54 protein-coding genes and 2 tRNA genes (1 of these 56 cut by a window edge) are annotated in these 56,229 nt (G+C 70.6%); 26 read left to right on the plus strand and 30 right to left on the minus strand.

The features are described from left to right. Positions 1–77 precede the first annotated feature (77 nt). The 7 genes from ABD295_RS01530 to ABD295_RS01560 form a co-directional block, all read right to left on the minus strand. The gene (locus ABD295_RS01530; RefSeq protein WP_344301819.1) at positions 78–905 is read right to left on the minus strand and encodes a Kelch repeat-containing protein; all 828 of its coding nucleotides are present in this window, start codon (positions 903–905) and stop codon (positions 78–80) included. Between the two features lie 164 nt (positions 906–1,069). Next, positions 1,070–2,188, minus strand: coding sequence for an ABC transporter ATP-binding protein (locus ABD295_RS01535; protein ID WP_344301822.1), 1,119 nt, complete (start codon positions 2,186–2,188; stop codon positions 1,070–1,072). Further along, a complete protein-coding gene (locus ABD295_RS01540; protein ID WP_344301824.1) occupies positions 2,185–3,273 on the minus strand; it encodes an ABC transporter ATP-binding protein in 1,089 nt (362 codons plus the stop codon). The genes ABD295_RS01535 and ABD295_RS01540 overlap by 4 nt, the downstream gene beginning before the upstream one ends. After that, positions 3,248–4,159 (minus strand): ABC transporter permease, encoded by a 912-nt coding sequence (locus tag ABD295_RS01545; protein ID WP_344301826.1) that lies wholly within the window; start codon positions 4,157–4,159, stop codon positions 3,248–3,250. The genes ABD295_RS01540 and ABD295_RS01545 overlap by 26 nt, the downstream gene beginning before the upstream one ends. Further along, positions 4,152–5,156, minus strand: a complete 1,005-nt coding sequence (locus tag ABD295_RS01550; protein ID WP_344301827.1) for an ABC transporter permease — start codon at positions 5,154–5,156, stop codon at positions 4,152–4,154. The genes ABD295_RS01545 and ABD295_RS01550 overlap by 8 nt, the downstream gene beginning before the upstream one ends. Before the next feature lie 151 nt (positions 5,157–5,307). Next, on the minus strand, positions 5,308–6,810 hold the full coding sequence (locus ABD295_RS01555) for a peptide ABC transporter substrate-binding protein (RefSeq protein ID WP_344301828.1): 1,503 nt from the start codon (positions 6,808–6,810) through the stop codon (positions 5,308–5,310). Between the two features lie 708 nt (positions 6,811–7,518). Beyond that, a tRNA-Lys gene (locus ABD295_RS01560) sits at positions 7,519–7,594 on the minus strand. Between the two features lie 171 nt (positions 7,595–7,765). Here ABD295_RS01560 and ABD295_RS01565 point away from each other — a divergent pair. The 4 genes from ABD295_RS01565 (at position 7,766) to ABD295_RS01580 (ending at position 11,541) form a co-directional block, all read left to right on the plus strand. After that, positions 7,766–8,731: a pirin family protein gene (locus tag ABD295_RS01565; RefSeq protein WP_344301829.1), complete on the plus strand. Its 966-nt coding sequence runs from the start codon at positions 7,766–7,768 to the stop codon at positions 8,729–8,731. A gap of 148 nt (positions 8,732–8,879) precedes the next feature. Continuing rightward, on the plus strand, positions 8,880–9,782 hold the full coding sequence (locus ABD295_RS01570; RefSeq protein WP_344301830.1) for a collagen-like domain-containing protein: 903 nt from the start codon (positions 8,880–8,882) through the stop codon (positions 9,780–9,782). Between the two features lie 71 nt (positions 9,783–9,853). Then, complete coding sequence (locus ABD295_RS01575) at positions 9,854–10,249, plus strand: ion channel (protein ID WP_344301832.1); 396 nt, start codon at positions 9,854–9,856, stop codon at positions 10,247–10,249. Beyond that, on the plus strand, positions 10,246–11,541 hold the full coding sequence (locus ABD295_RS01580) for an ankyrin repeat domain-containing protein (RefSeq protein ID WP_344301833.1): 1,296 nt from the start codon (positions 10,246–10,248) through the stop codon (positions 11,539–11,541). The genes ABD295_RS01575 and ABD295_RS01580 overlap by 4 nt, the downstream gene beginning before the upstream one ends. On the opposite strand, the gene ABD295_RS01585 is transcribed toward ABD295_RS01580, so the two are convergent. From ABD295_RS01585 to orn, 3 genes are all read right to left on the minus strand, one after another. Continuing rightward, positions 11,535–12,368: a calcium-binding protein gene (locus tag ABD295_RS01585; protein WP_344301834.1), complete on the minus strand. Its 834-nt coding sequence runs from the start codon at positions 12,366–12,368 to the stop codon at positions 11,535–11,537. The two genes, ABD295_RS01580 and ABD295_RS01585, sit on opposite strands and share 7 nt — an antisense overlap. Positions 12,369–12,518: 150 nt before the next feature. Continuing rightward, positions 12,519–12,594: transfer RNA gene (locus ABD295_RS01590), tRNA-His, on the minus strand. A 33-nt stretch (positions 12,595–12,627) separates the two neighbouring features. Next, the gene (gene orn, locus ABD295_RS01595; protein ID WP_344301835.1) at positions 12,628–13,314 is read right to left on the minus strand and encodes an oligoribonuclease; all 687 of its coding nucleotides are present in this window, start codon (positions 13,312–13,314) and stop codon (positions 12,628–12,630) included. A gap of 131 nt (positions 13,315–13,445) precedes the next feature. Here orn and ABD295_RS01600 point away from each other — a divergent pair, with 131 nt between their 5' ends. The 7 genes from ABD295_RS01600 to ABD295_RS01630 all read left to right on the plus strand — a co-directional run bounded on the left by ABD295_RS01600 (position 13,446) and on the right by ABD295_RS01630 (position 18,729). Next, positions 13,446–13,952, plus strand: a complete 507-nt coding sequence (locus ABD295_RS01600; protein ID WP_344301836.1) for a MauE/DoxX family redox-associated membrane protein — start codon at positions 13,446–13,448, stop codon at positions 13,950–13,952. Continuing rightward, positions 13,936–14,688 (plus strand): DsbA family protein, encoded by a 753-nt coding sequence (locus ABD295_RS01605; protein WP_344301837.1) that lies wholly within the window; start codon positions 13,936–13,938, stop codon positions 14,686–14,688. Before ABD295_RS01600 ends, ABD295_RS01605 begins: the two co-directional genes overlap by 17 nt. Before the next feature lie 145 nt (positions 14,689–14,833). Then, positions 14,834–15,874 (plus strand): adenosine deaminase, encoded by a 1,041-nt coding sequence (locus ABD295_RS01610; RefSeq protein ID WP_344301839.1) that lies wholly within the window; start codon positions 14,834–14,836, stop codon positions 15,872–15,874. A gap of 273 nt (positions 15,875–16,147) precedes the next feature. Next, on the plus strand, positions 16,148–16,345 hold the full coding sequence (locus ABD295_RS01615; RefSeq protein WP_344301840.1) for a hypothetical protein: 198 nt from the start codon (positions 16,148–16,150) through the stop codon (positions 16,343–16,345). 99 nt (positions 16,346–16,444) lie between these two features. Further along, positions 16,445–17,044: a calcium-binding protein gene (locus tag ABD295_RS01620; RefSeq protein ID WP_344301841.1), complete on the plus strand. Its 600-nt coding sequence runs from the start codon at positions 16,445–16,447 to the stop codon at positions 17,042–17,044. 30 nt (positions 17,045–17,074) lie between these two features. Beyond that, positions 17,075–17,416 (plus strand): hypothetical protein, encoded by a 342-nt coding sequence (locus tag ABD295_RS01625; RefSeq protein ID WP_344301842.1) that lies wholly within the window; start codon positions 17,075–17,077, stop codon positions 17,414–17,416. Positions 17,417–17,526: 110 nt separating this feature from the next. Next, complete coding sequence (locus ABD295_RS01630) at positions 17,527–18,729, plus strand: CapA family protein (protein WP_344301843.1); 1,203 nt, start codon at positions 17,527–17,529, stop codon at positions 18,727–18,729. Here the strand turns inward: ABD295_RS01630 and ABD295_RS01635 are convergent. The 10 genes from ABD295_RS01635 to ABD295_RS01680 all read right to left on the minus strand — a co-directional run bounded on the left by ABD295_RS01635 (position 18,667) and on the right by ABD295_RS01680 (position 26,991). Beyond that, entirely contained in the window at positions 18,667–19,485 is an 819-nt protein-coding gene (locus ABD295_RS01635) for a hypothetical protein (protein ID WP_344301844.1), read from the minus strand. The genes ABD295_RS01630 and ABD295_RS01635 overlap by 63 nt on opposite strands. Positions 19,486–19,507: 22 nt before the next feature. Further along, positions 19,508–20,083, minus strand: a complete 576-nt coding sequence (locus ABD295_RS01640; RefSeq protein ID WP_344301845.1) for a TerD family protein — start codon at positions 20,081–20,083, stop codon at positions 19,508–19,510. A gap of 100 nt (positions 20,084–20,183) precedes the next feature. Next, positions 20,184–21,371 carry an NAD(P)/FAD-dependent oxidoreductase gene (locus ABD295_RS01645; RefSeq protein ID WP_344301846.1) on the minus strand — a complete coding sequence of 396 codons (1,188 nt, stop codon included), beginning with the start codon at positions 21,369–21,371 and terminating at the stop codon, positions 20,184–20,186. 47 nt (positions 21,372–21,418) lie between these two features. Beyond that, on the minus strand, positions 21,419–21,883 hold the full coding sequence (locus ABD295_RS01650) for an HNH endonuclease (protein WP_344301847.1): 465 nt from the start codon (positions 21,881–21,883) through the stop codon (positions 21,419–21,421). Positions 21,884–21,979: 96 nt separating this feature from the next. Then, complete coding sequence (locus ABD295_RS01655; RefSeq protein WP_344301848.1) at positions 21,980–23,254, minus strand: cation:proton antiporter domain-containing protein; 1,275 nt, start codon at positions 23,252–23,254, stop codon at positions 21,980–21,982. Between the two features lie 28 nt (positions 23,255–23,282). After that, positions 23,283–23,744: a DUF6328 family protein gene (locus ABD295_RS01660; protein WP_344301849.1), complete on the minus strand. Its 462-nt coding sequence runs from the start codon at positions 23,742–23,744 to the stop codon at positions 23,283–23,285. Between the two features lie 54 nt (positions 23,745–23,798). Then, on the minus strand, positions 23,799–24,692 hold the full coding sequence (locus tag ABD295_RS01665; RefSeq protein ID WP_344301850.1) for an ABC transporter permease: 894 nt from the start codon (positions 24,690–24,692) through the stop codon (positions 23,799–23,801). Beyond that, the gene (locus ABD295_RS01670; RefSeq protein ID WP_344301851.1) at positions 24,689–25,636 is read right to left on the minus strand and encodes an ABC transporter ATP-binding protein; all 948 of its coding nucleotides are present in this window, start codon (positions 25,634–25,636) and stop codon (positions 24,689–24,691) included. Before ABD295_RS01670 ends, ABD295_RS01665 begins: the two co-directional genes overlap by 4 nt. Beyond that, on the minus strand, positions 25,633–26,499 hold the full coding sequence (locus tag ABD295_RS01675; RefSeq protein WP_344301852.1) for a hypothetical protein: 867 nt from the start codon (positions 26,497–26,499) through the stop codon (positions 25,633–25,635). Before ABD295_RS01675 ends, ABD295_RS01670 begins: the two co-directional genes overlap by 4 nt. A gap of 81 nt (positions 26,500–26,580) precedes the next feature. Then, positions 26,581–26,991, minus strand: coding sequence for a hypothetical protein (locus tag ABD295_RS01680; RefSeq protein WP_344301853.1), 411 nt, complete (start codon positions 26,989–26,991; stop codon positions 26,581–26,583). Positions 26,992–27,097: 106 nt separating this feature from the next. On the opposite strand from ABD295_RS01680, the gene ABD295_RS01685 reads away from it, so the two are divergent. From ABD295_RS01685 to ABD295_RS01695, 3 genes are all read left to right on the plus strand, one after another. Continuing rightward, positions 27,098–27,883, plus strand: coding sequence for an SDR family NAD(P)-dependent oxidoreductase (locus ABD295_RS01685; RefSeq protein WP_344301854.1), 786 nt, complete (start codon positions 27,098–27,100; stop codon positions 27,881–27,883). 231 nt (positions 27,884–28,114) lie between these two features. Beyond that, positions 28,115–30,457 (plus strand): arylsulfatase, encoded by a 2,343-nt coding sequence (locus tag ABD295_RS01690; protein ID WP_344301855.1) that lies wholly within the window; start codon positions 28,115–28,117, stop codon positions 30,455–30,457. A 26-nt stretch (positions 30,458–30,483) separates the two neighbouring features. Further along, positions 30,484–31,410 carry a hypothetical protein gene (locus ABD295_RS01695; protein WP_344301856.1) on the plus strand — a complete coding sequence of 309 codons (927 nt, stop codon included), beginning with the start codon at positions 30,484–30,486 and terminating at the stop codon, positions 31,408–31,410. Here the strand turns inward: ABD295_RS01695 and ABD295_RS01700 are convergent. Next, entirely contained in the window at positions 31,388–31,624 is a 237-nt protein-coding gene (locus tag ABD295_RS01700) for a helix-turn-helix transcriptional regulator (protein WP_344301857.1), read from the minus strand. The genes ABD295_RS01695 and ABD295_RS01700 overlap by 23 nt on opposite strands. Positions 31,625–31,882: 258 nt before the next feature. Between ABD295_RS01700 and ABD295_RS01705 the strand changes: the two genes are divergently transcribed. Together ABD295_RS01705 and ABD295_RS01710 are read left to right on the plus strand one after the other, a co-directional pair. After that, complete coding sequence (locus ABD295_RS01705) at positions 31,883–32,359, plus strand: hypothetical protein (protein ID WP_344301859.1); 477 nt, start codon at positions 31,883–31,885, stop codon at positions 32,357–32,359. A gap of 55 nt (positions 32,360–32,414) precedes the next feature. Beyond that, positions 32,415–32,846, plus strand: a complete 432-nt coding sequence (locus ABD295_RS01710) for a hypothetical protein (RefSeq protein WP_344301860.1) — start codon at positions 32,415–32,417, stop codon at positions 32,844–32,846. Between the two features lie 174 nt (positions 32,847–33,020). On the opposite strand, the gene ABD295_RS01715 is transcribed toward ABD295_RS01710, so the two are convergent. After that, the gene (locus ABD295_RS01715) at positions 33,021–35,198 is read right to left on the minus strand and encodes a thiamine pyrophosphate-dependent enzyme (protein WP_344301861.1); all 2,178 of its coding nucleotides are present in this window, start codon (positions 35,196–35,198) and stop codon (positions 33,021–33,023) included. A gap of 33 nt (positions 35,199–35,231) precedes the next feature. Between ABD295_RS01715 and ABD295_RS01720 the strand changes: the two genes are divergently transcribed. After that, positions 35,232–35,615: a YciI family protein gene (locus ABD295_RS01720; RefSeq protein ID WP_344301862.1), complete on the plus strand. Its 384-nt coding sequence runs from the start codon at positions 35,232–35,234 to the stop codon at positions 35,613–35,615. Positions 35,616–35,641: 26 nt separating this feature from the next. Next, the gene (locus tag ABD295_RS01725) at positions 35,642–36,826 is read left to right on the plus strand and encodes an SGNH/GDSL hydrolase family protein (RefSeq protein ID WP_344301863.1); all 1,185 of its coding nucleotides are present in this window, start codon (positions 35,642–35,644) and stop codon (positions 36,824–36,826) included. On the opposite strand, the gene ABD295_RS01730 is transcribed toward ABD295_RS01725, so the two are convergent. The 4 genes from ABD295_RS01730 to ABD295_RS01745 all read right to left on the minus strand — a co-directional run bounded on the left by ABD295_RS01730 (position 36,823) and on the right by ABD295_RS01745 (position 39,303). Then, a complete protein-coding gene (locus ABD295_RS01730) occupies positions 36,823–37,029 on the minus strand; it encodes a hypothetical protein (protein WP_344301864.1) in 207 nt (68 codons plus the stop codon). The two genes, ABD295_RS01725 and ABD295_RS01730, sit on opposite strands and share 4 nt — an antisense overlap. A gap of 25 nt (positions 37,030–37,054) precedes the next feature. After that, positions 37,055–37,231, minus strand: a complete 177-nt coding sequence (locus ABD295_RS01735) for a hypothetical protein (RefSeq protein WP_344301865.1) — start codon at positions 37,229–37,231, stop codon at positions 37,055–37,057. Positions 37,232–37,323: 92 nt separating this feature from the next. Then, complete coding sequence (locus ABD295_RS01740; protein WP_344301866.1) at positions 37,324–38,019, minus strand: class I SAM-dependent methyltransferase; 696 nt, start codon at positions 38,017–38,019, stop codon at positions 37,324–37,326. Between the two features lie 27 nt (positions 38,020–38,046). Then, on the minus strand, positions 38,047–39,303 hold the full coding sequence (locus tag ABD295_RS01745; RefSeq protein WP_344301867.1) for an HNH endonuclease signature motif containing protein: 1,257 nt from the start codon (positions 39,301–39,303) through the stop codon (positions 38,047–38,049). 216 nt (positions 39,304–39,519) lie between these two features. On the opposite strand from ABD295_RS01745, the gene ABD295_RS01750 reads away from it, so the two are divergent. From ABD295_RS01750 to ABD295_RS01760, 3 genes are read left to right on the plus strand one after another with little or no spacing between them, the layout of a single operon-like run. Beyond that, a complete protein-coding gene (locus ABD295_RS01750; RefSeq protein WP_344301868.1) occupies positions 39,520–40,293 on the plus strand; it encodes a class I SAM-dependent methyltransferase in 774 nt (257 codons plus the stop codon). Positions 40,294–40,323: 30 nt separating this feature from the next. Further along, positions 40,324–40,920 carry a dihydrofolate reductase family protein gene (locus ABD295_RS01755; protein ID WP_344301869.1) on the plus strand — a complete coding sequence of 199 codons (597 nt, stop codon included), beginning with the start codon at positions 40,324–40,326 and terminating at the stop codon, positions 40,918–40,920. Further along, positions 40,917–41,756, plus strand: coding sequence for an SCO6745 family protein (locus ABD295_RS01760; RefSeq protein WP_344301870.1), 840 nt, complete (start codon positions 40,917–40,919; stop codon positions 41,754–41,756). Before ABD295_RS01755 ends, ABD295_RS01760 begins: the two co-directional genes overlap by 4 nt. Positions 41,757–41,758: 2 nt before the next feature. Here ABD295_RS01760 and ABD295_RS01765 read toward each other — a convergent pair whose 3' ends face one another. Both ABD295_RS01765 and fgd read right to left on the minus strand, forming a co-directional pair. Next, entirely contained in the window at positions 41,759–43,345 is a 1,587-nt protein-coding gene (locus ABD295_RS01765; RefSeq protein WP_344301871.1) for an endonuclease/exonuclease/phosphatase family protein, read from the minus strand. Positions 43,346–43,436: 91 nt separating this feature from the next. Next, entirely contained in the window at positions 43,437–44,435 is a 999-nt protein-coding gene (fgd, locus tag ABD295_RS01770; protein ID WP_344301872.1) for a glucose-6-phosphate dehydrogenase (coenzyme-F420), read from the minus strand. A gap of 218 nt (positions 44,436–44,653) precedes the next feature. Between fgd and ABD295_RS01775 the strand changes: the two genes are divergently transcribed. The 4 genes from ABD295_RS01775 (at position 44,654) to ABD295_RS01790 (ending at position 49,039) form a co-directional block, all read left to right on the plus strand. Further along, on the plus strand, positions 44,654–45,337 hold the full coding sequence (locus tag ABD295_RS01775) for a VC0807 family protein (RefSeq protein WP_344301873.1): 684 nt from the start codon (positions 44,654–44,656) through the stop codon (positions 45,335–45,337). Between the two features lie 26 nt (positions 45,338–45,363). Beyond that, positions 45,364–46,629 carry a PP2C family protein-serine/threonine phosphatase gene (locus ABD295_RS01780; protein ID WP_344301874.1) on the plus strand — a complete coding sequence of 422 codons (1,266 nt, stop codon included), beginning with the start codon at positions 45,364–45,366 and terminating at the stop codon, positions 46,627–46,629. Positions 46,630–46,811: 182 nt separating this feature from the next. Then, positions 46,812–47,936 carry an N-acetyltransferase DgcN family protein gene (locus ABD295_RS01785; RefSeq protein WP_344301875.1) on the plus strand — a complete coding sequence of 375 codons (1,125 nt, stop codon included), beginning with the start codon at positions 46,812–46,814 and terminating at the stop codon, positions 47,934–47,936. Next, complete coding sequence (locus tag ABD295_RS01790; protein ID WP_344301876.1) at positions 47,933–49,039, plus strand: alanine/ornithine racemase family PLP-dependent enzyme; 1,107 nt, start codon at positions 47,933–47,935, stop codon at positions 49,037–49,039. The genes ABD295_RS01785 and ABD295_RS01790 overlap by 4 nt, the downstream gene beginning before the upstream one ends. Before the next feature lie 27 nt (positions 49,040–49,066). Here the strand turns inward: ABD295_RS01790 and ABD295_RS01795 are convergent, their stop codons facing one another. Together ABD295_RS01795 and ABD295_RS01800 are read right to left on the minus strand one after the other, a co-directional pair. Next, complete coding sequence (locus ABD295_RS01795) at positions 49,067–49,465, minus strand: hypothetical protein (protein ID WP_344301877.1); 399 nt, start codon at positions 49,463–49,465, stop codon at positions 49,067–49,069. 234 nt (positions 49,466–49,699) lie between these two features. Next, a complete protein-coding gene (locus ABD295_RS01800; protein WP_344301878.1) occupies positions 49,700–51,958 on the minus strand; it encodes a SpaA isopeptide-forming pilin-related protein in 2,259 nt (752 codons plus the stop codon). 341 nt (positions 51,959–52,299) lie between these two features. Between ABD295_RS01800 and ABD295_RS01805 the strand changes: the two genes are divergently transcribed. Beyond that, positions 52,300–56,229 carry the 5' portion of a calcium-binding protein gene (locus tag ABD295_RS01805; RefSeq protein WP_344301879.1) on the plus strand. The gene runs 5,547 nt beyond the window's last position, so the window shows 3,930 of its 9,477 coding nt (coding positions 1–3,930); it begins with the start codon at positions 52,300–52,302; its stop codon lies off the right edge, out of view.

The following is a 56,229-nucleotide window of genomic DNA, read 5'->3' on the forward strand; positions in this document are numbered from 1 at the left end:
GAACCGACGTATGACAGGCTGACGTAACGGACTGTCGTCGTTCACGGTGTCATGACATCCACGGTGCGTACGTCGCGCTAGGGCGATTCCTGGCAGCCGCCGATGGCGTAGAGGGCGACGTCGAGAGCGACGAGCCCGTGGCCGTGGCGCGACAGCGGCGGGTGGTTCGCTGGTGACCACTCGCCGGTCGCTAGGTCGAGAGCGGCGGCAAACTCGTGGAAGGACACCCACAAGCGCCCGTCGAGGACCGCGGCGCCAGCTCGGGACACCGGCTCGGGTAAGGCGGGACCCTCGGTCCACGTCCCGGTCCGGGGCACGTACACCTGCACCAGCCGAGACGGCGCCCCATCGAGCCAGCCGCCCAGGACGTAGAGCCCGTCCCGTGTTGACACGGTGTCGTGAGACCCGCGGGCGTGCGGCATTGGAGTGCCGGAGGACCACTGGACCAACTGCACGTCGAACACGTCCACCTCCGACACCGCTCCGCCGACCGACTCCCCGCCGGCGACGTAGATGCGGCCCTCGTGCAGCGTCACCGTGTGCGCGTAGCGGGCGTGCGGGACGGGCGGCAGCATCGTCCAACGCCCGGAAGAGGTGTCGAGGACGGCGGAGAAGTCAGTGGGCTGGCCTGCCGCGTCGAGACCGCCGAAGACGAAGATCCGGTCATCGACCGCCACACCCTCGAAGGACGCGAGCCCTACGGGCATCTCTACGTCTGACGTCTCCCAGGCGCGATCGTGCGGGTCGTAGACCTCGACGGAAGTGAGGCGGTTCCCGCGGTCGCCGGTCATGCCGCCGAGCACCCAGATCTCATCGTCGACGACTGCAGTCGCGAAGTCGTCTCGAGGTGTCTGCAGCGTGCCGACCGGCTCCCACGTGGGCATGGAGGGGTGCGGCGCCGGCATCCGCAGAGCGGCCGGACTGCTGGAGGTGACGTGCGCCTCGGGCTCCGCCCGTGGTGGTCCCGAGGAGCATCCGGCTATCAGCCCCACCGTCAGGACCGCTGACACAAGAGCTGGCCGACGGCGGTGCTTGTCACGGGGTGGCAAGCGCGGCTGCGTGCTCCGCATCATCGGCTGGCGGCGCCGTCACCGTCGTGCTCAACCACGTGAGAGCCTCCCGTGCGGACGTCGCGGCGGAGGGCATGGACGACGTCGCGCTCGGTGGCGAAATGACACGCGGACGGGTGTGCTGCTGCGTCGCGGATGACAAGCATCGGCTCATCGGTGGCGCAGATGTCCTCCGCCTTCCAGCAGCGTGTCCGGAACCGACATCCAGACGGGGGATCCACCGGGCTGGGCACGTCACCCTCAAGCACGATGTGGTCGCGATGGTTCCGCAACCGAGGATCGGGCACCGAGACCGCGGACAGCAGCGCCTGGGTGTAGGGATGGGTGGGGTGCTCATAGATCTGGTCCTCGGTGCCGTACTCGACACCTTTGCCGAGATACATCACTAGCACCCGGTCGGAGATGTGGCGGACCACCGAGAGGTCGTGGGCGATGAACACATAGGACAGCCCGAACTCCTGCTGAAGCTGCTCGAAGAGGTTGACGACCTGGGCCTGCACCGACACGTCGAGAGCGGAGACGGGCTCGTCGCAGACGATGATCTCCGGCTTGAGCGCCAGGGCGCGGGCAATGCCGATGCGCTGCCGCTGGCCACCGGAGAACTGGTGCGGGTAGCGATTGACGTGGCTGGGGTCCAGTCCCACCACGTCGAGCAGTTCCTGAACGGTCGTGCGTCGGTCTCGATCACCAAGGGCGTCGGGGTGCACGTCGTAGGGCTCGCCGACGATGTCCCCGACGGTCATCCGCGGGTCCAGGGACGAGTAGGGGTCTTGGAGGACGATCTGGATGTTGCGCCTCATCTTGCGGAGCTCGGGCCCCTTGAGGTCGGCGATCTCGCGCCCGTTCAGCTTGATAGAGCCCGAGGTCGGCCGTTCGAGCCCCATCAGCAACCGTCCCAGGGTGGATTTCCCGCAGCCGGATTCGCCAACGACACCGAGCGTTTCACCGCGGCGCAGCTCGAGCGACACGCCGTCGACTGCCTGGACATGGCCGACTGTGCGTTGGAAGACGATGCCCTTCTTCACCGGGAAGTACTTCTTGACGTCCGTGACCTGCAGGACGACGTCGCCGTCGTCGCGACCGAGCCCGGAGCCCTGCTGAGCTAGTCGGGTGCTCATGAGCCCAGCACCTCCTCCCAGTAGTGGCAGGCGCTCTTGCGCCCGCCCGGCAGGTCGTGGAGCGGCGGCTCGTCGTGCGCGCAGTGGTCGCGGGCGTAGTGGCAGCGCGGATTGAACGAGCACCCCGAGGGTGGGTCGGTCAGAAGGGGCGGCAGTCCCTTGATTGCGGTCAGGCGCTGACCCTTCTGATCCACGCGGGGGATCGATTCAAGGAGAGCCTTGGTGTACGGGTGCGCCGGCTTTTCGTAGATGTCGTACACGTCGGCCTGTTCGACCGCGCCGCCGGCGTACATGACGCAGATCTTGTCGGCCACGTCGGCGACCACCCCCATGTCGTGGGTGATCAGCACCAGTCCGAGCTGCATCTCTTTCTGGAGGCCGGCAAGCAGGTCCATCACCTGGGCCTGGACCGTCACGTCCAGGGCGGTGGTGGGTTCGTCGGCGATGATGACGTCAGGCTCGAGGGCGAGTGCCATAGCGATCATGACCCGCTGGCGCATCCCGCCGGAGAACTGGTGCGGGAAGTCATTGACCCGCTGCTTCGCGGCAGGGATGCCAACCATGTCGAGGAGCTCGACCGCCCGGCGTTTGGCGTCGCCGCGCGAGGCACCGGAGTGCTTGCGCGCGGGCTCGCCGAGTTGCCACCCCACCGTGAACACCGGGTTCAGCGCCGACAGGGCGTCCTGGAAGATCATCGCGATCCGGTTCGCCCTGACGTGCCGTCGCACTCCTTCGTCCAGCGACAAGAGATCGACGCCGCGGTAGCGCACCTCGCCTCCGGCGATCCTCGCCGGAGGGCTGTCCAGGATGCCCATGATGGCCTGGGCGGTCACGGACTTCCCGCAACCCGACTCACCGAGGATGCCGAGGGTCTCCCCGGCCTCGAGCGAGAAGCTGACACCGTTGACCGCGTGGGCCAGCCCGTCGCGGGTGTGGAACTCGACGTGCAGGTCCCGGACTTCCAAGAGGGCCGCGCTCTCGTCGAATGCCAAGGTGTCCAGAGGCGACTGGGTGGCACGGTGCTCTCCACTGGACAGGGTGTCGGTCATCGCCGTCCTCTTATCGGTTTCGGGGGTCGAGAGCATCGCGGAGCACGTCGCCGAGCAGGATGAACGCCAGCACAGTGATGACGATGAACGCGCAGGGGTAGACGAGTAGGTGCCAGAACCCGGCAAGCGCCAGTGTCTGGCCTTCAGCCACGAGCAAGCCCCATGACGCCGCCGGTCGCTGGTAGCCAACACCAAGGAACGTGAGGGTCGCTTCGGCGCTGATGTAGGTGCCGAGGGCGATCGTTGCCAGCACGATGACGGGAGCGATGCTGTTGGCGATGACGTGCTTGCGGATGATGAACATGTTGCTGGCACCGAGCGCTCGCGCCGCGTCGATGTAGTCCTTCTGCTTGGTGGCGATGACGCTTCCTCGCATGACGCGCGTGAGCGAGGTCCATCCGAACACCACGAAGACCAGGGTCAAGGTGTAGACGTTCCGCTCGGGGAACAGCGCCAGGAACACCAGGGCGCCCAGGATGAACGGGAGGCCGAAGAAGATGTCGGTGATCCGGCTGATGATCGTGTCAGTGGTCCCTGCGTAGTAGCCCGCCGCGGTGCCGAGCAGGACGCCGAGGACCGTCGTCCCGGCGGTCACCAGGATTGCCAGGATCACGGACTTCCCGGTGCCCCACACCAGCGACGCCCACATGTCGCAGCCGGAAGCGGTGTAGCCGAACGGATGGTCCCAGGTGGGCTTGCCCCGTGCGTTCGACAGGTCACAGGCGCCTCGCGCGTTCGGCGACTCCGACGCCCACAGTTGGGGGAAGAACGCCATGGTGAGAATGACCAGCACGAGCACCAGGGACACCCAGAAGAGCGGTTTGCGCGCCAGTTCGTAGCGCACGTCGCCCCACAGCGAGCGATTGACGCCCTCGCCTTCTTCGAGGGCACCGGCACTCTGCCCCGACATTGTCTCAGTCATAGCGGATCCTCGGGTCGAGTGCGGCGTACAGGATGTCCACGACTAGGTTCGAAATGAGGAACACGACGGTCAGGATCGTGACCACGCCGATGATCACCGGGGCGTCGTTGGCCTGGATGGCCAGGAACACTAGTTGTCCGACGCCGGGGATGTTGAAGATGCCTTCGGTGACGAGCGAGCCTCCGAGCAGAAACCCGATGTCGATGCCGATGTAGGTGATGACCGGGATGAGCGAGTTTCGCAGCGTGTGGACGCCAACGATCCGGGTGGTGGTCAGGCCCTTGGCTCGTGCGGTGCGGACGTAGTCGGAGCGCAGGTTCTCGGTCAGGCTGGTGCGGGTGAGACGCGCGATGGCCGCCAGGGAGAACGCACCAAGAACGAAGCCGGGAAGCACGAGACTGAGCCATGGATAGTCGGGGTCGTAGCCGACGTTGAGCATCTGTCCGAGCCACTCCGGCGCCCAGTCGCTGTTGCGCAGCGGCAGTCCGACCTTGAGTCCGACGAGGAGCAAGGCCAACGATCCGAAGACGAACACCGGGAAGGCGATCAGTACGACAGTGGTGACGCGCACCAGGTTGTCGACGAGCTTGTCCTTCTTGAGCCCGGCCATGACTCCGGCGCTGATGCCGATGACGATCTCGAAAGCGAGCGCGATCACGGTCAGCCGAGCGGTGACGGGGAACCGCTCGAGGAACATCTCCATCACCGAACGGCCCCGGAAGTTCACACCGAAGTCACCGGTGGCGTATTGCCTGATGCGATCTACGAACAGGCCTACGCACGGGTTGCCGGTCTGGTCGAGGCACGGGTCGTTGAGGTTGTACCGGGCCTGGAGCTCCTCGATAACCGCCTGAGGCGGAGCGTTAGGCCCGAACAGTGCGCGCACCGGGTCGCCAACGATCTGGATGGTCAGTGTGCTCAGCATGTGCAGCAGGAAGAGCGTCCCGAGGATGACTGGGATGAACTGGATCAGCCGCCGAGCGACGTAGCGACCCATGGCGACCCCTTCCGGTGCGACCTGCGATGGTGGTGCCCGAGCGGAGGCGGACACTTGCGTGCCCGGCCCCGCTCGGGACTTGGGGTCCCCGGGTCCCCCGGGTGTCCCCGGGCCTCACACCCAGGAACAGACGCTCGGTGTTGCTAGAGGCTCATTGCTGGACGGTGATCTCGCCGTACGCGATCTCACCCTCCCCCACGTCGAACCGAACGTTGCCGATCTCCTCCGAGTGGGCGATCGCTGTGCCGCCGCTCCACATCGGGATGATTGGCATGTCCTCGAGGGCGAGGTCGCCTGCCTGCTGGTAGAGCTCAATGGCCTCCTCGAGCGAGGGTGCGGCGTCTGCCGCGGCCACCAGGGCATCCAGTTCCGGGTTGGAGTAACCGGTGTAATTGGAGTCACCGCCGGTGCCCACGATCGGTCGGATGTAGTTCTCCGGCGACGGGTAGTCGAGCGACCAGCCGAGCCGGAACGGGCCCTCGAAGTCGCCACCGTCGAGCAGCTCGAGGTACTGCGCCCACTCGGTCGAGTTCAGCTCGTAGTCGAAGCCGAGCGTCTCCTGCACCTGACGGGCCGCCGCCTCGACCCACGCGTCGTGGCCAGCACCGGCGTTGAAGTAGTACTGCAGCGTCATGCCTTCGGGGTCCACGCCGGACTCCTTGAGGAGCTGCTTGGCCCGCTCGGGGTCGAATTGACAGTACTCACACGCGTCGTCACGCGAGCCGGGGATCGGCGGCGTCACGATGTCCGTAGAGGGGTAGGCCAGACCGTTGAGCACCTGCTCGACGATGAGCTGCCGGTCGATCGCCATCGAGATGGCCTGCCGGACCTTTTTGTTGTCGTAGGGCGCGGCGCCGACGGGGAAGCCGAGGTAGGTCAGCGATGCGGTGGGCTTCTCGATGATCGCGTCACCGAGAGTGCCCTTCGCCTGGAGGTAGACCTCCGGGGCCAGGCTCAGCACATCGAGGCCTCCGTTCTGGAAGTCACGGTAGGCCGCGGTCGGCGTCGTGAACATCTTGAAGTCGACCGAATCCGCCATCGCGGGCTGCTCACCCTCATAGTCGGCCCACCGCTCGACCGTGACCTGCTGGTCGTGCGCCCATGGCTGGGTCATCTGGTAGGCGCCGGTTCCGATCGGCTGCTCGTTGCACGCGTCCACGTCGTCGAAGCACTCCTGGGCAATGGGTGCGAATGCTGGGGCGTAGCTGAGCATCTGCCCGAACTGCGAGAACGGGCTCTTCAGCGTCACCTCCAGGGTCTGCTCGTCCACGACCTTTATCCCCGCCGCTTCCGGCCCCTCGCCAGCGCCCTCGATTCGGGACATGAAGCCGGCAGTGGCCTGAGCATTCTTGGGGTTCTGCGAGAAGTTCCACGCGCGGGCGAACGACTCAGCATCGATTGGCTCACCGTTGTGGAACGTGCGCCCCTCCTTGAGCGTGATCGTCCAGACCGTCTGGTCCTCGTTGGAGGAGACCTCCTCGGCCAGGCCGTCGTAGATCAGCTCGCCCGACTCGAAGTCGGTGCTGACCAGAGGGTCGTTGATGAGGTCAAGGACGGCGCTGCACTCGGACTCGTAGCAGTTCGACGCAGGAGCGAGGAACGTGGGCTCCGTCAGCTCGGCCGAGTACGTCCCTCCCGCGGCGCCAGCCGGCATCTCAGAGCTGCCTTCGCCCTCGTCCAAGTCGTCGTCCCCACCCCCGCATGCGGTTAGCCCGAGGACGAGTGCCGTGCAGGCCGCCGTCATGCGCCATGACTGCTTCGCTCGCATGAGATCTCCTAGCAGTGTCGAGGATGCTCGTCTCGCCATGGTTGGCAGCACCGCAGGATCAGGGCAACGGGCGGCTCGTCAACGTCATGTGACTGCAATAGGTGCCGAGGTTTGTGACGCTGGCCTGTGACAATCTGATGCTCCCGCGCCATCTCGGCTGCAGGGTGTTCGTCTCAGGCTTACGGCTGCTAGCGGCTGCCGGGAGTCCCTCTTGGCCCAGCGGAGTTGGACGTCAAGGCGGTGCGTACCGATGATCAGCGATCCGCGAGACAGCATGACGTCCCAGCGATTGAGTCGGCGGACTTGAGCCACCTTGCTTCGACGATCTCTGGCGCCGGCCCGTTCAGGCACGACGTCGACAGGTGGCTGGCACCTCTGCAGCTCAGTGGCCGCCGGCTATCCGTCGCCGGCATGTGCCCTGCCTTCTCGGCGGGCGGCCTGGATGCCACCGAAGGCACAGTCATCGCGTGCAGCCAGCAGCCAAATGATCGCGGCACGTGTTCCCGGTCGTTCCTCGTGACCGTTGACTATGCGTCAGCGGGTTCTGAAACGGCAAAGCCGCAGGTCAGACGGCCTGCGGCTTCGACTTCGGGTTGGTACGCCATCAGGGACTCGAACCCCGAACCCGCTGATTAAGAGTCAGCTGCTCTGCCAATTGAGCTAATGGCGCGTGTGGTGAAGCGCCGTCAACGTTACCAGCGGGCGGCGCGCGCTCGAAATCGAAGGGGAGCGGGCGCGCGATCGTCACGATGAGCCTGCCCGGCGGCCGCTCTGCGGAATATTGAGATTTCAACTACCGTTGGACCTGGCAACACCGACCATCACCCCTGAGGAGCCTCGGATGCCCGCGATCACCGTCGACGACTTGAGTGTCCTGCCGCGCTTGAAGAGCCCCGGTCTGGGCGACCAGCCGCGCCCGGTGTGGCAGGTGACGACCGCTCCGACGGGCTTCGAGGGGGAGGGCTTCCCGGTGCGGAGGGCGTTCGCCGGGATCGACATGGCCCACCTCGACCCGTTCATCATGATGGACCAGATGGGTGAGGTGGAGTACGCGCCGGGAGAGCCCAAGGGCACGCCATGGCACCCGCACCGCGGCTTCGAGACCGTCACCTACATCATCGACGGCACCTTCGACCACCAGGACAGCCACGGCGGCGGCGGCACGATCACCAACGGCGACACCCAGTGGATGACCGCCGGCGCCGGCATCCTCCACATCGAGGCGCCGCCCGAGTGGCTGGTCCAGTCGGGTGGTCTGTTCCACGGCCTCCAGCTCTGGGTGAACCTGCCGCGCGACGCCAAGCTCAACAACCCGAAGTACCAGGACATCCGCTCGGCCCAGGTCGGCCTCACCACCACCTCCGACGCGGGCGTGCTGGTGCGGGTCATCGCCGGGGCCGTCGACGGCGCCGAGGCGCCGGTGACCGGGCCGGGATCGACGTACACGCCGATGGCGCTCGTGCACTCCACCTTGGAGCCGGGCAGCCGCCTCGAGCTCCCGTGGGACCCGGAGTTCAACGCGCTCGGCTACGTCCTCAACGGCAGCGGCACCGTCGGCACCGACCGCAGGCCGGTGCGCCAGGGTCAGGCCGTGCTGTTCGGCGCGGGCGACTACCTCACGATCGAGGCCGACAAGACCCAGGAGAGCCGGTCGCCCAAGCTGGACGTCGTCGTGGTCGGCGGTCGCCCCATCCGGGAGCCCCTGGCGTGGGCCGGGCCGTTCGTGATGAACACCAAGGCCGAGGTGCTGCAGGCCTACGAGGACTTCCAGAAGGGTCACTTCGGGCACATCCCCGGACACCACTGAGCGAGTGCGATCACCGGACGACAGATCGTCAGGATCACCCTAACGGGTGCATTTGCGTCCTTTCGCGTCATCGTCGGGCTGTTGTGTGGTCCTGTTAGCAAGCAGTACCTACGCCAACAGAACCCGACCTCACCCGAGGAGCCCCCCAATGCCTCGTTCGCTGCCGCCTGCCCAAACGCCGCGCAACCCCTTCTCGAGGGCGCTGCGCTGGGCCCGATCGTCCACTCCGGCGCTCGTCGCCGTCACCACCGTCGCCGCCCTCGGGATCGGCTCGGCCTCCTTCGCGGCCGGCATGGTCACCGGTGCCGACGTCAAGAACGGCTCCCTCACCGGCAAGGACGTCAAGGACCGGACCATCACCGGCAACGACGTGAAGCGCGGCACCCTCAAGGGCAAGCACATCAAGAACGGCACGATCGCCGCGGGAGACCTCGCTCCGGGCGTGAAGATCTCCGGCCCGGTAGGACCTGCCGGCCCGACCGGGCAGACCGGCGTGGCCGGCCCCGCCGGAGCGACCGGTCCCCAAGGACCCCAAGGAGTCCAGGGCGGGCAGGGACTCACCGGCCTGCAGGGCGTCAAGGGCGACGACGGCGACCAGGGCCCCAAGGGCGACGACGGCGCCCAAGGCCCCAAGGGTGACGACGGTGCGCAAGGCGCGAAGGGCGACAAGGGTGACCCCGGCACGACCGACGTGTGGTTCGACGACGGCGACGGGGTCTCGGTGCCCAGCGGTGGCGCCAGCGTCGCCCAGGTGACCGTCCCCGCCGGCACGTACGTCGTCAACGCGGGCGCCCTCGTCGTCAACACCGGGCTCGCCGCCACCGCCACCTGCAGCCTTCAGGCCGATGCGGTCGCGGTCGGCACGGGGACGCAGAGCTCCGTCCTCGCGGTCGCCGGCGTCGGTGACCGCAGCACCTTCACCTTCGGGCACGCGCAGACCTTCGCCGCCGAGACCGTCCTGCGGGTCTTCTGCAGCGGCAGCGGCGTCTCCCTCAGCCTCGTCGCCGACGCCGCCCACGTGAGCGCGGTCAAGGTCACCACCGTCCACTGACCTCGGCGCGCGCTTTCCGGCACGACACGAGGCACCCCCATCGGGCCGTCGACCGGTCCTAGAGTGATCGCGTGACGACGCAGACGTGGGAGCGCCGGACCGAGTGGCCGCTCGCCTTCGCCGCGGTGCTCTTCCTGGGCGCCTACGCCTGGCCGATCGTCGACCCCGACCTGGACCGCTACGGCGACCGCTACCCCGTGACAGCGGGCGGCCGTCTCGTCGACGTCGGCCTGATGATCGCCGGCATCGCCGTGCTTGGCACCGTCACCGCCACGATCGCGTCGTGGCTGGTGGACACCGTCTCCGCGGAGACCAGCGAGGAGGTCGACGACCTAGGCATCCAGGTCGCCGAGCTGGTCGCACTCCTCAAGGGGACCCGCCCCGACATCGCTGAGGCCCTCCCGAGCACCGGCCCGAGCGCCGGCCCCATGGCCGGGCTGGGTCCCGCACCCGCGGACCAGACGTGAGGCTCGGTCTGCTGGCGTGCGCAGCCCTGGTCCTGGTCGCCTGCTCCCCGGGGGACCCGGGAGCCGGTGGGGCGCCGACCCCCAGCGTTGCTCCGACCCAGTCCCCGACGGCCGACTCCACGCGGACCGAGGCCGCCGTCCCCGAACCCGAGCAGACCCCGCAGCCTTCCGAAGTCGAGCAGGCCCGTCTGGACGAGCGGTTGCGAGCCGCCGCCTGGGCCGGCGACGTGCTCCGGGCCCGGCGCTTGGTCGAGCGCGGCGCCGATGTCAACGCGAAGGACGAAACCCAGCAGAGCGCCTACCTGATCGCGACGAGTGAGGGCCACCTCGAGCTCCTGGAGCTCACCCTGCGCCACGGAGCCGCTGTCGACGACAAGGACAGCTTCAACGGCACCGGCCTGATCCGTGCCGCCGAGCGTGGGCACGCCGACGTCGTCGGCCGCTTGCTGCGGGCGGGGATCGACAAGGACCACGTCAACAACCTGGGCTGGACCGCGCTGCACGAGGCCGTGCACCTCGGCGACGGCACCGAGCGCTATCTCGACACCGTCCGGGTGCTGGTCGCCGGGGGAGTGGACGTCGACATCGAGTCGCCTCGCGACGGCGCCACACCCCTGGCGTACGCGCGCGCCCGAGGCTTCGACGACCTCGCCAGGCTCATCGAGGTGGCGTCCGCCCAGGACGGGCGACCCCTCGACCGGTCCACCGCCGAACGACGCCTGTTGGACGCGGCCCGGTCCGGTGACGGGGACGCCGCCGCCCTGGCGCTGCGGGCGGGTGCGCGGCTCGAGACTCGCGACGCCGACCGGCGTACGCCGCTGCTGCTGGCCGCGACCCATGACCGGGTGGCCGTCGCACGCCTGCTGGTTGCTCTCGGCGCCGACCCCGACGCCCTCGACGCCATTCACGACACCCCGTGGCTCGTGACCGGCGTGACCGGGTCGGTCGCGATGCTGGAGGCACTGCTTCCCGCCCGGCCGGACCTGACGATCCGCAACCGGTTCGGCGGCGTCTCGGTGATCCCCGCCAGCGAACGTGGCCACGTCGACTACGTACGCCGGGTGGTGCGCACCGGTATCGACGTCAACCACGTCAACGACCTCGGCTGGACCGCACTGCTCGAGGCGGTGATCCTGGGCGACGGCTCGGTGTCCTATCAGAAGATCGTGCGGATCCTTCTCGACGCCGGCGCGGACGCGTCGATCGCCGATGGCGACGGCGTCACGGCGCTCGAGCACGCGCAGACGAGCGACCAGACCGAGGTCGCGCGCATCCTGCGGCGCGCTCAGTAAGGCCAGCCGGACGGTGGGGTGGCGATGACCTCGACCGTCTCGCAGAGCCACGGAGCCGCACCGCCGACCGTGTCGAGCGGGTCGCGCCCACCGACGAGGTAGACCCGGTCGATCCCGGCCCCGCAGTAGATGTTGTCGACGGAGCCGTCGAGGAGCACGTAGACGACGTCGCCGCCCTCCTCGCTGTTGACCTCGTCGTATCCGCTGCCGAGGAAGATCGTGTCGTTGCCCGGGTCGCCGGTCATCTTGTCGTCCCCAGGTCCGTCGATGAGGGTGTCGTCGCCGACGCCGCCGTCCAGCTCGTCGGCACCGAGACCGGCGTCGATGCGATCGTTGCCGACGCCACCGGACACGTGGTCGTCCCCGTCGCCGCCATCCAAGGTGTCATCTCCGGCCGCTCCCTGGAGATCGTCGTCGCCGGTGCCGCCGATGAGCTGGTCCACCCCCGCCATGCCGACGAGCCCGTCCGCGTCGTCACCACCGTCGAGATGGTCGTTGCCCGCGTGCCCGAGCAGCCGGTCCCGCCCCGGACCGCCGAGCGCGAGGTCGTCACCGGCGTGGAGCAGGACCAGGTCGTCGTCCGCCCCTGCGTCGACGGTGTCGTTGCCGGCCTGTCCTTTGACCAGGTCGTCACCTTCGTACGTCATGACGGTGTCGTTGCCCGCCTTGGCGTCGATCACGTCCGGACCGGTGGTGCCGACGAGCGTGTCAGCCCGGCCGCTTGCCTTGTCCTTGGGCTTGTGGGCTGACGCGGGGACCGTCAGGAGGAGCGCGAGCAACACTCCCGCGACCACGTAGGCGTGCTGTCCGGACCTGGTGCTCCGCATGTCGTCCCCCCCATGAGACCGGGCCGCTGGCGTACGGCCCGCCGATGAGACGCGGTGGCAAGCGATTCATGACGGCGTGACGGACCCGCGCTGCGGTGCTCCGGAGCGCGCGAGCCCCGGCCCGCTAGGCGGACCGGGGCTCGACACGAATGGGGTGAGTAACGGGACTTGAACCCGCGACATCCGCCACCACAAGGCGGCGCTCTACCAGCTGAGCTATACCCACCATGCGGCCCCGCCGTGCGGAGCCGGGAAGAGTCTACGGTGCCGGAGCCTGTGCCGCGGAATCGGGAGCCAGTCCGGACCCGACAATTTCGGGCTCGTCCTCGTCGTCGCCGGTGAGTCCGGTGATGGCGCCCCCGTGACGCAGGGCCGCCTCCCGCGCGGTGTCGCTGTCAGGCCCGGGCGCAGGCACGAAGACGGTGTCGCGGTAGTAGCGCAGCTCCTCGATGCTCTCCTGGATGTCGGCCAGGGCGCGGTGGTTGCCGCGCTTGGCCGGTGCCTGGAAGTAGGCACGCGGGAACCACCGGCGTGACAGCTCCTTGATCGAGGAGACGTCGACGATCCGGTAGTGCAGGAACTGCTCCAGCAAAGGCATGTCACGCGACAGGAAGGCGCGGTCCGTGGCCACCGAGTTGCCCGCCAGCGGCGGGCGGCTGTGCGGCCCGCACTGAGACTGGACGAAGGCCAGCACCTGCTCCTCGGCGTCGAGCAGGGTCGTCCCGTGATCGAGCTCCGCGAGCAACCCTGAGGCCTCGTGCATCTGGCGCACGTAGTCGCCCATCTGCTCGAGCGCCTCGGCAGGGGGCTTGATGATGATGTCGACCCCAGGGCCGAGCACGTTGAGGTCGAAGTCGGTGACCAGGGCCGCCACCTCGACCAAGGCGTCGACGCCCAGGTCGAGGCCTGTCATCTCGCAGTCGATCCACACCAGACGCTCACTCATCGCGGGCCCACCCTACCCATCGGGCGGACAGAGCCGGAGGCTGCCCAGGGCCGGATCTCACGACAATTGAGGACTTTGGGCCCGCCGGTTCCTCAGACTCGGTTCAGGCGCGCTGCCTAGAGTCCGGAGGTGTGCCTCCCAAGTACGCCGTTGCCCTGGGCGTCCTCGCGCGCCTGGTCACCGGCGGAGTGTGGATCGCCGCAGGCCTGATCAAGCTGCCCGACCCCGCCGCGAGCGTCCGCGCCGTGCGCGCCTACGACCTGCTGCCCGAGTCAGCGGTCACCCTCGTGGGCCATGGGCTGCCGCTGCTGGAGATCCTGGTGGGGCTGCTCCTCGTCGCCGGCCTCCTGACCAGGCCGGCGGCCGTCGTCAGCGCCCTCCTCCTGGTCGCCTTCGTGATCGGCATCGCCTCCGCCTGGGCCCGCGGGCTCGAGATCGAGTGCGGGTGCTTCGGGGGTGTCGGCGCCAAGGAAGGTGCGTCGTCGGCGTACCCGTGGGAGATCGCCCGCGACATCGGGCTCCTGGCGCTGTCCGGCTGGCTCGTGTGGCGGCCAGTGACGCCGTACTCGCTCGACGCAGTGCTCTTCCCGACCCCCGCACCCTCACCCGAGAGGATCCTCGATGTCCAAGGCCGATGACCGCCGCAAGGCCCGCGAGGCCGCTGCTCTGGAGCGACAGCGGCAGGAGCAGCGCAAGCGCCGGCTCGTCGTCGGGGGAGTCGTCGTGGCCGTGCTGGCCGTCGTGCTGGGCATCGGCATCGCCGTGCAGGCCTCGCGCGACACCACGGGCGAGGCTGCCGCCGTGGTGCCCGGGTCGAGCGAGGCAGCGGCTCCCGATGCCGTGACCGCCGACTACGGCGTCGTGGTCGGCGACGCGGACGCGCCTGTGACGATCACCTTGTACGAGGACCTCCAGTGCCCGATCTGCGCCGGGCTCGAGGCCGCCGTGGGTGATCGGCTCAACGACGCCATCGACGCCGGGCAGGTTCAGGTCGAGTACCGCATGGTGTCCTTCCTCGACGGCGAGTCGGAGAACGAGTACTCCTCGCGAGCGCTCAACGCCCTGCTCGCCACCCTCGACTCCGGCGGGGTGGACGCGTTCAAGACGCTCCACGACCAGCTGTACGCCGCCCAGCCGGCCGAGGGCACCGCAGGTCCTGAGGACGCCGAGCTGATCGCGGACGCGGTGGCCGCCGGCGCGGAGGAGTCGACCGTGCGCGAACCGATCGAGGACAAGGCCTACGCCCAGTGGATCAAGAACGCCACGGACGCGATGTCCCGGAACGGCGTGAACGGCACGCCCACGGTCTTCGTCGACGGCGAGCGGATGGGCGGAGACCCGGCGCAGGCGGTGCTCGACGCGCTCGGGGGGTGACCTGTAGGTGGTCTCGACTGATCGCTCGCAAGCTCGCTGCTCGACCACCGGCGCGTCCGGCTGCTCGACCACCGGCGCGTCCGGCTGCTCGACCACCGGGTCGAGGAGTTGGCGGCGGGTCGGCGGGTTCGGCAGCATCTGCCGGATGAGCATGAGGGAGTTCATCGTCGGGTTGCCGAAGGCCGAGCTGCACGTCCACCACGTCGGTTCGGCGTCGCCGCGGATCGTCTCCGAGCTGGCGGCACGCCATCCGGGCACGGTCCCCACCGACCTCGACGACCTCAAGGACTTCTTCGCGTTCCGCGACTTCGCGCACTTCATCGAGGTCTACCTCGCCGTGGTCGCCCTGGTGAAGACACCCGAGGACATCCGGTTGCTGACCTACGAGGTCGCCCGCGAGATGGCGGAGGAGCAGCACATCCGGTACGCCGAGCTCACCTGCACGCCGTACACCTCGGTCCTGCCGTTTCGGGAGGGTGTGGGGATGCCGATCGAGGCCTACACCGAGGCGATCGAGGACGCCCGCGTCGCTGCCGAGCGTGACTTCGGGCTGGTGCTGCGCTGGATCTTCGACATCCCCGGCGAGGACGGCATCCAGGGCGCGGACGCGACGCTCACCTACGCGTTGGACCACCGGCCCGATGCCCTGGTGGCCTTCGGCCTCGGCGGACCAGAGATCGGGGTGCCACGGGCGTGGTTCCAGCCGCACTTCGACGCCGCACGGGCCGCGGGGCTGCACAGCGTGCCGCACGCCGGCGAGACGACCGGGCCCGAGACCGTCTGGGACTCGCTCCGGTTGCTCGGCGCCGAGCGCATCGGCCACGGCACCTCGTCGGCCCAGGATCCCGCGCTGCTCGCGCACCTCGCCGAGACCGGCATCCCGCTCGAGGTCTGTCCGTCCTCCAACGTGGCCACGCGTGCCGTCGCGTCTCTCGAGGAGCACCCGCTGGGCGCCTTCGTCGAGGCAGGCGTGACCGTCACGATCAACTCCGACGACCCGCCGATGTTCGGGACCACGCTCGACCGGGAGTACGAGATCGCCGCCGACCTGCTCGGTCTCGACGAGGCGGGCGTGGCCGACCTGGCGCGAGCCGGAGTGGTCGCCAGCTTCGCTCCCGAGGACGTCAAGGACCGCATCCTGGGCGAGATCAACGCCCACCTCGCGGCCGCCACCGGCGTGTCCTGAGAGACACGCCGTACGCCGCGAAATTGGTGCCCGCAGGCTCTTGCGCGGGCGACCGGCGCGGGCGTAGAACTGTCCTGTCAGAAGGGCTTCGGCCCGGAAGACGCCGAAGGCCACCAACTCATACTTGGTGGCCTTCACCTATTTGCGGGCCCCGCGACGTTGGCGCTCGAAAAGTTGGCGCTCGAAGATAGTTCGGGCCCCGCAAACTCATACTTTGCGGGGCCGAGACCATTTGTATCCGGACTCAGGTCCCGGGTCGGGGAGATCGGCCGCGTGTCGCCGCGCAAGATCGAGCAGCCGGCGCCGACGTACCGTCGAAGGGTGCTCGCCCTGCTCCGCCTCGTCGCGCCGCGGGTGGGGGAGCGGGTGGTCGTCGAGACGGCGTCGCGCCCGTTCGTGTCCGACGAGTTCGGCAACCCTGAGCACCGCATCGACAAGATCGGTGTGCTCGTGGCCTCCCGACCCGCATAACGGTCGGTTGCGTTCGGGTGGGTGACCCGGATGTGAACTCTGGTTAGCCTGGCGGTTCGGGGGATGTCAGGCGTGATCCACCACTGAAGGACTCCCCCCATGAATTCCCCCTCTCGGACCCTGCTCACCCTCGCCCTCTCCAGCCTCGTCGCGGTCTTCGCGGCCTGGGCGGCCTCGGCGCCGGCCCACGCCGACGGCATCGACGGCAGCAAGCGCAGCGAGCGACTCGTCGGCACCAAGGACGCCGACACGATCAAGGGCCGGGCCGGCGACGACAAGGTCAACGGCGTCCTCGGCAACGACCGGCTGCTGGGCGGCGTCGGTCGCGACCAGATGATCGGCGCGGTCGGCGACGACTGGATCGACGCCGGGGCCGGCCGCGACGTCATCAACGGCGGCTTCGGCCGCGACGTCATCCATGACGGCCCGGGCGACGACATCGTCAAGGGCGACGAGCAGGACGACGTCCTCTACGTCGGCGACGGGGCCGACATGGTCTACCCCGAGGAGGGGAGCGACACGGTCTACCTGTTCCCGGACGGCGACCGCGACGAGATCTACTGCGGGAAGCCGAACGTCGACCACGACGTCGTCGTGATCGTCGGGGCGCGCGATCCGAAGGACGACTGGGACGACACCAACCAGTCGTGCGAGGAGATCCGCTACGAGGCGCGCCCGGCTGTCCGCCTCGCCGACTGAGGCTCGAGCTGTGCCTGCGACGATGGGGTCGTGACGGAGAAGCGCCGCAAGCACCTGATCGACCCGGCGGCTCCGCGCCCGCAGGTGGATGCGGCTGCCGCCGACCATGCGCTGACCCAGGTGCAGCGCTGGGTGATCTCGGTGCTCGCGGTCACCACGATCCTGCACCTGGCCGTCGGCATCGTGATCGGCTCCTTCCACATCGACGACGCCCGCACCGGCGACCGGGTCGGGCTGTGCGTGATCGGTGGCCTGTTCGGCGTCGTCGCCGTCGCGGCCGGCAGGGCCATCCATGGCCGCAGTCCGGTCTCGCTCTGGCTGCTGCTCGGCACGATCCCCGGCCTGGTCGGCATCTGGCTCACCCTGCGCTGAACGACCCGCGCTGGACGACCCGCGCTGGACGACCCGCGCTGGACGACCCGCGCTGAACGACCCGCGCTGAAGGACCCGCGCTGGACGTCCCTGCGTGACAAGGTGTGCCGGTGCGGCTTGGTCTCGTGGTGGCGTTCGTGTGCCTCTTCCTGGCCGCTGCGCTCTCGCCCATGCCGCCGGGGGAGCGCGCGGCGGATCGACCGGCACTCGTCCCCGTCTCAGGCGAGGTCGTGGAGGATCCCGCCGAGGCTCCGGCAAACCAGCCCGACGAGCCCGAAGCCGACGAGCCGGCGACCGCCGAGGAGCCGCGTCGCTTCGACGTGGTCCTCACCGGCGACGTGCTGCTGCACGAGGGCCTGTGGGACACCGCGCGCCGAGACGGCGGCGGGCGGCTCGACTTCCGCCCGATGCTCGCTCCGATGCGGCGCACCATCGAGCGTGCCGATCTGGCCGTCTGCCACCTCGAGACGCCGCTCGCGCCGCCGCAGGGTCCTTACAGCGGCTACCCCAGGTTCTCAGCCCCACCGCAGATCGCCCCCGCCTTGAAGTGGGCGGGGTACGACGCCTGCACCACCGCCAGCAACCACACCGTCGACACCGGGTTCGAGGGCCTGGTGCGCACCGTGGGCGTCCTCGACCGGACCGGTCTCGCGCACACCGGGTCCTATGCCACGCGACGCGCGTCGACGACGCCGGCCCTGGTCGAGGTGACCACGACCGACGGCCGCGCCGTGCGGGTCGGCCTGGTGTCGGCGACGTACGGCCTGAACGGCCTGCCGGTCCCCTCGGAGGCGCCGTGGTCGGTCGACCTCATCGACGTGCCCAGGATCGTGGCGCGCGCCCGGGCCGCACGCGAGGCCGGCGCCGAGGTCGTGCTGGTCGCGCTGCACTGGGGCACCGACGGCTACGCGTCCATCACCGACGAGCAGCGCAGGGTGGCTGACCTGCTGACCCGCAGCAAGGCGATCGACCTCGTCTACGGCCACCACGCCCACATCGTGCAGCCGATCGAGAAGGTGAACGGCCGTTGGGTGATCTTCGGCCTCGGCAACGCGCTCGCCCAGCAGGACGTCGCGAGCCCGGAGCTCTACGAGGGGGTCGCCGCGCGGGTGGCGTTCCGTGAGAAGCCGTCGGGCCGCTTCGCCATCGTGCGGGTCGGCGCCCGGCCGACGCTGATGACGACGTACGGCGCCCGTCCGATGCGCTACCTCGACGTCGGCAGGGCGCTCGTGGACCCGGCGTGGAGCTACCTACAGCAACGGCTCCTCGCCGCCCGCAGCGCCGTCCTCGCCCGTGTCGCGCTGCCCCGTTGAGGGCGCCTTCGACTCGAGGTACGCCGCCGCCTCGCGCACGAGGAAGAGGCTGACGTCGTCGCGGGTGTGGCCCTCGTCCTGGAACGGGACGCTCACCACCTGGATGAGCCTCTGGAGGTAGACCAGCAGGAAGGTGAAGGTCGCGACGATCAGCGCACCGCCCGCGAACGAGTCCACCTCGGTCAGCAGCAGGATCACGATGATGGTGGCGGTGATCAGCCGGACCAGGAGCATCGCCGACGGGATGAACTGCACCCGCTGGATGTAGTTCACCCGGCTCAGCTGGGTCATCAGGACGGCTTCCTGCTGCTTGAGCTTGGTGACGTAGTTGGGCGGTACGCCGGCGGCGTTCATCTGCCCGAACGTCGTGTGCAGGTCGCCCATCAGGCGTCGCGACTCGCGCCGCCCCTCACGGGTGCCGTGCCGGAACGAGTCGAGCAGCGCGACCAGGTTGCGGCGGAAGGGCTCGAGGTCGAAGTCGTAGGCCTTGCGCAGCTCGGCCGCGTCGTTGAAGAGGTCCTCGACGTTGCCCGCGAAGTCGCCGGGGATCCGCTCGCTCTCCTTGTAGTCCGAGATGGTGGCGACGAGGACGAAGCCGAGCACGAAGATCGCGCTGGACACCAGGGCGTTGTGCACCGACGTCTGGTCGACCGGCTCGAACCGGAACACGTGGTGCAGCAGGATTTTGACCACCAGCGACGCTCCGGCCACGCCGAGCGCCCAGCTGACGATGGAGCGGTTGACGTAGACGGGCAAGGGATCCCCCTCGGCGGCCGGACTAGACGAAGGCGCGTAGCAGGTCGATCGCGTCGGTCGGGACCTTCGCCGCGATCCCGCGACCGATGGTGTGCAGCGTCCACCCTGCACCGTCACGGGTGAGCTTGGCCATCACCACGCCGGTCTCGGGCGGGCCGGCGGTGAGGGTGTAGCGAGCCACCTCCGTCGCGTCGTCGTCGAGCCCGTCGAGCAGCCGGCAGTAGGCGTTGGCCACCCACTCGAGGCTGTGACCCTGATAGCTGCTGACCATCAGCACGATGGTGTCGACGCGGTGATAGACCTTCGACAGGTCGAGGGTGAGCTGCTCGTCGTCGCCCTCCCCGGCTCCCGTCTTGTTGTCGCCGAGGTGCACGACCGAACCGTCGCGGGTCGCCAGGTTGTTGTAGAAGGCGAGGTCGAAGAGCTGGTCGCCGGCGAACTGCACCGCCGTCGCGTCCAGGTCGACGTCCGGTGCGCCGGAGCCGATGAACCCGGCGTTGCGCTCCTTGTCCCAGCCGAGCCCGAGGCGCACCTCGCGCAGCGGCGTACCGTCCGCGCGCTCCACCCGCAGCTGTTGTCCCTGCGTCAGCTCGACCACGCAGCCGAACCTACCTGTCGGGGGTTCCGCGGCGTCCCCTCCGTCGGCGTACGTCTCACCGCGTTTCGACACGCCCTCTCCGCGACTTCGTTCCCCGGTCTCAGCTGCTCGTCGCAGGAAAGGGCAGGGCGATGGGGTCGGCAGCCACGCGGCTGCGCCCGTCGGCGTCGAAGCGGTCGAGGCCGAGGTCGGTGATGTCGAGCAGGTCGGTGCGACCGGTCAGCACGAGGTCCGCGGTCGCGCGGGAGACCCCCGGACCCCACATCATCCCGTGGCCGCCGGCGCTCGAGACGAAGGCGCCCGGCACGGGCCGACCGTCGCGGAGCAGAGGACCGATGATCGGCAGGTGGTCGGGGGTGTAGTCGATGGTGGCCGCCCACGTACGCCGCAGCCCGAGCCCGGCCGCAGCGGGGTAGAGCGTCTCGATCCGCGCCTGCATCAGCTCGTAGTACGCCGTGTCGAAGTTCTGCGCGCGCCCCGGCTGCTCGTCGGGGTTGCTCATCCCCCAGAGCAGGCCGCCCTCCTCGCCCGGGCGCCAGTAGATCCCGGCCGAGACGTCGAAGACCATCGGCAGGTCGCGGGGGTCGGTGCCGGGCACGCGCTCGGTGACCACGACCTGGTGGCGGGTGCCGCCGGTGAAGACCTTGGCGCCCGCTGCCGCACCGACGGTGCCGAGGTCGGGTCCTCCGGTCAGGATGACGGCCCCGGCCTCGACCGGCCCCGAGGTGGTCTCGATCCCGACCGCGCCGTTGCCGTCGACCAGCAGCCCGGTGAACGACGAGCGCTCGCGCACGTCCACCCCCAGCGCGACCAGTGCTGCTGAGTAGGCCAGCACGTTGCGCGGGGCGTCGACGTAGCCGTCACCAGCGGCGTACGACGCCCCGCTGGTCGCACCCGGCGCGATCCCGGTCCTGCGCCGGTCGACCTCGTCGGCGTCCCACCACTCGACGTCGACCCCGAGCGAGCGCTGCAGGGCGATCCGCTCGTGGGCCGCGGCGACGTCGGTCTCGCTGAAGCACGGCATCAGGTAGCCCTGGGCGACGAAGCCCGAGTCGAGCGGGTATCGCCCCCGCTGGCCGGCGTAGAACTCCCGGCTGAAGAGCCCGAGCCGGATCGCGGCCTCGGTGCCGCCCTGCGCGCGCACCATCCCGGCGGCCCAGCGGCTCGCGCCGCTGCCCAGGGTGTCGGCCTCGACCAGCACCACGCGCCGGCCGGCCTCGGCGAGGAAGCAAGCGGTCCAGGCACCGATGGTGCCGCCGCCCACCACGACGACGTCGGCGCTCACCATGGGTCGATGCTGGACCAAACTGAACGGTCAGTCAAACACCGTGGAAATCACACACCGTGGAGCGCCACGAGCGCGGCCAGCTGGGCGCGAGTGGGCTCGGTGAGGCGTACCCGCAGCCGGAGCCCGGCCTCGGCCGGCGTGCGGTCGGCCTTGCGGTGGTTGCACGACGCGCAGGCGGCGACGGTGTTGAGCCAGGTCCATCCGCCGCCACGGCTGCGGGGGAGCAGGTGGTCGATCGTGGTGGCCCGGGCCCCGCAGTAGCCGCACCGGTGCCGGTCGCGGACGAAGACGCCCCGGCGGGACCAGGTGGCCGGCCGGTACATCCAGGTCGCGGCGACGTAGCGCACCAGCCGGATCACCCGGGGCCACGGGTGCGGGCCGATCATCCGACTCTCGTGGGCCTCCTCGACGGTGGCGACCTGGCGGAAGAGCATCTTCACGGCGTGCTGGAAGGTGACGTTGCCGAGCGGCTCGAAGGAGGCGTTGAGCAGCGACACGTTGGTCGCGGTCATGGTCGAGCCCCCTTCCTGAGTCCTATCGACTACTACGGTAGGCGGGCCGCGGGTGCCCAGCCAGCGCATTCGCCGTCCCGGGCGGCCCTGGCGGCATCACGCGGCGGCCTCGAGCCGGCGCAGCACGGGCGTCGCGAGGATGCCGTGCAGGAGCACGGACGCCACCACGGTGAAGCCGATCGTCGACCACAGCCAGTCGTCAGCGAGCACGTCGGACTCGCCGGCGGCGTACGCCAGGTAGTAGAGCGAGCCCACGCCGCGGATGCCGAAGAACGCCGCCGCCCAGCGTTCCGGGCCGGTGAGGTGTCCCGCCCGGGCGGGCGCCGGGCCGCCGATGAGAGCCAGTCGTCCGGCCAGCGGTCGGACGACGAGCAGCAGCCCGAGTCCGATCGCCACCCCCCTCCAGTCGAGGCTCTCCAGCAGGCCGCGGGTCAGCGCGATGCCGAGGACGAGCAGCACGAAGAGGGTGAGGAGCCGCTCGAGCCGCTCCACCACGTCGTGCATCGCAGCGTGGTAGTCGTGGGTGCGCTCGGCCGAGCGGAAGGTCATGGCGCACGCGAAGACAGACAGGAAGCCGTAGCCGCCGCAGACCTCGCCGAGGCCGTACGCCGCCACCAGGGCGGCGATCGCCACGAGCGCCTCCCCTCGGTCGGCGACGCGCAGGGCCGCCGTACGGGACCGGAAGGCGACGTGCGCGAGGGTCCAGCCGACGGCGCCGCCGACGAGGACGCCGACCACGACCTTGCCGACGAGGTACCAACCGAGCCACTCGAGCCACCAGTCGGACACCGAGCCCACCGTCGCCGCCAGGATCGCGGCGTACACGAAGGGGAAGGCGAGGCCGTCGTTGAGCCCGGCCTCCGACGTGAGCGTGAACCGCACCTCGTCGGACTCCTCGACCTCGTGGTCGCCCGTCTGCGGCCCGCCCACCTGCACGTCCGACGCGAGCACGGGGTCGGTCGGGGCCAGGGCGGCCCCCAGCAGCAGCGCCGCGGCGGGTGCGAGCCCGGCCCACCAGCCCAGCAGCGCGACGCCGCCGATGCACAACGGCATCGCCACGAGCAGCAGGCGCCAGGTCGGTGACCACGCCCGCCACGACTCAGGACGCCTGGGCTGGAGTGGCCGGTCGAGAGCGAGCCCGACGCCCATCAGCGAGACGATGACGGTCAGCTCGGTGACGTGCTCGATCACCGCGCGGTTGGCCTGCGGGTCGAGCGGGAGACCGTCGGGGAGCGGCGTCAGCCCGAGGAGCAGTCCGACACCGACGAGCACGATCGGAGCGGACACGGCACGGCTGCCGAGGAGCTCGGGCAGCACGGCCGCGAGCAGGAGGGAGGCGCCGGCCACGACGTAGACGAGGTCAGCGGTCACTCCCGCCCGTACCCCGACCGCATGCCTGTCAGCCCGGTGTCCGGCGGTCCTTGCGCAGGGGGACGAGGACCCAGAGGACGAGGAAGAAGACCAGGGTGACGCCGAGGGTGACGAGGCCGACGACAAGACCCACGACGATCTCGAACACGAGGAACAGGGCACCGGACACCGTGACGGCCAGGAGCACCAACCCGACCCGGGCGCAGATGTTGGCCGCCTCGACGATCCAGTCCCGCCGGTTCTGGCGGAAGAGCAGCCGATGGAAGGCGACCGGAGCAATCACGAAGGCGGTGGTCGCGATCGCGCCCGTGAGCACGGCGAGGTACGTCGTCAGCTGCAACCGGTCGAGCTCCTCGAACCTGCTCGAGAAGGGGACCGTCAGGAGGAAGCCGGTGAGGATCTGCACGCCGGTCTGGGTGACGCGGAGCTCCTGGAGCAGCTCGTCCCAGTTGCGGTCGAGCCGCTCCTGCCCGCTCTGGTCGTCGCCCATGTCCACTCGTACCCAATCAGCGGACTCGAGGTCCACACCGAAGAGCCAACCGGGTCAGAGGTCCTTGCGTGCGAACGCTGCGGCGGCCAGCCCGCCGACCATGCAGAGCCACACGACGACCCAGACCAGGTAGCCCCACGTCAGCGGGGCGATGCTCAGGAACGGGAACGCCTCGACGTCCTGTCCACCCCACGTGACGATCACGGAGGGATCCTGGAAGGCGTTCATCGCGCCGCGCCAGAGCCCGTCGGTCGGGAGGACCATCCGCGAGACCGCCGCGATCCGGGCGAGCCCGTCGTTGTCGAGCGCGGCCCCGATGCCGCCGACGACCCCCGCGACCCACGTGGCTCCGAAGAGCCCGATCGCCACGACCCCGGAAGCCATCGGCGAGACCGCCGTCGCGAGCAGCAACGTGAGGGTGAGCAGCACGACGGTCTGGGCCGCCAGAAGCCCCAGGGCGATCGCCGGCCGGGGTGGCCAGTAGTCAGCGGCGGCCAGCACGATCAAGCACTGGGTCAGCCCGGCGAGGACGACGAAGCCGACGCCGAAACCGACGAGGCCGAGCCACTTGCCGAGCAGCACCGCCGAGCGGCGTACCGGCCGGGCCAGCACCGACAGGGCGATGCCCGACTCGGTCTCGCCGGCCAGCGTCGGACCGGCGAGGAACGCGGTGCCGAGAGCGGCGACGAGGCTGAAGCCGAACATCACCAGGTTGAGCAGCTGGGAGGCGACGAGGCGGACCTCCCCGCTGGTCATCGAGCCGGTGTCCGCCTCCGCGCCGAGCCGCGAGAAGCCCCACCCGCTCAGCAGGAGCAGGAGTGCCGTCAGCACGATCAGCGCGAGCAGCACCCGCCGCCGGGCCGCCTCGCGCAGCGTGAGCCCGGCGATCAGCAGGGCAGTGCGAGCCGAGCCTGGCACCAGCACGCTGGGCACCGTCGTGTCGCTCATGAGTCGGCACCCGCCGGGTCTCGCAGGATGCCGAGCAGCCGCTCCTCGAGCGTGATCCGCGCGGGTTCGACGGCGTGCACCCGGGCGCCCGCGCGCACCAGGTCGGCGACGAGCTCGGCGACCAGGTCGGGCGTTGCGGCCGGCTCGGCCCGCGTGCCCAACGCGACGACGTACCGGTCTCCGGAGCGCTCCACGTGGCCGACGCGCGCGAGGCGCGCATGGACCGCATCGGTGACGCCGGTGAGCTCGAGGCGCAGCTCCGACTGTCCCAACAGCTCGTCGAGCGTCCCCGACGCGGCCACCCGCCCCTGGTCCAGGATCACCACCCGGTCGCAGACCCGCTCGACCTCACCGATCAGGTGTGAGTTGAGCAGCACGGCCACGCCTCGGGTGCGCAGGTCGAGCACGATGTCGCGGACGTCGACGCGCCCCACCGGGTCCAGGGCGCTGGTGGGCTCGTCGAGCACCACCAGCTCCGGTCGCGCGACCAGGGCCACGGCGAGCCCCAGACGCTGCTGCATGCCCTTGGAGAAGCCGCCGACCCGGTCGCCGGCCCTCTCGGCGAGCCCGACCAGGGCGAGGCAGTCGAGCTGCTCCACGTCGGTGACCCGCGCGCCGGCGAGCCGCACGTGCAGGGCCAGCACCTCGCGTGCGGTGAGCCAGGGCTGGTAGCGGAACAGCTCGGGGAGGTACCCCACCCGCGCACGTGCCTCGGGCACGCTCGAGCGGTGGCCGAGGAGCATCGACTCGCCCCGGTCGGGGCGGACCAGGCCGAGCAGCATCTTGATCACGCTCGTCTTGCCTGCGCCGTTGGGGCCGAGCAGCCCCACGACCTCGCCCCGCTCGACGGCGAACGAGACCTCACCGACGGCCTGGCGGGCGCCGTACTTCTTGTGGAGCCCGTAGCACCAGAGGGCGGGCGTGGCCGTCGCCGACAGCGTCATTCGAGTCCCCGCGCGATGTCGAGCAGCTCGTCGCCGGAGTACGCGCCCGCCACGAGCGTCACCACACCTCCCTCGATCCACACGACTGCCGCCAAGGCCCGGTCCGGGGTCTCCAGGACCGTGGCGGTGACGCCGCCGACGTCGGAGGTGGTGGAGTCCGCGAGACCCTCGGGCACGGGCAGCGGCAGCGTCCCGGCCGAGGGGTCGAGACCGTCGAGGGAGGCGACCAGGCCGTCGGGCATCCCCCGCAGCGACAACAGGTAGTCGCGCAAGGCGGCGACGTCCGCCTCGTCCGCCGACAGCTGGGGGGCCCGGGCGGTGCCGACCACGAGCCGAGGCAGGCCGGTGTCCGACGTCCAGATTTGAGCCACCCCGGGACCGGCGTCGACCTGGAACTCCGCTCCGTCGAGCTCCGCCGGAAGGTCCGGCAGGCCAGCCTCGGCGGCGCGTGCCGCGTCGAGGGTCACCGTCGCGCCGACCGGCCCGGCCACCTGGTACGCCGGCGTGCCGGTCACCCCGTCAGGAAGGACCGTCGCCGTCGGGACTGCGAGACCGGTCTCCGTCCCGGCCGCTCGCGCGTCGTCCGCCTCGCGCGGCCGCGGGTCGCCGGCGAGCTCGACCTCGCCGAGACCGCTCAGGTCGGGCAGTGCGACCAGGTCGTCGGCGCGCACCTCGACCGTCTCGAGCTGCTGCGCGCGGAAGACCCGGAAGGCGTCGGTCCCGGCGGCGGCCCCCGCGCCTGCGATCACGAGGGCCACCGCGCTCGCCGCCACCACGGGGTGGCGGGCGAGGTCGCCGAGTCGGCGGCGACGTGCGGGGAAGGCGGGGCGAGCAGAGGGACGCGGGCGGGTGGTCGAGGTCATGCCGTCCACGCTAGGAAGCGACGCTTCCCTGCAAGGCGGATCTTTGTGTGGGTCCTGTGCAGATGCCTGACAGCTGCTTCGTCAGAACAGCGCAGCCGGGTCGAACCCGAGCATCAGCATCATCACGACGTACGCCACCACGCCCCCGCCGGCAGCCGCCGCCGCGCCGAGCCAGCCGGGGTGCGCCCTGGGCGGCCAGACGTCCTGGACGACCCAGGCGACCGCAGCAGCGAGGATCGTGCCGACCGACACCGCGACGAGCACGGCGATCGCATAGGCGTCGGAGTCCGGGCCGGCGACCTGGGTCTCGGTGCTGCCCACGACGGAGACGGCGTGCGCGACGCCGTGGAGGAAGAACAGGTAGGCGCCGACTGCCGACAGGATCGGCAGGGTCGCGCCCGAGAACAGCACGGCGTAGAACACCACGCCGCGGCCCGCCCGCACGAGGCGCCGGGAGTGCAGCATCTCGGCGGGTGCGTTGTCGTGGCTCACCCGCCCAGGGTGCGCTGCAGGCCCCGGCGTGCACATCAGCCCGGATACTCAGGCTCCAGAGCGCGTAGGCTTCGTCGCCCGTGGGACGACTGACCAGGAGGGCGACGTGGGCGGTGGTCTCAAGGGGCGCACCGCCCTGGTGACCGGCGGGGGGCGCGGGCTCGGGCTGGCCATCGCGGAGCGGCTCGCCGGCGACGGCGCGGACGTCGCGCTGGTCGGCCGGGACGAGGCGACGGTACGCCGGGCGGCCCAGCGTCTCGTTGAGGCCGGCCACCGCGCCCTGGCCATCGCCGCTGATGTCAGCCGGCCCGCCGACGTCGACCGGCTCTTCGACGAGCTCGCGGCCTGGTCGCCGCGGCTCGACGTGCTGGTCAACAACGCCGGCATCCTCGACGAGGCGCTCGTCGACGACGTCACGCGCGACGGCTGGGACCGGGTGATCGCCACCAACCTGACCGCGCCCTTCTTCCTCACCCAGGGCGCCGCGCGGCAGATGCCCGCCGGTGGCGCCGTGGTCAACATCGCGTCGATCGACGTGCACGGCGCCGACGGCCCGTTCGCCAGCTATGTCGCGGCCAAGTCCGGGCTGGCCGGGCTCACCCGGGTGCTCGCCGTCGAGCTGGCCGCGCGGGGCATCCGGGTGAACTCCGTGAGCCCCGGCTGGGCCGCGACCGACATGGCCGCCGAGTCGACCTCGCCGACCCGGCTGCGGCACATGCAGACCGACTTCGAGCGCGTCCCGATGCGCCGGCTGGTCACGCCCGAGGAGGTCGCCTCCGCGGTGGCGTACCTCGCATCGCCGGCGGCCTCCGGCATCACCGGCACCGACCTCGTCGTGGACGGCGGGACGATCGCGAACCTCTACATCCTCGAGACCCTCCCTGACGAGTGAGCCCGACGAGTGAGCCCGACGAGTAAGCCCGACGAGTGAGCCCAGAGCTGAGTCCGGAGCTGAGTCCGGGGCTGAGTCCGGGGCTGAGTCCGGGGCTGAGTCCGGGGCTGATTCCGGGGCCTGACGGCGCACAGCGTCGTCCAGGTCGATAGGAGCCATAGAGAGTCCGTCTCCCCAGCCCGGCCGATCCGATTGCGCGCACTGGCCACAGCCGTCACAGTGGCCATCGAGATGACCTCACAGGACCACATCGCCGGCCCCTCGGCGCAGCCACCCGGGCCCGACCGCACCCGGCTCCCGCTCACCGTCGACACGACGGCACGACCGATCCGTCCGGTGGAGACCCCTGAGGGCGCTCCCAACGTGCTGGTCGTGCTGATCGACGACATGGGCTTCGGCGCGTCGACGCCGTACGGCGGCCCGTGCGACATGCCGACGGCCGAGCGACTGGCCGACGAGGGACTGCGCTACAGCCGCTTCCACGTGACCTCGCTCTGCTCGCCCACCCGACAGGCGCTGCTCACCGGCCGCAACCACCACTCGGTCGGCATGGGCGTCACCTCGGAGATGTCGACGCCCGAGCCGGGCTACCACGGGTTCCGGCCCGCCAGCGCGGCCACCGTGGCCCAGATCCTCGGTGGCAACGGCTACAGCACCGCGGCGTTCGGCAAGTGGCACCAGACCCCGCCGGTGGAGGTGAGCCCGTCGGGTCCCTTCACGCGCTGGCCGACGGGGGAGGGGTTCGACCACTTCTACGGGTTCATGGGCGCGGAGATGAACCACTGGTATCCCCAGCTCTTCCAGGGCACCACGCCGGTCGAGCCCGACCGGCTGCCCGAGGACGGCTACCACCTCTCCGAGGACCTCGTCGACCACGCGATCGACTGGGTCACCACGCAACAGGCGATCACTCCTGACCGGCCCTTCTTCGCGTACGTCGCCTTCGGTGCCACGCACGCGCCGTTCCACGTCGCCGCCGAGTGGCGCGACAAGTACGCCGGCCGCTTCGACGCCGGCTGGGACGCGCAGCGCGAGCAGATCCTGGCCCGGCAGCAGGCGCTGGGCATCGTGCCCGAGGACGCCGTGCTCGCCCCGTGGGCCGACGGGTTGCCGCGCTGGGAGGAGCTCGACGACACCGAGAAGGCGGTCGCGGCGCGCTTCATGGAGCTGTACGCCGGGTTCGCCGAGCACACCGACGTGCAGGTCGGCCGGCTCGTCGACACCCTGGACGAGATGGGCGTGCTCGACGACACCCTCGTCTTCTACCTCCTCGGCGACAACGGCGCCTCCGGCGAGGGCGGCCCGCTGGGCACCCTCCGCGAGCACCTGGTGGGGCACGGGCTCTTCGAGGACGCCGCCGACATGGCGCCGCAGCTCGACCAGCTGGGCGACCCCACGACGTACCCCATCTATCCCGCCGGCTGGGCGCTGGCGATGAACACGCCCTACCCCTGGACCAAGCAGATCGCCTCGCACCTCGGCGGTGTGCGCGACGGGATGATCGTGCGCTGGGGCAACGAGATCGCCGACCGCGGCGCGATCCGGCACCAGTACCACCACGTGATCGACGTGCTGCCCACGATCCTCGACGCCGCCGGCCTGCCCCAGCCCGACACCGTGGCCGGGGTCGAGCAGCAGCCGATCGAGGGCACGAGCATGCGTTACACCTTCGACGACGGGGCGGCGCCGGACCGCAGGCGGACGCAGTACTTCGAGATGATCGGCAACCGCGGGATCTACCACGAAGGCTGGGCCGCGGTCGCCCGGCACGGCATCCCCTGGCAGATGGTCGACGTCAGCGACCGCCCGTTCGAGGACGACGTCTGGGAGCTCTACGACCTCGACAACGACTGGAGCCAGGCTCACGACCTCGCCGACCAGTATCCCGAGCGGCTCGCCGAGCTGCAGGCCGTCTTCGACTGGGAGGGCGAGAAGCACAAGGTGTTCCCGCTCGACGCTCGGGTGACCGAGCGCGAGAACCCCGACGTCGCCGGCCGCCTCGATCTCCACCAAGGCCGCACCACCCTGGTCTTCGGGCCCCGGGTCGGCCGGTTGAACGAGGAGGCGGCGCCCAACGTCAAGAACCGCTCCTTCCTCATCACCGCCGACATCGAGGTCGGCGAACGGTCCGGCGGGGTGGTCGTCGCCCAGGGCGGGCGCTTCGGCGGCTGGTCGCTCTACCTGGTCGACGGGGTCCCGGCGTACGCCTACAACTTCGTGGGCCGCGACCTGACCGTCGTGCGGGGGACCACCGCCCTGGAGCCCGGACAGCACCAGCTGGGGCTGAGGTTCGCGTACGACGGCGGGCCCCCCGGCAGTGGCGCGACGGCCGGCATCGAGGTGGACGGGGTGCTGGTCGCCGCGACCCGGATCGAGCACACGACGGCGTACTACTTCTCCTTCGACGAGACCTTCAACGTCGGCGTCGACCGGGGTACGCCCGTGGTGGACGACTACCCGCCGGTGCACAACCGATTCGAGGGTCGGATCGCCACCGTGCGCTTCGACCTCGAGGAGGAGGGCGTGTCGAGCCCCGAGCAGGACCGGGTCCGTGCCCACCTGACCCATCAGTGAGCAGGCCGCTGAGGCACAATCCCGCCATGACCAGATCTCGGATGGCCATCGCCGTCGGCGCGCTCGCGCTCCTGGCCAGCGCGCTCGTCACCATCAGCGGAGCCTCGGCCACCGCCGATCCGCCTGCGGAGTCGGCCTCGGCCGACTCGTCACTCCAGGGAGTGCCGAAGGGCTTGCCCGGCGGCGGCAAGAAGGTCTTCGGTCGCGACCGCTTCCTGTTCGCCTACTACGGCTTCGCGCACCCGTCGACGACATTCGTGCTCGGCGAGACCAACCCCGACCGGGCCTTCGCGAAGATGCGCCGGCAGGGTCGCAAGCTGCTGCGCGACGGTGAGAACCTGCTGCCCGTCTACGAGCTCGTCGTCACCGTGGCCGATGCCGAGCCGGGCACGGACGGCGACTACGCGCACGACACGCTGCACTCGAAGGTGCAGGAGTACGTCGACGCGGCCGAGCGCAACGGGGCGCTGCTCCTGCTGGACCTCCAGCCGGGGCGGGCGAGCTTCCTCGAGGCGGCCAAGCGCTGGGAGTGGGCATTGGTGCATCCCTGGGTCGGACTGGCGCTCGACACCGAGTGGCGCATGAGCTCGACCCAGGTGCCGGGCCGCGACATCGGTGACGTGACGGCCAAGGAGCTGAACAGGGTCGCCGCGTGGGCGTCCGACCTCGTCAAGGCGCAGCGGCTGCCGGAGAAGCTGGTGGTCCTCCACCAGCACCGGCCCGGCAACGTCAAGGGGATCAGCAAGGTGCGCGACCACGACGGGGTGGCGTGGGTGCAGCACGTGGACGCCGCGGGCTCCCCGGCGAGCAAGATCGCGACGTACCGCAACGTGGCGCGGCCGCGGCAGTTCGTGACGGGCTTCATGGTCTTCCTCGAGAGCGACGCCCCCGTGATGAAGCCGCGCGCCATCCGCGGGATCGACGACGCGATCAGGTTCGTCTCGCACCAGTGACAGTCCGCCGAGTGCCCTCGAAGTAGTCGTCGCGGTCCACCTCCAACCATCGGCAGAGCCGGGAGGTGACCCGGTCGGAGCAGTCGCGGTCCTTGCCGCTCTCGAGCAGCGAGATGTATTGCTGGGTCGTCCCCACCAGCGCGGCGAGCTGCTGCTGGGTGAGCCCCTTCTCCATGCGCCGGCGGCGAAGGCTGCCGGGATCCTTGACGAACATGCAGTCCTCTCGGTCGCCCTGTGTCTTCGTTCGGCGTAGGAGCGGGATCATCGTGCCTCGCTGGTGGGTGGCATGCAACTTGCTCCTGTGTCCGTAGCAACCAGTTGTGAACGGGCGGACGGGTCAGTAGGAATCATTTGCGCAGGTCATGCCCCCGACGGCCGCCGAACGGCGGGTGGAAGACTTGTGGTCGCGTCGAGGTGACGGTGCGGTCGTCGAACGACCGACATCCAGGTCAGGCAGGCAAGTCGATGAGGCGTGGAGGCCAAGAGCGTGGCGCAGTCCAGCGAGACCCTCAAGCAGCTGCTCGAGCGACGGCTGGCAGAGCTCGGCAGCCGCCGCGGTCGCGGCGAGAAGCTCAGCCTGCGCGAGGCGTGGCTCAAGCTCCCCGAGAAGCCCGGCGGCGGCAAGGTCATCTCCTACGAGACCGCGCGGCGGATCCGTGAGGACGGTCACCAGAACATCAGCGACGAGACCGCCGACGCGATCGCGCTGATGCTGAAGGTCAAGGTCGACGAGGTCCTCCTGGCGGCCGGCCAGCGCAAGCGCCTGGGCCGGTTCGAGCTGCCCAAGCGCGCCGACCGGCTCACCGAGCGGGAGCGGGAGCTGGTGCTGGGCGTGGTCGACGCGATCCTGGACGCTGCCGAGGGTCAGCGCAGCGCGGCGCCGCTGCGGCAGACCTCGACGCCGATGCAGCGCAAGGCGGCGCGCTACACACGCTCGCGTCACCCCTAGTCAGCCTCGCAGTCCGGGACGCCGGCGTCGGTGGCCGGCTCTACGATCGGCGGCCATGACGAGGGCGATCCATCCGTGGCGGCGCTTCGCGGCGCTCGGGCAGGTGCGGCTGCTGTGGCACGACGGCGGCGAGGCCGGGGTCACCGACTTCGTCGGCGGCACGGTCTCCCTCCGGCGGGGCATGACCCAGGCCGAGCGGCGTACGACGGTGCTCCACGAGTGCCTGCACGTCGAGCGCGGCCCCGTGCCGGTGACGCTCGCCGAGCGGGAGGAGCTGCGTGTCGAGAAGGAGACCGCCCGCCTGCTGCTGCCCGACCTGGAGGTCGTCGCCGTGGCGCTGGAGTGGAGCCGCGACCTCCACGAGGCCGCCGAGGACCTCTGGGTCGACGAGCAGGCCTTGCGGGTGCGGCTGGAGCACCTCGGCGCGGGCGAGCGCGCGTGGCTGGAGGCCCGGCTCGACGGGGTCAGGGGAGCAGGCGGCGCATGACGACGCGAGGAAAGCCGTCCGTCACCGAGTCGGTGTCGTGGACCTTCTGCAAGCCTGCGGCCTCGAAGAGCGAGCGAGTGCCCACGTGCGAGATCCCAGCCAAGACGGCCCAATCACCCCGCCACGTCGGCGAAGCTGGTGGCGGAGCGGACCTCGATGCCCATGGATTCGACGCTAACCAGGCGCACCGACAAGCGCAGCGGCCGCGGCGACGACCTCGTCCTCGCCCAGCAGCACGGTCGCAGCCGCCGGTCCGAGGGGGATGAGGCTGTCGGCGCTGCTCACGCTGCCCAGCCGCGCGGCGTGGCCGGCCCTGGCGAGCGTCGCGACCACCGCGTCGGCGACGCCCCCGCTCGCCCGTGTCTCGTCGACGACGAGCACCGCGGGGAAGCCTCGCGCGACCGCCAGGATCTCCGCCTCGGGGAGCGGGGCGAGCCAGCGCAGGTCGAGGACGGTGCTGCGCACGCCCGAGGACTCCAGCTCTCTGGCTGCCCGCAGCGACATGGGCAACCCGTTGCCGAAGGTGACCATCAACAGGTCGGTGCCGGAGCCGTGACGTCGCGTGCGCCGGCCCGCGTCCCCGTCGGAGGAGGGGGCAGAGGTCCAAAGCCCGTCGCCGGCGGCGTACAGGTCCTTGCGGTGGTAGAGCGCGATCGGCTCGAGGTAGACGCAGACCCTGGCGTCTTCCTCGGCCAGGCGGACGCACTCCCGCAGCAGCGCCGGGGCATCGGACGGATGGCTGGGCACGCACACCACCAGGCCGGGGACGTCCCGCAGCACCGCGACGGAGTTGTCGTTGTGGAAGTGACCACCGAAGCCGGACTGGTAGGCGAGCCCGGCGACCCGCACCACCATCGGGTTGGCGTACTGACCGTCGGAGAAGAAGCCGAGCGTGGCCGCTTCGCCGCGGAGCTGGTCCTCCGCGTTGTGGAGGTAGGCGAGGTACTGGATCTCCGGGATCGGCAGCGCGCCGGCCAGCGCGAGACCGAGCGCGGTGCCCAGGATCGTCTGCTCGTCGAGCAGTGTGTCGACGACCCGGCGGCCCCCGAAGCGTCGGTGCAGACCGCGGGTGACGCCGTACACGCCCCCCTTGCGGCCGACGTCCTCACCGAGCACCAGGGCGTTCGGGTGCGTCGCCAGGATGTCGGCGAGCGTCGCGTTGACAGCCTGCGCCAGGGTGAGCCCGGCCTCCTGGGTCGTCGCGACGGCGGCTGGTCGAGCGCTTCTCTGGCTGCGGGGCGCGGTCAGGGGGCGCATGACGTCGGCGCGCGTGCCCAGACGCTCGGCGCCCACGACGCGCTCGGCCTGCGCGACGACGGCCGCCCGCTGCGACTCGTAGACCTCGAGCACGCCCTCGGCGGTGAGCACGCGCTGGTCCACGAGGTGCCGCGCGGTCGCCACGAGCGGGTCGCGGGCGAGGTCGGCGGCGAGCTCGGCCCGGGTGCGGTACGCCAGCTCGACGTCGGACCCCGCGTGCCCGAGGAACCGCACCGTCGACAGGTGCAGCACGGCCGGACGACGGGTGCTGCGCACCTGGTCGACGGTCTCGCGGACGGCGGTCAGGAGCGGGCCGGGGGAGGGGTCGGGCGCCGCGACGTACGCGATCCCGGGCAACGCCTGCAGCGTGCGTGCGGTCCAGCCGGCGGGGGTGGGCGTGCTGATGCCGAGGCCGTTGTCCTCGCACACGAAGAGGACGGGGACGTCGAGGCCGCGGTGGGTCAGGTACGCCGCCGCGTTGAGGGCGCCCTGGGCCGTCGAGTGGTTGACCGAGGCGTCGCCGAGGCTGCACACGACGATCGCGTCGTCGGGCCACTCGTGGTCGGTCACCGACGCGAGGGCGCCGAGCGCGAGGCCGAGCCCCACCGCTCGGGGCAGGTGCGACGCGATGGTCGAGGTCTGGGGCACGACGTGCAGCGCCGCATGGCCGAACACCTTGTGCCGACCGCCGGAGATCGGGTCGGCCGCAGCCGAGGCGAGGCTGAGCAGGAGGTCGCGGGCCGCGTCGGTCGCCGCCTCGGGTCGCTCCTCGGCGTGACGTGCGGCCCGCGCCGCGTAGAAGCCGCCCGACCGGTAGTGCAGCAACGCCGGGTCGTCGACCCTGGTGACCAGCCCCACGGCCGCGTTGGCCTCGTGGCCGGCCGACGCGATCGTGTAGAAGCCCTCGCCGCGCGCCTGCAGCCACCGGGCCGCGAAGTCCACGTGCCGGCTGAGCGCCTGCGCCCGGAAGAGCGCGAGCACGTCGCGGTCGTCGACAGGGCTCGGCTCCGGGTCCCCGGCGGCCCCCGGGTCCCCCGCGACCAGCGTCCGCGCGACCGCGACGAACGCCTCGTCGACAGGGTGCCGCTCGCTCACGGGGTCCATCCTGTCGGACTAGGGTCGAGGACCATGGCGCGCGACCCGAACATCCCTGACGCCTTCGACGTGGTCACGGTCGTGGTGCTGAGGCGGCCGGCGGACGCGCCCGTGATGTCCGACGAGGAGCTCGACGACCTGCAGGCCCGGCACCTGGCCTACCGCGCGGACCTCGGTCGCCGCGGCCTGCTGGCGGCCAACGGACCGTTCGGTGAGCAGTCGGACCCGGCGTACCGGGGCATGTCGGTCTTCGCCTGCGACGCCGCGGAGGCGGCCCGGCTGTCCGACGCCGACCCGTCCGTGATCGCAGGCCGCCTGGTCTACGACGTCATGGAGTGGTGGGTCCGCGCCGGAGCCCTGGCGTTCCCTCTCGCCGAGGGTCCCGTCGGCGAGCGTCGGACGCTGCCCGACGACTGACCTAGCAGCTTCGGCATGCTGGGTCCATGCCCTCCGCGCCCGATCTGACCCCCGTGCCGCTGACCGCCGACATGGTGCGCGGCGCGGTCGAGCTCGAGCCCACTGGTCGAGGACTGCTGCCGCAGCGACTCCCCGTCTGGGCGCGCCGGCGCGCCGACCCTCAGCTCGCGTTCGCCGCCGCGCAACCCTCCGGCGTACGCCTGGTGCTGCGCACGCGCGCCACCAGGCTGCGTCTCGAGACGGTCCCGACCAAGCAGGTGTACGTCGGCGCCCCGCCGCGTCCGGACGGTGTCTACGACCTCCTGCTCGACGGCGAGCTGGTCGCGCAGGCGACGGCGATCGGGGGTGACACGCTCACCTTCGACCTGGCGACGGGCGGCTACGAGCACACGCCCGGCTCGACCGCGGTCGTGGAGCTCGACGGGCTACCGGCTCACGACAAGCGGGTGGAGGTGTGGCTTCCCTGGAACGAGCGCACCAAGCTCGTCGGACTCGCCGCCGACGCGCCTGTCACCGCCGATCCCGCGACGGCCCCGCGCTGGGTGCACCACGGCAGCTCGATCAGCCACGGCTCCAACGCGAGCAGCCCGACCGCGACCTGGCCGGCCCGCGCGGCGGCGTACGCCGGCATCGAGCTGCTCAACCTCGGCTTCAGCGGCAGCGCGCTGCTCGACCCGTTCGTGGCCCGCGTGCTGCGCGACACGCCCGCCGACCTGATCAGCCTCAAGCTCGGGATCAACGTCGTGAACACCGACCTGATGCGCCTGCGCGCGTTCGTCCCGGCTGTGCACGGGTTCCTCGACACGATCCGCGACGGTCACCCCGACACGCCGTTGCTGGTCGTGTCGCCGATCGCCTGTCCGATCCACGAGTCCACTCCTGGACCCAGCGACATGGACCCGTCCGGGCTCGCCGAGGGACGGCTGCGCTTCGTGGCGGCCGGCGATCCGGCCGACGTCGCGCGGGGCAAGCTCACGTTGGAGGTGATCCGTCGCGAGCTGGCCGGACTGGTGGACCAGCGAGAGGACGCACACCTGCACTACCTCGACGGTCTGTCGCTCTACGGTCTCGACGATGCGGAGCGACTTCCGTTGCCCGACGACCTGCACCCCGACGCAGCCACGCACGCGCTCATCGGCGAGCGCTTCGGGCTGGCGATCGACGGGCTGGCGATCGACGGGCTGGCGATCGACGGGCTGCGGCGCTCCTAGCGCCGGTTGGCGAAGAGCTCGACCTGATGCGTCCAGCTGGGCGGGACCACCCGCTCGTCCCCACAGCGTTCGCAGGCCTCCCCGCCCCACACCCCGCTCTTCGCGACAGCGACCGCAAGGAGTGTCCACTCATGGGTCACGCACGCGTCGCCGGACATGTGCTCGACGCTAGGCGCCTCGCCGGGCGCGCGCACGGTGCGCATGCACCAGTTCGTCTGGTGCGTCCGCTCAGCTCGCGACGGCCAGCGCGGCGGCCGACAGGGCGACAGCCTTCACCGCTGCGCCCGGCCGGGTCACGCGCTCGTCGCCGCAGATCCGGCAGATCTCCTCGGTCCACACCTCGGCCCGGGCGACCTCGACCGCGCTGATGCTCCACTCGTGTCCTGCGCACTCCGGTGTGCTCATGACGTGCTGCCTCTCGATCGGGGGGTGAGGGCGGTTCAGTGCGGAGACGCGCGCCTCGCGCGCCCATGACGCGGGCGCCCGGTGTTGTAGTCCTAGGTATGCCCTCGGTCGGAACCCGCCGTCCGCTGCCACTCGGCGGTGTAGCGGAAGCCGACCCGGCGGCGCACTCGCGACCCGGGCAGGACCTCGTCGAACGCGCGCCGGATCTGGTCGAGCGAGTCCTCGGGGTCCTTCACCGGCATGGGTACGTTGTCGGCGATCGCCCGCTTGGCCACCCGGGGGTGCAGCACCATGCCGATCACGGGGTTGAGGAAGAGGTTGGCCACGTCCCACGCCCAGTCGACACGTGACTCCGGGCGAGCGAGCCCGACCACCAAGAGCCTGCCTCCGGGCGCGAGCAGGCGGCGTACGTCGGCCAACGCCGTGCGCGCGTCGAGGTGGTGCAGCACCGCGACCACGGTGATCACGTCGAAGGTCCCGCGAAGCGCATGAACGTCGTCGGCGACGACGAACGCGTTCGGCCGACCCTTGAGGCGCTGCTGGGCCTCCCGGCGCATGCCGGCGTCGAGGTCGGTGCCGATCGCCGTCTGGAAGGTCTCGGCGAGCTGCTCGAGCAGCGCGCCGCGGCCGCAGCCGATGTCGAGCGCGCGCCGGCGAGACTCCGGCAGCCGGCGCAGGATCCAGGCGTGGAAGAAGTCGTTGTGGCTCCACGGATGCCGGGCGTTGAAGCGGTGCATTTCCGCCACCAGCCGAGGCGCGTACCGATGGCTGAACGCCCGAGGGTCCACCCGGCCACGCTAGTCGCACGCGCCCTCTCACGTGCGTCTGTGCAGGGTGATGGCTCCGTCGGGGTGGTAGGTGGTTTCGTATCGGGGGTCGTGGATCTTGTGGTGGTGCCAGGCGCAGGCGAAGTAGTGGTCCTTCAGGTTGGTCTTGCCGCCTTGTGACCAGGGTTCTGGGTGGTGGCTGTCGCACCAGGCGGCGGGGACGGTGCAGCCGTCGATCTGGCACTCGGTCGTGGTGAGGAGGCGGGCTTTGCGTTGGGCGGGCGTGTGGAGTCTGGCGGTGCGGCCGAGGTCGAGGACTTCGGACTGGGTGCCGAGCACGGCGGGGATGAGCCCGGCATTGCAGGCGAGGCGGCGGGCGTGGCCGGCGGTGATGGTCTCCGCGGTGGACAGCTGGGCGGTGCCGAGCCCGGTGGTGAGCTCTCGGTGGGTGATGGTGACGAACACCGACACGGGCTTGCCGCCGTGCTGGCCGAGGTCTTGGGGGTCGAGGTTGGCGATGAGGTCGCGGAACGCTTCGCCGCGGACTTGGTCGGCGGTGAGCCGTTGCCCGGTGGCTGGGTCGGTCCACCCGCCGGCTTGGTCGCGGCGTCGGGGTGAGGACTTGGCGTCGATGACGGTCTTGAGGATCGCGCCCTCGACGGGGGGCAGGACCCCGGAGTACTCCAGGGAACCGTCGGGTCTGGTCTTGTAGGTCAACCGCGTCCGGGTCTCCGCGCGCCTTTCGGCGGCCTCGAGGGCTTTGCGTTCGGCGTCGTCGGCGACCTGGGGGGCGACGTAGGCCAGGATCCGCTCGCCGAGCTTGACCAGCTCACGCGGCCCGAAGTCGTCAGCGAACTCGAGGAGTTGTTCCTCGGCGAGACGGCGGACCTCGGGGCCGATCTGGGGTGGGAGCTGGTCGAGCGCCCTCACGATCACTCGGGCCTGGTCCAGGTGCACCCGCCCCGAGGTCACACCGCCGCCGATGCGTGTCCACCGTCCGTCCAACGCTTCGGCGAGGGTCTGCTGGGCGTGGGCGGCGCGTTTGTCGCACCTGGTCTGACGGGCGACCCAGTCCGCGACCCTCTTGTCGGCGTGCTCGGCGGCCACGTCGTCGGAGGCTGCGAGCACCTTGAGGCGGAGTCCTTCGATCGGGGAGGTCAGGGTGGTGAGCTCGCGAAGGGCTTCGGCCTTCTCCTCGGTGCGCATGTAGGTGAGGTCGATGTCGACCACGTCGTGAAGAGCGGCTCGGATGACGTCGGTGCAGTCGAGCACCGGGTGCCGGCGGAAGGGTGTGGGATCGATCATCGTGGGCACCACGCTAGGGGTGACCACCGACAACCGAGGACCCCAAGAAGCCCTTGTCCACAGGGTTTTCGAGGGAGTGTTGTGTGATGCTCACCTCACAGTGAGCGCGCACCGCCGAAGAGTGGTCACCGTCCTCGTGACGATCGCTGCGCGACCTGTTCGACCACCGAGGGTCGTCCAGCCCGTCCTCGACCCGCGCCTGGCAGGCTGCTGCTCATGTCCTCACGCGCGCTCAGCTTCGGATCCGTGGCGCAGGCGTACGAGCGGTTTCGGCCCGGGTACCCCGACGAGCTGGTCGGCCTCGTGTCGTCGTACGCCGGCCGGCCGATCACGTCCGCGCTCGAGATCGGTGCCGGGACCGGCAAGGCGACGAGGCTCTTCGCGGCGCACGGGGTGGCCGTGACCGCGACCGAGCCAGACGCGGCCATGCTGGCCGAGCTGCGCCGGCACGTCCCCGAGACGGTGCGGACCGTGCAGTCGTCGTTCGAGCAGCTCGACGAGCTCGACGCGGAGACGTACGACCTCGTGTTCGCGGCGGCCTCCGTGCACTGGACCGAGCCCGAGGGCCGGTGGTCCCGCGTGGCCGCGATGCTGCACGCCGACGGGGTCTTCGCGTCCTTCGGAGGGCCGGTCCGGCTGGCCGATCGCGCCGTCGAGGAGGCGGTGCGGTCGGCGCGAGCGCCGTACCTCGAGAGCGACGACATCGCGTCGCCTGACGGGACCCCGCCCGAGAGCACCCTCCAGTGGCCGGGGACCGAGCTCGAGCGGTCCGGTCTCCTCACCGACGTGCAGCAGCGCGTCGTCGAGCGCCGGCTGACGATGAGCGCGGCGGCGTACGTCGGCTACCTCTCGACAGTGTCGGCTTACCTGGAGCTCCCCCCACCCACGCGCTCGGAGGTGCTCGGCGCCATCCAGGAGGTGCTACCGCCCGAGGTGAAGGTCGACGCCGACGTGGTCGTCCACCTGGCCAGGCGATCGGCAGGACGATGAGTTCGCGGCGCTGCCAGGGTCGGCCCTGACATGGCAACAGTGATCATGCACGCCGTGGCGTCGCTCGACGGTTACATCGCCGACCGCAACGACGAGGTCGGGCCGTTGTTCGAGTGGTACTTCAACGGCGACCGCAAGCTCGTCGACGAGGAGAGCGAGGACCGCCACGCGCCCTTCCGCGTCAGCGAGAAGTCCGTCGACTACGTCCGCTCCTTCTGGGGCACCATCGGGGCCACCATCCAGGGGCGGCACCTCTTCGACATCACCAACGGCTGGGAGGCCAAGCCTCCGGCGGGGGACCACCTGCTCGTGGTGTCACACCGGCCCAAGCCCGACGGCTGGCACCCCGAGGCCGACGTCCCCTTCCACGACGACGTCGCCGAGGCGGTCGCGGACGCCGAGGAGCGAGCGGGCGACCGGGTGGTCGCGGTATGCGCCGGCAACGCGGGCGCCCAGGCTCTCGCCCTCGGACTGGTCGACTACGTCGCGATCGACGTGGTGCCGGTGATCTTCGGCGCCGGCAAGCCCTACTTCGGCGGCATCGACGCGCAGCACCTCCTCGAGGACCCCGACGTCGTCATCCAGGGGGACCGCGTCCTGCACCTGCGCTACCCGGTGCGCCGATGAGCGAGCCCATGGCCGGGAGCGTCGCGCGCCGGATGTTCCAGCTCCTCGAGCCGGTCCACCTGGTCACCTTCTACGCCGAGGAACCGTCGGCGGCGCTCGTCGAGCTCGGCCTGCGCGACAACTACTGGGACGGCTACTTCGCGGGCCGCGCCGGCCCGCTCGGACTGGTGCCGTCCGAGGTGGTGCACGCGCTGTTCTACAACTTCGCCGACGGCGAGGTGGCCCGGCACATCCCGCGGGTCTGGACGGTGACCACCCCCGAGGCCGCGGTGGTCGCTCGCCAGCGGGGGAGCGCTGCGGCCCTGCGACGGATCCTCGGTGACCTCGCCGACTCGCCCGAGCTCGCGAACGCGGCCGACCTCTTGACCACCGCGGCGCTCGGCGCGCCGACCGAGGGTCGCGCGATGTACGCCGCACACCGGGCGTTGCCGATCCCCGACGAGCCCGTCGCCCGGCTCTGGCACGCGGGCACCCTGCTGCGCGAGCACCGCGGCGACGGGCACATCGCGGCCCTCGTGACCGAGGGCGTCGGCGGCGCCGAGGCGCACATGCTGCACGGGTTGTCCGAGGGCACGCCCGCTCGGAAGTTCGGCCGGGTGCACCACCTGCCGGCCGCCCGGCTCGACGAGGTGGTGCGCGGTCTGCAGGCGCGCGGCCTCCTCGACGCCGCCGAGGCGCTCACCGACGAGGGTCGCGCGACCAAGGCACGGATCGAGGCTCACACCGACCGTCTCGCCGCGGCGCCGTACGACGCCCTCGGTGCGGCCGACCTCGAACGGCTCGAGGCCGACCTCGCACCGATCGCCGGCCGGCTCGACGCCGTCGGCTCGAGGTAGCGCTACTCCACCGTCACGTCGACGTAGCCGGCCGAGCTGTACTGGTCGGCGAGCAGGTAGTGGATCCGGTAGTCACCGGGCGGCAGCGGCCACGGCTTGCCCTGCGACTCGTCGCCCATCGTCATCTCGCCGAAGACCGTCGGCGGCAGTGCGCCTGCCTCGTGTCCACCGGTGTAGCCCCAGATGAGGTAGTCGTCCTTCTCCGGGTCGGCAGCGTCCGCCTCGTAGACACCCACCCAGTCCCAACGGTTCGCGGGGCCGTCGTCCCAGGTCACCTCGATCGGCTCGCCGACGGCGTACGTCGTCTTGTCGGTCGCGAGCGCGATGTCGTCCTCCTCGGAGCGGATCCAGAACGAGTTGCGCTCCAGCTCCTCTCCGTCGGCGTCGGTCAGCACGACGTCGTAGCCGGCGGGCCGGAGCGTGGTGGTGTCCACCTGGGTAGTGCCGGACTCGCCTGAGACGTCCACGGACACGACCGCCTCGTCGGCGGCGCCACCCTCCGGGACCACGTAGATCGTCCCCTCGTCGTTGCCAGGCGCGTTGTAGAGAGCGCCCAGATCCTCACCCTCGGTGATCAGCCGGCGGTCGAGCGAGAGCGTCTGCCGCAGGGCCACCGGCGTCACGTCGAAGCTCGAGAGGACGGCCCGGTGGTCGGACGTCCAGGGGTCGTACTCACGGTCCACGTTGGGCCCGCCGACCTCGCCGACCATCTCGCTGGTCAGCGTGGTGGCCGGCCCGCCGGCGTACAGGTAGTCGATGCGGTCGCCGAAGCCTCCCTCGTGGAAGTCGGGGTTGCCGTGCGTGAGGCCGGGGTTCTCGACCGGGTCGGGGTGGATCTCGCGGAAGCTGTCGCGCAGGCCGGTGGCGAGCAGCGCCTCGCTGACCGTCCAGGGGATGACGTCGTCGACGCCCTCGCGCATGCCGAGAGTCGCCTCCGTGTAGTCGAGGCTGGAGGGCTGGTTGAGGTCGCCGGTGAGGAACACCGGGTAGCCCTCGTCGATCAGGTTCTGCACGTCGGGTGTGAGCACCTCGATGGAGCTGGTGCGCACCACGTCCTCGGACGCGAGCACGTCCTCGACCGCCATGCCGTTGAGGTAGAGGCGCGGGCCGTAGCGGACGTAGTCGAGGTGGGTGTTGAACATCGCGACGACGTAGCCCGGCTGCACCTCGATGAGGGAGTAGAGCCCGTCGGCGCCGGAGGGCTCGTGGATGGGGTACTTCGACAGGATCTGCAGCCCGAGGTTGTAGTAGGGGTAGCCCGTCTTCTCCGCGATCTCGGGCAGCCGGTCGTAGGACTCCAGGACGCCGACGATGTCGGCGCCGACGTCCTTGATCACCGCGTCGGTGGTCTTGTCGCCGCTGTACTCGATGTTGTAGGTGAGGACGCTGAGCTCCATCTCCTCGCCCGATGCGAGCGGAGTGGGTGACTCCTCGGTGTCGCTCTCTTCGCTGCTGCCCGCGGAGGGTGCGGCGTTCGCTGGGGGACCTGGGTCCTCGCTGGTGCAGGCCGTCAGGGCCGAGAGCACGGTGAGCATCACCGCCGCCGCGCCCAGCGTCGTACGAACGTGACGGGTCGCGTTGCGTGCCATCCCGGTCCCTCCCAGGCCATGCGGGTGAGGGCACAGTAGCGACTCTTGACTGAACGTTCAATCGGCGGGAAGGAGCATCTTCCCCGGGCCGTTAGAGCGACCGCATCCTCGGGACCACGTCGCGGGCGAAGTCGTCGAGGAAGCCGGCCTGGTCGTGGCCGGGGGCGTGGAAGACCAGGTGGGTGAAGCCGGCGTCGACGTACGGCCGGACCTCCGCGACCACCTGCTCGGGGTCCGTGGCGACGATCCACCGCTTGGCCACCTGGTCGATCGGCAGGGCGTCGGCCGCGGCGGCCATCTCGACCGGGTCGTCCAGGCCGTGCTTCTGCTCCGTGGTCAGGGAGAGCGGCGCCCAGAAGCGCGTGTTCTCGAGCGCCTCTTCCTCCGTGCGTGCGTAGGAGAGCTTGATCTCGATCATCTTGTCGAGCCCGGCGAGGTCGCGGCCGGCCGCCTCGGCACCCTCGGCGACAGCGGGCAGCAGCTTGTCGGTGTAGAGGTCCATGCCCTTGCCCGACGTGCAGATGAACCCGTCGCCCGCACGGCCGGCGTACTTGGCGACGACCGGGCCGCCAGCCGCGACGTACACCGGCACGCCGCCGTCCGGGGCGTCGTACACCGTGGCCTCGTCGGTGGCGTAGAAGTCGCCCTCGAAGGTCACTCGCTCGCCGGCCCACAGAGCCCGCATCAGCCGGACCGCCTCCCGCAGCCGTGCGAAGCGCTCCTTGAACTCCGGCCACTCCAGCCCGGCCGAGACGGCGACCTCGTTGAGGGCCTCGCCGGTCCCGACGCCGAGCACGATGCGCTCCGGGTAGAGCTCGCCGAGGGTGCCGAAGGCCTGGGCGAGGACGGCGGGGTTGTAGCGGTACGTCGGGGTCAGCACGCTGGTGCCGAGAGTGACCCTGTGGGTGCGCTCGCCCACTGCGGCGAGCCAGGAGAGGGAGAACGGTGCGTGGCCGCCCACGTGCCGCCACGGCTGGAAGTGGTCGGAGACCCAGACCGAGTCGAGGCCGACCTCTTCGGCGTGCACCGCCAGCTCGACCAGCTCGCGCGGCCCGAACTGCTCGGCCGAAGCCTTGTATCCGATCCGCACGTGGGTTTCCCTTCCGATGAGCAAGCCTCGGGCGCGGTCGAGCGTATCGGGGCGCCGGACACCGACCCGTCGTAGCTGACCCATTCGAGGAAGGTTGGAAGTAAGGCTCCCTGGGTACTGTCGAAGTACTGCGGTGACGCCGCGGCGGCCCCTTAGCCGCTTCGGCCCGGAGTTACGCGCTTCAGACGAGCCGGTCGCGGTCGGCGGGACAGGGTTCCATGCCGACGCTTCACGCCGCGGCCCCCGTTGTGCACGACCATCGGACGCGTCCCCAGCTGGGCGCAGTGATCCGGAGGGTGGCCCTCAGCCTCTTGGTGGCGTGCGTGGCACCCGCCGTGCTCTTCTACGTCGGCTTCCGGCTGACCAGCGTGTGGGTGGCGATGTTCGTCGCGCTCGGCTGGTCCTACGGCGCGATCGCCTGGCGGGCCGTGACCGGGCGCCGGACCTCCGGGCTGCTGATCCTGACCGCGAGCGTCATGACCGGTCGCACGCTGATCGCGGTGCTGACCGACAGCACCTATCTGTACTTCCTCCAGCCCATCATCAGCGACGGCCTGATCGCGGCGATGTTCCTGCTGTCCCTGGCCTCTGCCAGTCCGATGGTCGCCCGGCTCGCCGGGGACTTCTACCCGATGGACCGCGAGCTCTCCCTGAGGCCGGCCCTGCGACGGCTCTTCGGCGGTCTCACGTTGATGTGGGGTGCGCTAGGGCTCGGCAAGGCCGTCTTCATGCTGTGGCTGCTGCGTTCGCAGTCCCTGGACACGTTCGTGCTCGTCAAGAGCATCTCCTTGCCGACGCTCAACATCCTCGCGGTGGCCGCGACGATCGGCGCGGCGGTCGTGGTGGCCCGCAGGGAGAACCTCCTCGGACCCTCGTCCCTCGGGGTCGTCGCCGTCACCTGAGGTCCGTGACCTAGCCTTCAGGGACCATGTCGTCCACGGACCCCGCATCCTCGCCGACCGAGGAGGAACGCTCCCTCGACGTGCTGCTGCACGAGGCGCACCTGGCAGCCGACCACGACCTGCCCGGGCTGTTCGCTCGGCACGCGATTGCGCTCGGGGTGAGCGATCCGGTCACCTACGTCGTCGACCTCCAGCAGCGGATCCTGGTGCCGTTCCAGGACAACGAGCAGCCGGCCCGAGACGTCCACAGCGTGCTCACGATCGACGCGACCCTGGCCGGCCGCGCCTACCAGCACATCGAGGTGCTCACCCAGGCCGTGGACGGGGCGTCCGACGACCTCCGGGTCTGGCTCCCGCTGCTCGACGGCACCGAGCGTCTGGGCCTGCTGGCGGTCACCGTGCCGACCGATGCCTGGCACGACGGCGGTGGCCTGCAGTCGCGCCTTCTCAGGTTCGCCGCGATCGCCGCCGAGATGATTATGACGAAGACGCTGTACGGCGACACGCTGGTGCGGCTGCGGCGCACCAGCGAGATGAGCCTGTCGGCGGAGCTCCAGTGGTCGCTGCTGCCGCCGCTCACGTTCGCCAGCCCCGAGCTCACCATCGCCGGCGGCCTCGAGCCGGCGTACGACGTGGCCGGCGACACCATCGACTACGCCGTCGGCCGCAACCACGCCCACCTCGCCATCTTCGACGGCATGGGCCACGGCCTCCCATCCGCGCAGCTGACCGCCCTGACCGTCGCCGCGTATCGCAACGCCCGGCGTGGCGGCAAGGACCTCGCCGACATCGTGGACTTCATCGACCGGACCGTCGTGGACAGCTTCGCCGGAACCTTCATCACGGGTCAGATCGTCGAGCTGGACGTGGCGACGGGGCTGCTGCGCTGGATCAACGTGGGTCACCCCGACCCCCTGCTGATCCGCAACGGACGGCTCGTCCGCGAGCTGCACGCGAAGCCGCGCCCGCCGTTCGGGCTGGGCGCCCTCAACCAGGCCGTCGCTGAGGTCGGGCAGGAGCACCTGCAGCCCGGTGACCTCGTCGTCCTCTACTCCGACGGGGTGACCGAGGCCAGGTCTCCGAACGGTGACTTCTTCGGGACGGCGCGTCTCGTGGACCTCCTCGTCCGCAACTTCGCCGCCGGGCTGCCGGCACCCGAGACCACGCGACGGGTCATCCGCTCGCTCCTCGACCACCAGGAGGACCAGCTCGCCGACGACGCGAGCCTGCTGGTGCTGCAGTACCGGCCGGCCAACCAGCACGCGATGCTGACGACGCCTGCCTCCCTCTGATCTGGGCCGTCCGATCCCAGCTGGGGCCGGTCGACGAGTACGCCTCATGCGCGCCTCCCTGTTAGTGTCCGACGTGCCCCACCTGTTCGGGTGTGGCCCCTTAGGGAAGACGCCTTGTCGCTCGCGGACCATCGATCCGCGCCTGGTCCGTCGCCTCCTCTGAGCTCATCCGAGGAGACTGAATGTCGTCGTTCCTGCCCGCCGTTGCGCCCGTCGCACCCACCACGCCCACCGCTGTCATCTACTGCGAGGGCCAGTTCGGGGAGCAGGACGGCAAGACCGCCAACGGGCTCGTCCGGCACTCGGAGAAGTACGACGTCCTCAGCGTCATCGACAGCACCCGCGCCGGCGTGGACGCCGGTGAGTTCCTCGACGGGCGCCCGTGCGGCATCCCGGTCGTCAGCGACCTGGCCGGCGCGATGGCGCACGCCGGCCGCGTCCCGGACTTCCTGATCTGCGGGGTGGCGCCCGCCGACGGCCTGCTCTCCGCCGACCAGCGCGCGGTGCTCCTCGACGGCATCGCGCGAGGCATGCACATCGTCAACGGCCTGCACGAGTTCCTGAACGACGACGCCGAGTTCGTGGCGTCGGCGCTCCGCATGGGCGTCACCATCACCGACGTGCGACGTCCCAAGCCGACCAAGGACCTCAAGCTGTTCTCGGGACGTATCTGGGACGTCCCCTGCGTGCGCATCGCCGTGCTCGGCACGGACGGCGCCATCGGCAAGCGCACGACGGCGACGTTGCTCGTCCAGGCGCTCAACGTGCGTGGCCTCAAGGCCGTCCTGGTCGGTACCGGGCAGACGACGATCATGCAGGGCGGGAAGTACGGCGTCGCGCTCGACGCCCTGGTCCCGCAGTTCTGCTCGGGCGCGGTCGAGGAGCAGGTCGTGGCGGCCTACGAGGGCGAGCATCCGGACGTGATCGTGGTCGAGGGTCAAGGCGCGCTGAGCCACCCGGCGTACCTCACCTCCGCCCACATCCTGCGCGGTAGCCAGCCTGCCGGCGTCATCGTCCAGCACGCTCCTGCGCGGAAGGTGCTCGGCGACTTCCCGATGGTCGCGATGCCGACCATCGCCAGCGAGGTGCACCTGATCGAGGCGTTCGCGAAGACCAGGGTCATCGGCGTCACGGTCAACCACGAGGGACTGGACGAGGCCGGGATCTCTCGCGCGATCGACGAGATCGAGCTGGAGCTCGGGGTGCCGGCGACGGACCCGCTGACGCGACCGCTGGACCAGCTCGCCGACATGGTGCTCGACGCGTTCCCCACACTCGCCGGCGACCGCCTCCTCTCGACGAGATGAGTGCCCCGCGCCTCGAGGTCGACCTCGAGGCGATCGAGGCGAACACCCGCGTCCTGGCCGCCCGGCTCGGTTCTCGCGGCATCGGGATCACCGGAGTCACCAAGGCCGTGCTGGGTTCCCCAGCGGTGGCCAGTGCGATGCTGCGCGGCGGGGCCGTCGGGCTCGCTGACTCCCGGGTCGAGAACCTCGCCCGCTTGGCAGCCGGCGACGTCGAGAGCGTCCGGACGTTGATCCGCAGTCCGATGCTCAGCCAGGTCGACGCCGTCGTCAGGGTCGCCGGCGTGAGCCTTCACAGCGAGCCGACCGTGCTCGAGGCGCTCTCGGCGGCTGCCGGCCTGGCCGGCACGACCCACTCCGTCGTGTTGATGCTCGAGCTCGGAGACCTGCGCGAAGGCGTGCTCGGCGAGGCCATGACCGGCCTGGCGCGCACGGCGGCCTCGCTCCCGCACCTCCGGCTGGTCGGGGTCGGCACCAACCTTGCCTGCCAGTCAGGAGTCGCTCCCGACCAGGACAACATGGGCGAGCTCTCCTCCGTCGTGGCGGAGGTCGAGGCCGCGACGGACGCCCGGCTCTCGGTGATCTCGGGCGGGAACTCCGCCAGCCTCGGCTGGGCCTTGCGGACCACCGACGTCGGACGGGTCAACGAGCTCCGCCTGGGCGAGGCACTCCTGCTGGGCCGGGACCCGCTCACCCGGATGCCGCTGGCCGGGCTGCGGCAGGACGCCTTCATCCTGGTGGGCGAGCTGATCGAGGTGCAGTCCAAACCTGCGCAACCCTGGGGCCGGCTGGCTCAGTCGGCCTTCGGCGCACCTCCGGCACGGCTGGGGACCGGCAGTGTCCGGCAGGGCATCGTGGCGTTGGGGCGCCAGGACGTCGAGTCCTCCGGCCTGGTCCCACCTGATGGTGTCCGAGTCCTCGGGATGAGCAGCGACCACCTCGTCCTCGACCTCGGCGACAGCGGCGCACGGGTCGGCGACGAGCTCCGGTTCGGTGTCGACTACGGCGGCCTGTTGCGCGCCGCGACCTCGCCCTTCGTCGAGACGGTCGACGGCTCCTGCCAGGACGTCATACGAACGGAGCCGTCTAGCGCACGGATCGCATGACGTCCTGGCGAGGTTCTTCCGAGCTGATCAGCCCAAGCAGTCCCAGGCGGGGGCGCCGATGGACAGGGGCTTGGACCAGCGGCCGTCGACGTACTGGATCGAGATGTCGACGTAGAAGGCTGCGTCGTCCTCGATGACCCACGAGGCCGTGGTCTCGTTCGTCGTCTTGCTCTGGACGGCCGTGCTCTTGCTGGTGATCGCTGCGCTGCCGGAGGTGACCTGATAGGTCGAGACCATGGCTGGTTCGGACGCCACCCAGCCGACGGTGAACACGCACTGGTCGTGCGTCGCGTTGGGCTGGACGGAGACGTTCGCGCGCAAGGGTTCTGCAGGTTTGCGAGCCGCGTCGGCGGTGCCGCCGACGGTGACCAGCAGACCGGTGGAGAGAGTCGCCAGAGCGCAGGCGACAAGGGATGAACGACGCATGGTGGGGGGTTCCTTTCGGGGGGACGTCGCTGAAATCCCCGAGCCCTACGAAAGTAGCGGGTCCAGCGGCGGGCCGCGCGGGATTGCGGCATCCGTCCTCACTCCGGACGCAGGCGACGACCCCGTCCTGATGCTCGGGGGTGGACGGGGCCGTCGCTCGGGTTCTGCTGGGTTCAGCTCTGCTGTGACCTCGGAGCCTCGCCCGACCCCCTCGGGCGAGACTCCGCAGCCTGACTAGGGCTTCGGGATGGTCACCTTGTAGTTGTGGTCACCCCTCGACTTGTTGTCGTAGTTGGCGTCGAGACCGCAGAGGAACGCCTGCTGGTCGGCAGTGAGGCTGCCAGCCGCCTGGGTGTCCTTCACGCCGCCTGCCGTACCCGGGTCCTCGTCCACCTGGGACACCACGAGCTGCTCGGTCGAGGTGTTGCAGGTGTAGATGATCACCTTGAACAGCGCCGGGTCGACGAACGTGCCGGCGTTGCCGTTGTTCGAGGTCGGGACGTTGGTGGTGTCGAGGTTCACCGTGACGGTGTCGGGGTCGAGGGCGTAGCCCGGAGGCGCCGTCTTCTCCTTGATCGTGTACCGACCCAGGGTCAGGTCCACGAGCTTGAACTCGCCGGGCGTGCTGTCCGTGTCGGGCGCCGAGTCGTCCGTGACGTCGAAGCACGCATCGGGAACGAGGTCCACCATCTCGCCGGTGCCGGTGTTGCCGGTCGTGCTCCAGCTGTGGGTCTTGCAGACCGTGAACACGGCGCCACCGAGCAGGTTGCCGAGGTCGTCGTGCTTGAGCCAGACGATCTCCCCGTCGACGTACGTCTTGACTGCGTCGCCGGTGTTGCCTGCAAGGCCGTTGGTCTGACGCGTGATGGTGATGTTCCCCTCGCTGGTCGTGAGGTTCATGTCCACGCTGGCGTGTCCGGTGACCGTGCCGGCGACGTCGGACTTGAAGACCATGACGCACTTGCCGTTGGCGTCGAGGTTGTCCCCGGCGTCGTCACAGGTGCTCGCCGTCGCGTCGAGCTGCTTCACCGCACCGCCGGCGTCGGTCAGGGTGACCGTCGCGTGGCCGTCCGTCGCCGCCGAGAAGGCGGACGCACTGCCGATCTTCTGCAGCGCCTCCACGGTGAAGGTGTGCGACTCCCCGATGCCGTTCACGGCGGTCGGGGTGATCGAGACCTTCCCGTCCACGTAGACCTTCGTGGCATCCGGGTTCTGACCCGCACCGCTGCCGGTGGACAGGTTGAACGTCTGACCCTGGACAGTGGCGGTGACGGTCGCATGGCCGGTGATCACACCCGCGACTGCCGAGGTGAACGTCACCGTGCACTGACCGCTGGCGTTCGTGCCGGTGGTCGCGCAGGTGTTCGCGGTCGGCGTGATCGTGGCGCCGCCCGAGTCGGTGAGCGTGACCGACGGGTTGACGCCGCTGATCCCGCTCGACGTTCCGGCGAAGACACGTGAGACCGTCACCGTGAACGTGTGCGGGTCGTTGACGTCGTTCACGTCGTCAGGGCCGATCGAGATCGACGCGCTGCAGAGCGGGAAGCCGCCGCCCGTGAAGTCCTTGAGCACCGCGTCGATGCTCGGCGACGACCGGGTCTCGGCGATGAAGCTCGAGACACACGGTTGGGTGCCGCCTCGCAGGGCGCTCAGGTTGACGCCGCCCTCGAAGAAGCCACCGATCGGCACGGCGCCCTGCTGGTCCCCGCCGCCCTTGGCGTCGTAGGGCCAGGGCACGGTGATCGCCTCGGCGTTGACGTTGGCGCACGCGTTCTCGGACGGCGCGGCGGTGTCGCAGTCTGCGTTGGCGCTCGCCAGCTTCAGGAGCATGGTGCCGGCGTTGTCCTTGCAGCCGACGTTGGCGTTGGTGACGGAGGACGGGCACGTGGGCCCGTTGACCGTGGGGTTCCACTCCCAGACCTGGATGGTCGAGACCGCACCGCCGTTGGTGAACTCGCTGAGGACCAACGTGTCGCCTGCAACGTGCGCTCCGCTGAAGAGCCCGGCGGCGACCGGGCCGACCTGCTGCTCGAGGAACCAGAAGCCAACGTTGGCCGAACCGTTCTGGGCATACCTGTCGGCACCGAAGTAGACGATCAGGTCCTGCTCAGTCCCGGGGTCGGCGCCGTCCGGGGCGAGGTACGCCGCGGCGTACGCGTTGGTGATCTCGTCCTTGTCCGGCACGGATCCGGTGGTGTGCCGCCAGCTCGGGATGTCCGCGAAGTCCTTGGACCCACCAGTCGTGAAGATGGTCGTGCCCGCGGGGTCGGCGTCGATGCCGGTGAACGCGACCGAGCTGCCGGCCGGTCCCGTGGTGTCGTTGAACAGGGTGTTCCAGTCTTCGCCCGCAGCGGCGTTGTCGACCGAGTTGGCGTCGAGCTCGAAGATGCTCGCCGGCAGCGCCGTCGCCGGAAGTGCCGGGAGCAGGAGGGCCGTGGCCAGGACGAGTGCCCCGCCGACGGCGATCCGTGCTCGCGTGAGATGTTTCCTCATGCTTACTCCCCCCAGAAGGGTCGGCGCGCCCTGCGCCGACCTGAGGGCGAGGCGGCGCCCGAGCACTGGCGTCCCGCCCCTCTCGTCCGCGCCGGGAGGCCCGGCGCGGAACGACTCGATGCTCGTCCGGGATGGATGTCGGGCGCATACCCCAAATGGGGTATGTGGAGAGAGATCGCCAGCCCGACCGGTTTTGCCCAGGGACGCAACCCGGCCATGAACCACATCTAGTCCACTCGGAAGTTCTTGCGTGACTTGCCCGCAACCCTCTACTTGAGTGGCACGCTGTCGCTGCTCCCTGTCCGGTTATCGGGATGGGGCGTGAACCGACGGGGGAAGCAATGCGGCGTGCACGTCCGACCAGGTCGTCCATCTCCAGCAAGGAGGTGCCGGGCCGGCGGCGACGCTCGGCGGCGATCCTGACGACCCTTGCAGTGCTCGCGGGCCTGGGCGCCGGAGCCCTGGTGCCCGCGTCGGCCGCCGGACCCACGGACGAGAGCTCAGAGCTGCGCATCGGCGTGCTCGCGCTCGCCGACGCGATCGCCGCACTTGGCCAGACACCCGAGCTCGCGGCGCCGCTGCCCTACACGCGTACGTCGCTCGCGAACGTGCTGCAGCTCGACCAGGTCGTCGTCGCCGATCTCGTCGACGCGCTGACCAACCAGGGGCTGGCCGCGGCGATGGAGACGGTGCCCGGCGTCGTGGACGCTGCGCTGACGGACGGTGTGCTGAGCTTCGGCTACGCGCAGCAGGTGACGCTGCCTGACCTGCCGCTCGCCCAGGACGACGGCACGTTCCGCTTCACCGAGCAGTCCACGGCCGGGAGCCTCGACGTGACGCTGGCGACCCCTGCCGGCGGTGAGCGATTCGAGGTGAGGGTCGACGAGAACCAGCCCGACCCGTTGCTGAAGTTCGCCCTGATCACCGAGCCGGAGCTCGAGCTCTCCGTCGACATCGTCACCGACGAGCTCGACTCGTTCGGGGCCCGCGAGGGCTTCACCAACGTGCGCGTGACCGGCGGGCACTACCGACTGCACCGCACCAGCGCCATCACGCTGCGCGACCCCGACGGACGTGGACTGCTGACGCTGGAGGACCTGCGGTACTCCACGTTGCCGGACCTGTTCGCCGTCGTGCGCGGGGACGACGACATCGATGTCGAGCTGGACCTCGCGCTGCCCGACAGCGTCGACGTCGTGGGCGGCGGCGCCGGTGCGGGCACAGGCACCCTCACGCTCACAGAGTCCGACACTCCTGCCGAGGAGGTGTGGCCGGCCGCCGTCGATGCCACCCGGGCCTACGGGAGCGCGCTCGACCAGCTCACCGGACTGACGGCCGTCGACGGTCTCGTCGCCCTCTCCAAGTACACCGGCGTCAGCATCGCCCTCCAGGAAGCGGGCGACGTGCAGTTCCCGCAGCTGGGCGGCGGGACCGGCGACCTGTTCGCCCCGGCCGACCGGCTGCTCGACCTGCTGGCCACGTCCGCCGTGGCGCAGATCCGCTGCGGCGTGGCGCCCGGCAACCCACCGACGGGTACGCCGGCGCCTGGCGACACCGTCTACTGCGACGCAGTGACCCCGGCCAACCTCGGTCCCGTCACGTCAGCGACGTGGAGCCTCGGTGGCTCCGGATCCGTCGAGACGGACGCCGCTGGCCAGACCGACGCCGTCGGGGCCGACCCCGACGCCCACGTCCGCATCGACGGCAGCGACGGCGAGCCCGACCTGATCGTGACCCTGGTAGCCGGTGGCAAGACGTACACCGCGCGCACCCTGCCCCGCACCGTGCAGCAGGTCGTGTCCCGCATCCGCTCGATCGGTGACGGAGGCGCGTCTACGGCGGCCGCGACCCTCGACGTCGCGGCGGAGCGTCTCGACGTCGCGGTGGACATCCAGGACGACTCGGCCACCGAGTCGCTCCCGCTCGGCAACCCGGGCACGCTCGGCACGCTCGTCGGTCTCACGGGGCTCGAGGACAACGACGCCGCGACCGTCCCGGCGACCTCCACCGACGGCCGGTACGACGTCGGCTTCGGTGTCTCGACCGACACTGTTCCTGTCGGCGACGAGCGCGCCACCGTGCTGCTGCCGCGCGACGGCAGCCTGCTCACCATCCAGGGGGTCGCGGCCTCCACGCCGGAGGGTCTCGTCGCCCTGCCCGCGCGCATCGGCTTCCTCGGCGTCCTCGCCGACGTCACCGACGTGAGCCTCGGTCAATCCGTCACAGCGCCAGCGGTCTCACTGGACCTCGACGACTACGACGCTTCGCCGGTCTCCTTCGACGACATCCTCGGCGCGGACGGCACGCTCGCTTCCGGTGTCGTCGACCTGACCAGCACGATCACGGCGTCGGTCGGGTTCACGGCGACGGAGCAGCAGCTGCCCGGCGGCGGGTACGCGACCGGCCCCGGCGGCCCGGGGACCGGGTCCGCCACAGTTCGCTGGGGCGCTTCCGACCTCCCAGAGGTCACCTTCGGCACCGGCTACCAGACCTTGCGCGTCTTCGACCCCGTCCCCGCCAGCTTCCTCGAGGGCACTGCCCGCGTGACGCAGGGCGGGACCGACCTGGTCACCGTCGACATCGACGGTGGCGGCCTGTTCGCCGAGCTCGGCGTCGCCGACGCCGGCAGCGGCGCGACGGAGGTCGCCCGTCGTTTGATGGGTCCGGGCATCGGCTGCCAGAACGTCACGATCGTCGACGCGGACACGCTCACCTGTGAGGGTCTCGCGCCCGAGGGTGAGGCTGCCTTCGGCGATGGCGACCGGGTGCGTCTGATCGTGCTCGGCGACCCGTTCGCCCTGCGCGACGGCATTCTCGAAGGATTCTCGAGCGCCTTGAACTCCTTCGAGCGACTCGACAGCGACAACGTCGACGACAGCCTCACCGACGACCAGTACGCCTCGACGCTGCCTCTCGTCGACCTGACCCCCGCACAGCTCGCGAGCGAGCGTGCTTCCCTGCGCGAGGCGCTCGTCGCCCTCGCCGACGCCGCTACCCAGGACGAGGGCGGCACCGGCGGCCCGAGGCTGCCGGGTGTGTCGAGCGCGCAGGAGCTGGCCGCCGCCGCCCCGCAGGTGCTCGAGGGCTACGACGGCATCGAGTTCGCCCTCGCCCAGGGCGCGCTGAGCGTCAGCCTCACCGGTCGGTCGGTGGCCGACCCGCTGACCGCGCCGCTCCGCTTCCAGGTGGCCGGCACCGGACAGGTGATCGGCAAGGACCCAGTCACCGTCGAGTCGACCTCGACGACCACGCTCGCCGTCGACGTCCTCACCTCGACCGCGCGGCCTGCCGTCTCCTCCGACACCCGCACCGCTTCGCATGCCGAGCTCGACCTGACCACGGCCCTCGACGGCAACGTCCTGCAGGCCGGCGTCGGCGACCTCACCCTCGCGGCCGCGGGCTCCACGGCCGTGCTCGACATCGACGTCGAGACGGCGTACGACGAGTCGGCCGCCGCGTTGACGACCACCCGGAGCACGACTCGCGAAGACGGGTTCGCGGCCGTCGCCGACCTCGGACTGACCACGCTGGACTCGAGCGGCGACCCCGAGCGGCTGGCCTACTCGGCGCTGCCCACCGACTCCTCCGGTGGCGGTGGCGCGGCACAGCCGGCACCCGAGTCCATGGAGGTCAGGTACATCGCGGAGGGCCTCGACGGTCTGGCGACCGCCCTCGGCAACGCACTCGACGGCGGCGCGGTCCGCAACGCGGATGCTGACGGCTCGCCCGTGGCCGCGCCGCTCATCGGCACCGACCTCGACGCGAGCGCCGACGTCGCCGGCACCCTCACCGGCCTCACCAGCGCGCTCCGTGACCAGCTCGAGGGTCTCACCGCGGTCACCCCGGACACGCTGGTCGCCGAGCTCCAGACGGCCGTCGACGCGGCCGTGGCCGGCGCCGACGGTGTCACGGCCGACGGATCCGCCGTCGCGACCGTGGACTGCAAGGGCACCTGCAAGGACGACGACGGCCCGACCGAGTGGGACGAGGTCACTGTGCGCTTCGACCTCGTCGGCGACGAGGTCGAGGACACCGCGACCTTCGACCTCGGCCTGGCCGGAGTCAACGTGAACTCCGACAAGGACATCGAGACCACCACGAGCTGGACGCTGCCCGTCGAGCTGCGGCTCAAGCGGGGCGTCGGTCCGCAGGTCTTCATCGGCGCGGACGACGCGCTCACCCTCGACACGGTCGCCACGCTGCCCGAGGGCGGCATCAAGGCCGTCGTCGGTTACCTGCCTGCGCTGCTCACGTCGCACGAGGACGACGCG

It is taken from the genome of Nocardioides bigeumensis, assembly GCF_039531755.1.
Classification (GTDB): Bacteria; Actinomycetota; Actinomycetes; order Propionibacteriales; family Nocardioidaceae; genus Nocardioides; species Nocardioides bigeumensis.

Coding starts and splice junctions, on each gene's coding strand:
- ABD295_RS01735 (WP_344301865.1), bottom strand. CDS start 37,231: ATGAGCACACCGGAGTGCGCAGGACACGAGTGGAGCATCAGCGCGGTC.
- ABD295_RS01605 (WP_344301837.1), top strand. CDS start 13,936: ATGTCCAAGGCCGATGACCGCCGCAAGGCCCGCGAGGCCGCTGCTCTG.
- ABD295_RS01720 (WP_344301862.1), top strand. CDS start 35,232: ATGGCGCGCGACCCGAACATCCCTGACGCCTTCGACGTGGTCACGGTC.
- ABD295_RS01765 (WP_344301871.1), bottom strand. CDS start 43,345: ATGGCACGCAACGCGACCCGTCACGTTCGTACGACGCTGGGCGCGGCG.
- ABD295_RS01710 (WP_344301860.1), top strand. CDS start 32,415: ATGACGAGGGCGATCCATCCGTGGCGGCGCTTCGCGGCGCTCGGGCAG.
- ABD295_RS01675 (WP_344301852.1), bottom strand. CDS start 26,499: ATGACCTCGACCACCCGCCCGCGTCCCTCTGCTCGCCCCGCCTTCCCC.
- ABD295_RS01565 (WP_344301829.1), top strand. CDS start 7,766: ATGCCCGCGATCACCGTCGACGACTTGAGTGTCCTGCCGCGCTTGAAG.
- ABD295_RS01570 (WP_344301830.1), top strand. CDS start 8,880: ATGCCTCGTTCGCTGCCGCCTGCCCAAACGCCGCGCAACCCCTTCTCG.
- ABD295_RS01750 (WP_344301868.1), top strand. CDS start 39,520: ATGTCCTCACGCGCGCTCAGCTTCGGATCCGTGGCGCAGGCGTACGAG.
- ABD295_RS01800 (WP_344301878.1), bottom strand. CDS start 51,958: ATGAGGAAACATCTCACGCGAGCACGGATCGCCGTCGGCGGGGCACTC.
- ABD295_RS01725 (WP_344301863.1), top strand. CDS start 35,642: ATGCCCTCCGCGCCCGATCTGACCCCCGTGCCGCTGACCGCCGACATG.
- ABD295_RS01555 (WP_344301828.1), bottom strand. CDS start 6,810: ATGCCGGCTGGCGCCGCGGGAGGGACGTACTCGGCCGAGCTGACGGAG.
- ABD295_RS01700 (WP_344301857.1), bottom strand. CDS start 31,624: ATGTTCGTCAAGGATCCCGGCAGCCTTCGCCGCCGGCGCATGGAGAAG.
- ABD295_RS01690 (WP_344301855.1), top strand. CDS start 28,115: ATGACCTCACAGGACCACATCGCCGGCCCCTCGGCGCAGCCACCCGGG.
- ABD295_RS01530 (WP_344301819.1), bottom strand. CDS start 905: ATGCCGGCGCCGCACCCCTCCATGCCCACGTGGGAGCCGGTCGGCACG.
- ABD295_RS01545 (WP_344301826.1), bottom strand. CDS start 4,159: ATGACTGAGACAATGTCGGGGCAGAGTGCCGGTGCCCTCGAAGAAGGC.
- ABD295_RS01610 (WP_344301839.1), top strand. CDS start 14,834: ATGAGCATGAGGGAGTTCATCGTCGGGTTGCCGAAGGCCGAGCTGCAC.
- ABD295_RS01780 (WP_344301874.1), top strand. CDS start 45,364: ATGTCGTCCACGGACCCCGCATCCTCGCCGACCGAGGAGGAACGCTCC.
- ABD295_RS01665 (WP_344301850.1), bottom strand. CDS start 24,692: ATGAGCGACACGACGGTGCCCAGCGTGCTGGTGCCAGGCTCGGCTCGC.
- ABD295_RS01755 (WP_344301869.1), top strand. CDS start 40,324: ATGGCAACAGTGATCATGCACGCCGTGGCGTCGCTCGACGGTTACATC.
- ABD295_RS01540 (WP_344301824.1), bottom strand. CDS start 3,273: ATGCTCTCGACCCCCGAAACCGATAAGAGGACGGCGATGACCGACACC.
- ABD295_RS01650 (WP_344301847.1), bottom strand. CDS start 21,883: ATGACCGCGACCAACGTGTCGCTGCTCAACGCCTCCTTCGAGCCGCTC.
- orn (WP_344301835.1), bottom strand. CDS start 13,314: ATGAGTGAGCGTCTGGTGTGGATCGACTGCGAGATGACAGGCCTCGAC.
- ABD295_RS01620 (WP_344301841.1), top strand. CDS start 16,445: ATGAATTCCCCCTCTCGGACCCTGCTCACCCTCGCCCTCTCCAGCCTC.
- ABD295_RS01645 (WP_344301846.1), bottom strand. CDS start 21,371: ATGGTGAGCGCCGACGTCGTCGTGGTGGGCGGCGGCACCATCGGTGCC.
- ABD295_RS01745 (WP_344301867.1), bottom strand. CDS start 39,303: ATGATCGATCCCACACCCTTCCGCCGGCACCCGGTGCTCGACTGCACC.
- ABD295_RS01760 (WP_344301870.1), top strand. CDS start 40,917: ATGAGCGAGCCCATGGCCGGGAGCGTCGCGCGCCGGATGTTCCAGCTC.
- ABD295_RS01785 (WP_344301875.1), top strand. CDS start 46,812: ATGTCGTCGTTCCTGCCCGCCGTTGCGCCCGTCGCACCCACCACGCCC.
- ABD295_RS01790 (WP_344301876.1), top strand. CDS start 47,933: ATGAGTGCCCCGCGCCTCGAGGTCGACCTCGAGGCGATCGAGGCGAAC.
- ABD295_RS01730 (WP_344301864.1), bottom strand. CDS start 37,029: ATGCGCACCGTGCGCGCGCCCGGCGAGGCGCCTAGCGTCGAGCACATG.
- ABD295_RS01660 (WP_344301849.1), bottom strand. CDS start 23,744: ATGGGCGACGACCAGAGCGGGCAGGAGCGGCTCGACCGCAACTGGGAC.
- ABD295_RS01670 (WP_344301851.1), bottom strand. CDS start 25,636: ATGACGCTGTCGGCGACGGCCACGCCCGCCCTCTGGTGCTACGGGCTC.
- ABD295_RS01775 (WP_344301873.1), top strand. CDS start 44,654: ATGCCGACGCTTCACGCCGCGGCCCCCGTTGTGCACGACCATCGGACG.
- ABD295_RS01695 (WP_344301856.1), top strand. CDS start 30,484: ATGACCAGATCTCGGATGGCCATCGCCGTCGGCGCGCTCGCGCTCCTG.
- ABD295_RS01550 (WP_344301827.1), bottom strand. CDS start 5,156: ATGGGTCGCTACGTCGCTCGGCGGCTGATCCAGTTCATCCCAGTCATC.
- ABD295_RS01795 (WP_344301877.1), bottom strand. CDS start 49,465: ATGCGTCGTTCATCCCTTGTCGCCTGCGCTCTGGCGACTCTCTCCACC.
- ABD295_RS01585 (WP_344301834.1), bottom strand. CDS start 12,368: ATGCGGAGCACCAGGTCCGGACAGCACGCCTACGTGGTCGCGGGAGTG.
- ABD295_RS01535 (WP_344301822.1), bottom strand. CDS start 2,188: ATGAGCACCCGACTAGCTCAGCAGGGCTCCGGGCTCGGTCGCGACGAC.